This is a genomic window from Arthrobacter caoxuetaonis, assembly GCF_023921125.1.
GTDB classification, from domain to species: domain Bacteria; phylum Actinomycetota; class Actinomycetes; order Actinomycetales; family Micrococcaceae; genus Arthrobacter_B; species Arthrobacter_B caoxuetaonis.
The window spans coordinates 328,193-374,851 of record NZ_CP099467.1 but is presented as its reverse complement, the minus strand read 5'-3'; the positions used below and the strand labels follow the sequence as shown (position 1 = coordinate 374,851).

The 46,659-nt window shown below is 65.6% G+C and carries 67 protein-coding genes (1 of these 67 running past the window's edge); 8 read left to right on the top strand and 59 right to left on the bottom strand.

Annotated features, from left to right (window positions below):
- Nucleotides 1-1,252: 1,252 nt before the first annotated feature.
- Nucleotides 1,253-2,065 (top strand): metallophosphoesterase family protein, encoded by an 813-nt coding sequence (locus NF551_RS18935; RefSeq protein ID WP_227897310.1) that lies wholly within the window; start codon nt 1,253-1,255, stop codon nt 2,063-2,065.
- Between the two features lie 58 nt (nt 2,066-2,123).
- Here NF551_RS18935 and NF551_RS18930 read toward each other — a convergent pair whose 3' ends face one another.
- From NF551_RS18930 to NF551_RS18845, 18 genes are all read right to left on the bottom strand, one after another.
- Nucleotides 2,124-3,155, bottom strand: coding sequence for a hypothetical protein (locus NF551_RS18930; protein WP_227897311.1), 1,032 nt, complete (start codon nt 3,153-3,155; stop codon nt 2,124-2,126).
- 122 nt (nt 3,156-3,277) lie between these two features.
- Complete coding sequence (locus NF551_RS18925) at nt 3,278-3,541, bottom strand: hypothetical protein (protein WP_227897312.1); 264 nt, start codon at nt 3,539-3,541, stop codon at nt 3,278-3,280.
- Between the two features lie 85 nt (nt 3,542-3,626).
- Complete coding sequence (locus tag NF551_RS18920) at nt 3,627-4,043, bottom strand: hypothetical protein (protein ID WP_227897313.1); 417 nt, start codon at nt 4,041-4,043, stop codon at nt 3,627-3,629.
- Entirely contained in the window at nt 4,040-4,912 is an 873-nt protein-coding gene (locus NF551_RS18915; protein WP_227897314.1) for a hypothetical protein, read from the bottom strand. Before NF551_RS18915 ends, NF551_RS18920 begins: the two co-directional genes overlap by 4 nt.
- A 546-nt stretch (nt 4,913-5,458) precedes the next feature.
- A complete protein-coding gene (locus NF551_RS18910; RefSeq protein ID WP_227897315.1) occupies nt 5,459-6,043 on the bottom strand; it encodes a 5' nucleotidase, NT5C type in 585 nt (194 codons plus the stop codon).
- Between the two features lie 2 nt (nt 6,044-6,045).
- Nucleotides 6,046-6,534 carry a hypothetical protein gene (locus NF551_RS18905; RefSeq protein WP_227897316.1) on the bottom strand — a complete coding sequence of 163 codons (489 nt, stop codon included), beginning with the start codon at nt 6,532-6,534 and terminating at the stop codon, nt 6,046-6,048.
- A 38-nt stretch (nt 6,535-6,572) separates the two neighbouring features.
- Nucleotides 6,573-7,430 (bottom strand): metal-dependent hydrolase, encoded by an 858-nt coding sequence (locus NF551_RS18900; RefSeq protein WP_227897317.1) that lies wholly within the window; start codon nt 7,428-7,430, stop codon nt 6,573-6,575.
- A 68-nt stretch (nt 7,431-7,498) separates the two neighbouring features.
- Entirely contained in the window at nt 7,499-11,863 is a 4,365-nt protein-coding gene (locus NF551_RS18895) for an FtsK/SpoIIIE domain-containing protein (protein ID WP_227897318.1), read from the bottom strand.
- Between the two features lie 221 nt (nt 11,864-12,084).
- Nucleotides 12,085-12,669 carry a nuclease-related domain-containing protein gene (locus NF551_RS18890; RefSeq protein WP_227897319.1) on the bottom strand — a complete coding sequence of 195 codons (585 nt, stop codon included), beginning with the start codon at nt 12,667-12,669 and terminating at the stop codon, nt 12,085-12,087.
- Between the two features lie 5 nt (nt 12,670-12,674).
- Nucleotides 12,675-12,827, bottom strand: a complete 153-nt coding sequence (locus NF551_RS18885; protein WP_227897320.1) for a hypothetical protein — start codon at nt 12,825-12,827, stop codon at nt 12,675-12,677.
- Nucleotides 12,828-12,871: 44 nt separating this feature from the next.
- The gene (locus NF551_RS18880) at nt 12,872-14,464 is read right to left on the bottom strand and encodes a hypothetical protein (RefSeq protein WP_227897321.1); all 1,593 of its coding nucleotides are present in this window, start codon (nt 14,462-14,464) and stop codon (nt 12,872-12,874) included.
- Nucleotides 14,458-16,917 (bottom strand): type IV secretory system conjugative DNA transfer family protein, encoded by a 2,460-nt coding sequence (locus NF551_RS18875; protein ID WP_227897322.1) that lies wholly within the window; start codon nt 16,915-16,917, stop codon nt 14,458-14,460. Before NF551_RS18875 ends, NF551_RS18880 begins: the two co-directional genes overlap by 7 nt.
- Nucleotides 16,918-18,528: 1,611 nt before the next feature.
- On the bottom strand, nt 18,529-18,780 hold the full coding sequence (locus tag NF551_RS18870; protein WP_227897323.1) for a hypothetical protein: 252 nt from the start codon (nt 18,778-18,780) through the stop codon (nt 18,529-18,531).
- The gene (locus NF551_RS18865) at nt 18,777-19,256 is read right to left on the bottom strand and encodes a Panacea domain-containing protein (protein WP_227897324.1); all 480 of its coding nucleotides are present in this window, start codon (nt 19,254-19,256) and stop codon (nt 18,777-18,779) included. The genes NF551_RS18870 and NF551_RS18865 overlap by 4 nt, the downstream gene beginning before the upstream one ends.
- A 72-nt stretch (nt 19,257-19,328) precedes the next feature.
- Nucleotides 19,329-19,661: a hypothetical protein gene (locus tag NF551_RS18860; protein WP_227897325.1), complete on the bottom strand. Its 333-nt coding sequence runs from the start codon at nt 19,659-19,661 to the stop codon at nt 19,329-19,331.
- 241 nt (nt 19,662-19,902) lie between these two features.
- On the bottom strand, nt 19,903-20,691 hold the full coding sequence (locus NF551_RS18855; protein ID WP_227897326.1) for a hypothetical protein: 789 nt from the start codon (nt 20,689-20,691) through the stop codon (nt 19,903-19,905).
- A 175-nt stretch (nt 20,692-20,866) separates the two neighbouring features.
- Nucleotides 20,867-21,829 (bottom strand): DUF916 domain-containing protein, encoded by a 963-nt coding sequence (locus NF551_RS18850; protein ID WP_227897327.1) that lies wholly within the window; start codon nt 21,827-21,829, stop codon nt 20,867-20,869.
- A 105-nt stretch (nt 21,830-21,934) separates the two neighbouring features.
- Nucleotides 21,935-22,444, bottom strand: a complete 510-nt coding sequence (locus tag NF551_RS18845; RefSeq protein WP_227897328.1) for a hypothetical protein — start codon at nt 22,442-22,444, stop codon at nt 21,935-21,937.
- Nucleotides 22,445-22,612: 168 nt separating this feature from the next.
- Between NF551_RS18845 and NF551_RS18840 the strand changes: the two genes are divergently transcribed.
- Complete coding sequence (locus NF551_RS18840; RefSeq protein ID WP_227897329.1) at nt 22,613-22,756, top strand: hypothetical protein; 144 nt, start codon at nt 22,613-22,615, stop codon at nt 22,754-22,756.
- Between the two features lie 52 nt (nt 22,757-22,808).
- Here NF551_RS18840 and NF551_RS18835 read toward each other — a convergent pair whose 3' ends face one another.
- From NF551_RS18835 to NF551_RS18785, 11 genes are all read right to left on the bottom strand, one after another.
- Nucleotides 22,809-24,089 carry a CAP domain-containing protein gene (locus NF551_RS18835; protein WP_227897330.1) on the bottom strand — a complete coding sequence of 427 codons (1,281 nt, stop codon included), beginning with the start codon at nt 24,087-24,089 and terminating at the stop codon, nt 22,809-22,811.
- Nucleotides 24,079-24,309: a hypothetical protein gene (locus tag NF551_RS18830; RefSeq protein ID WP_227897331.1), complete on the bottom strand. Its 231-nt coding sequence runs from the start codon at nt 24,307-24,309 to the stop codon at nt 24,079-24,081. Before NF551_RS18830 ends, NF551_RS18835 begins: the two co-directional genes overlap by 11 nt.
- Nucleotides 24,309-24,488, bottom strand: coding sequence for a hypothetical protein (locus NF551_RS18825; protein ID WP_227897332.1), 180 nt, complete (start codon nt 24,486-24,488; stop codon nt 24,309-24,311). The genes NF551_RS18830 and NF551_RS18825 overlap by 1 nt, the downstream gene beginning before the upstream one ends.
- A gap of 43 nt (nt 24,489-24,531) precedes the next feature.
- Entirely contained in the window at nt 24,532-24,990 is a 459-nt protein-coding gene (locus NF551_RS18820; RefSeq protein ID WP_227897333.1) for a hypothetical protein, read from the bottom strand.
- A complete protein-coding gene (locus tag NF551_RS18815; protein WP_227897334.1) occupies nt 24,987-25,139 on the bottom strand; it encodes a hypothetical protein in 153 nt (50 codons plus the stop codon). The genes NF551_RS18820 and NF551_RS18815 overlap by 4 nt, the downstream gene beginning before the upstream one ends.
- 41 nt (nt 25,140-25,180) lie before the next feature.
- Nucleotides 25,181-25,663 carry a hypothetical protein gene (locus NF551_RS18810; protein WP_227897335.1) on the bottom strand — a complete coding sequence of 161 codons (483 nt, stop codon included), beginning with the start codon at nt 25,661-25,663 and terminating at the stop codon, nt 25,181-25,183.
- Between the two features lie 62 nt (nt 25,664-25,725).
- A complete protein-coding gene (locus tag NF551_RS18805) occupies nt 25,726-26,139 on the bottom strand; it encodes a hypothetical protein (RefSeq protein ID WP_227897336.1) in 414 nt (137 codons plus the stop codon).
- 2 nt (nt 26,140-26,141) lie between these two features.
- Entirely contained in the window at nt 26,142-26,477 is a 336-nt protein-coding gene (locus tag NF551_RS18800; RefSeq protein ID WP_227897337.1) for a hypothetical protein, read from the bottom strand.
- A gap of 51 nt (nt 26,478-26,528) precedes the next feature.
- Nucleotides 26,529-26,771: a hypothetical protein gene (locus NF551_RS18795; RefSeq protein WP_227897338.1), complete on the bottom strand. Its 243-nt coding sequence runs from the start codon at nt 26,769-26,771 to the stop codon at nt 26,529-26,531.
- Nucleotides 26,768-27,382: a hypothetical protein gene (locus NF551_RS18790; protein WP_227897339.1), complete on the bottom strand. Its 615-nt coding sequence runs from the start codon at nt 27,380-27,382 to the stop codon at nt 26,768-26,770. The genes NF551_RS18795 and NF551_RS18790 overlap by 4 nt, the downstream gene beginning before the upstream one ends.
- A gap of 74 nt (nt 27,383-27,456) precedes the next feature.
- Entirely contained in the window at nt 27,457-27,855 is a 399-nt protein-coding gene (locus tag NF551_RS18785) for a hypothetical protein (protein WP_227897340.1), read from the bottom strand.
- 94 nt (nt 27,856-27,949) lie between these two features.
- On the opposite strand from NF551_RS18785, the gene NF551_RS18780 reads away from it, so the two are divergent.
- From NF551_RS18780 to NF551_RS18760, 5 genes are all read left to right on the top strand, one after another.
- A complete protein-coding gene (locus tag NF551_RS18780; protein ID WP_227897341.1) occupies nt 27,950-28,264 on the top strand; it encodes a hypothetical protein in 315 nt (104 codons plus the stop codon).
- 13 nt (nt 28,265-28,277) lie between these two features.
- On the top strand, nt 28,278-28,814 hold the full coding sequence (locus NF551_RS18775) for a hypothetical protein (RefSeq protein WP_227897342.1): 537 nt from the start codon (nt 28,278-28,280) through the stop codon (nt 28,812-28,814).
- Entirely contained in the window at nt 28,811-29,293 is a 483-nt protein-coding gene (locus NF551_RS18770) for a hypothetical protein (RefSeq protein WP_227897343.1), read from the top strand. Before NF551_RS18775 ends, NF551_RS18770 begins: the two co-directional genes overlap by 4 nt.
- Nucleotides 29,293-29,703 carry a hypothetical protein gene (locus NF551_RS18765; RefSeq protein ID WP_227897344.1) on the top strand — a complete coding sequence of 137 codons (411 nt, stop codon included), beginning with the start codon at nt 29,293-29,295 and terminating at the stop codon, nt 29,701-29,703. Before NF551_RS18770 ends, NF551_RS18765 begins: the two co-directional genes overlap by 1 nt.
- Nucleotides 29,704-29,784: 81 nt before the next feature.
- The gene (locus NF551_RS18760; protein ID WP_227897345.1) at nt 29,785-30,237 is read left to right on the top strand and encodes a hypothetical protein; all 453 of its coding nucleotides are present in this window, start codon (nt 29,785-29,787) and stop codon (nt 30,235-30,237) included.
- Between the two features lie 64 nt (nt 30,238-30,301).
- On the opposite strand, the gene NF551_RS18755 is transcribed toward NF551_RS18760, so the two are convergent.
- The 15 genes from NF551_RS18755 to NF551_RS18690 all read right to left on the bottom strand — a co-directional run bounded on the left by NF551_RS18755 (nt 30,302) and on the right by NF551_RS18690 (nt 36,730).
- Entirely contained in the window at nt 30,302-30,589 is a 288-nt protein-coding gene (locus NF551_RS18755; RefSeq protein ID WP_227897346.1) for a hypothetical protein, read from the bottom strand.
- 95 nt (nt 30,590-30,684) lie between these two features.
- The gene (locus NF551_RS18750) at nt 30,685-31,236 is read right to left on the bottom strand and encodes a hypothetical protein (RefSeq protein ID WP_227897347.1); all 552 of its coding nucleotides are present in this window, start codon (nt 31,234-31,236) and stop codon (nt 30,685-30,687) included.
- Between the two features lie 42 nt (nt 31,237-31,278).
- Nucleotides 31,279-31,404: a hypothetical protein gene (locus tag NF551_RS18995; protein WP_269439050.1), complete on the bottom strand. Its 126-nt coding sequence runs from the start codon at nt 31,402-31,404 to the stop codon at nt 31,279-31,281.
- On the bottom strand, nt 31,401-32,261 hold the full coding sequence (locus tag NF551_RS18745) for an ATP-dependent DNA ligase (protein ID WP_227897348.1): 861 nt from the start codon (nt 32,259-32,261) through the stop codon (nt 31,401-31,403). The genes NF551_RS18995 and NF551_RS18745 overlap by 4 nt, the downstream gene beginning before the upstream one ends.
- 2 nt (nt 32,262-32,263) lie before the next feature.
- On the bottom strand, nt 32,264-32,491 hold the full coding sequence (locus tag NF551_RS18740) for a DUF2188 domain-containing protein (protein ID WP_227897349.1): 228 nt from the start codon (nt 32,489-32,491) through the stop codon (nt 32,264-32,266).
- A 66-nt stretch (nt 32,492-32,557) separates the two neighbouring features.
- Nucleotides 32,558-33,088: a hypothetical protein gene (locus tag NF551_RS18735; protein ID WP_227897350.1), complete on the bottom strand. Its 531-nt coding sequence runs from the start codon at nt 33,086-33,088 to the stop codon at nt 32,558-32,560.
- Nucleotides 33,085-33,417, bottom strand: a complete 333-nt coding sequence (locus NF551_RS18730; RefSeq protein WP_227897351.1) for a hypothetical protein — start codon at nt 33,415-33,417, stop codon at nt 33,085-33,087. The genes NF551_RS18735 and NF551_RS18730 overlap by 4 nt, the downstream gene beginning before the upstream one ends.
- The gene (locus NF551_RS18725) at nt 33,414-33,647 is read right to left on the bottom strand and encodes a hypothetical protein (RefSeq protein ID WP_227897352.1); all 234 of its coding nucleotides are present in this window, start codon (nt 33,645-33,647) and stop codon (nt 33,414-33,416) included. The genes NF551_RS18730 and NF551_RS18725 overlap by 4 nt, the downstream gene beginning before the upstream one ends.
- Nucleotides 33,648-33,778: 131 nt before the next feature.
- Nucleotides 33,779-34,042 carry a hypothetical protein gene (locus NF551_RS18720; protein ID WP_227897353.1) on the bottom strand — a complete coding sequence of 88 codons (264 nt, stop codon included), beginning with the start codon at nt 34,040-34,042 and terminating at the stop codon, nt 33,779-33,781.
- Nucleotides 34,043-34,059: 17 nt separating this feature from the next.
- Nucleotides 34,060-34,338, bottom strand: a complete 279-nt coding sequence (locus tag NF551_RS18715) for a hypothetical protein (RefSeq protein ID WP_227897354.1) — start codon at nt 34,336-34,338, stop codon at nt 34,060-34,062.
- Between the two features lie 114 nt (nt 34,339-34,452).
- Nucleotides 34,453-34,770 carry a hypothetical protein gene (locus NF551_RS18710; protein WP_227897355.1) on the bottom strand — a complete coding sequence of 106 codons (318 nt, stop codon included), beginning with the start codon at nt 34,768-34,770 and terminating at the stop codon, nt 34,453-34,455.
- 14 nt (nt 34,771-34,784) lie between these two features.
- Nucleotides 34,785-35,618 (bottom strand): hypothetical protein, encoded by an 834-nt coding sequence (locus tag NF551_RS18705; RefSeq protein WP_227897356.1) that lies wholly within the window; start codon nt 35,616-35,618, stop codon nt 34,785-34,787.
- On the bottom strand, nt 35,615-36,019 hold the full coding sequence (locus NF551_RS18700; RefSeq protein ID WP_227897357.1) for a hypothetical protein: 405 nt from the start codon (nt 36,017-36,019) through the stop codon (nt 35,615-35,617). The genes NF551_RS18705 and NF551_RS18700 overlap by 4 nt, the downstream gene beginning before the upstream one ends.
- A complete protein-coding gene (locus tag NF551_RS18695; protein ID WP_227897358.1) occupies nt 36,012-36,233 on the bottom strand; it encodes a hypothetical protein in 222 nt (73 codons plus the stop codon). The genes NF551_RS18700 and NF551_RS18695 overlap by 8 nt, the downstream gene beginning before the upstream one ends.
- 119 nt (nt 36,234-36,352) lie before the next feature.
- Entirely contained in the window at nt 36,353-36,730 is a 378-nt protein-coding gene (locus NF551_RS18690) for a hypothetical protein (RefSeq protein ID WP_227897359.1), read from the bottom strand.
- Between the two features lie 116 nt (nt 36,731-36,846).
- On the opposite strand from NF551_RS18690, the gene NF551_RS18685 reads away from it, so the two are divergent.
- The gene (locus tag NF551_RS18685; protein WP_227897360.1) at nt 36,847-37,533 is read left to right on the top strand and encodes a hypothetical protein; all 687 of its coding nucleotides are present in this window, start codon (nt 36,847-36,849) and stop codon (nt 37,531-37,533) included.
- 24 nt (nt 37,534-37,557) lie between these two features.
- Here NF551_RS18685 and NF551_RS18680 read toward each other — a convergent pair whose 3' ends face one another.
- The 15 genes from NF551_RS18680 to NF551_RS18610 all read right to left on the bottom strand — a co-directional run.
- A complete protein-coding gene (locus NF551_RS18680; RefSeq protein ID WP_227897361.1) occupies nt 37,558-38,670 on the bottom strand; it encodes a sigma-70 family RNA polymerase sigma factor in 1,113 nt (370 codons plus the stop codon).
- Between the two features lie 65 nt (nt 38,671-38,735).
- Nucleotides 38,736-39,386, bottom strand: coding sequence for a beta clamp domain-containing protein (locus NF551_RS18675; RefSeq protein ID WP_227897362.1), 651 nt, complete (start codon nt 39,384-39,386; stop codon nt 38,736-38,738).
- A 151-nt stretch (nt 39,387-39,537) separates the two neighbouring features.
- The gene (locus NF551_RS18670) at nt 39,538-40,440 is read right to left on the bottom strand and encodes a hypothetical protein (RefSeq protein WP_227897363.1); all 903 of its coding nucleotides are present in this window, start codon (nt 40,438-40,440) and stop codon (nt 39,538-39,540) included.
- Complete coding sequence (locus NF551_RS18665) at nt 40,437-41,345, bottom strand: hypothetical protein (RefSeq protein WP_227897364.1); 909 nt, start codon at nt 41,343-41,345, stop codon at nt 40,437-40,439. The genes NF551_RS18670 and NF551_RS18665 overlap by 4 nt, the downstream gene beginning before the upstream one ends.
- Nucleotides 41,326-41,622 (bottom strand): hypothetical protein, encoded by a 297-nt coding sequence (locus NF551_RS18660; RefSeq protein WP_227897365.1) that lies wholly within the window; start codon nt 41,620-41,622, stop codon nt 41,326-41,328. Before NF551_RS18660 ends, NF551_RS18665 begins: the two co-directional genes overlap by 20 nt.
- A 2-nt stretch (nt 41,623-41,624) precedes the next feature.
- Entirely contained in the window at nt 41,625-42,410 is a 786-nt protein-coding gene (locus tag NF551_RS18655) for a hypothetical protein (protein ID WP_227897366.1), read from the bottom strand.
- A complete protein-coding gene (locus tag NF551_RS18650) occupies nt 42,407-42,799 on the bottom strand; it encodes a hypothetical protein (RefSeq protein WP_227897367.1) in 393 nt (130 codons plus the stop codon). The genes NF551_RS18655 and NF551_RS18650 overlap by 4 nt, the downstream gene beginning before the upstream one ends.
- Nucleotides 42,800-42,801: 2 nt before the next feature.
- Complete coding sequence (locus NF551_RS18645; RefSeq protein WP_227897368.1) at nt 42,802-43,671, bottom strand: hypothetical protein; 870 nt, start codon at nt 43,669-43,671, stop codon at nt 42,802-42,804.
- Entirely contained in the window at nt 43,668-43,928 is a 261-nt protein-coding gene (locus NF551_RS18640) for a hypothetical protein (RefSeq protein ID WP_227897369.1), read from the bottom strand. The genes NF551_RS18645 and NF551_RS18640 overlap by 4 nt, the downstream gene beginning before the upstream one ends.
- Complete coding sequence (locus NF551_RS18635) at nt 43,928-44,383, bottom strand: hypothetical protein (protein ID WP_227897370.1); 456 nt, start codon at nt 44,381-44,383, stop codon at nt 43,928-43,930. Before NF551_RS18635 ends, NF551_RS18640 begins: the two co-directional genes overlap by 1 nt.
- Nucleotides 44,384-44,553: 170 nt before the next feature.
- Nucleotides 44,554-45,006: a hypothetical protein gene (locus tag NF551_RS18630; protein ID WP_227897371.1), complete on the bottom strand. Its 453-nt coding sequence runs from the start codon at nt 45,004-45,006 to the stop codon at nt 44,554-44,556.
- A gap of 73 nt (nt 45,007-45,079) precedes the next feature.
- Nucleotides 45,080-45,574 (bottom strand): hypothetical protein, encoded by a 495-nt coding sequence (locus NF551_RS18625; RefSeq protein WP_227897372.1) that lies wholly within the window; start codon nt 45,572-45,574, stop codon nt 45,080-45,082.
- On the bottom strand, nt 45,567-45,809 hold the full coding sequence (locus NF551_RS18620) for a hypothetical protein (RefSeq protein WP_227897373.1): 243 nt from the start codon (nt 45,807-45,809) through the stop codon (nt 45,567-45,569). The genes NF551_RS18625 and NF551_RS18620 overlap by 8 nt, the downstream gene beginning before the upstream one ends.
- Nucleotides 45,810-45,860: 51 nt before the next feature.
- Complete coding sequence (locus NF551_RS18615; protein ID WP_227897374.1) at nt 45,861-46,331, bottom strand: hypothetical protein; 471 nt, start codon at nt 46,329-46,331, stop codon at nt 45,861-45,863.
- Between the two features lie 84 nt (nt 46,332-46,415).
- Nucleotides 46,416-46,659, bottom strand: partial view of a hypothetical protein gene (locus NF551_RS18610; RefSeq protein WP_227897375.1) — the final stretch only. It continues 290 nt past the right edge of the window; 244 of the gene's 534 nt are visible here — the last part of the coding sequence; its start codon lies beyond the right edge, outside the window; it ends in the stop codon at nt 46,416-46,418.

The following is a 46,659-nucleotide window of genomic DNA, read 5'->3' as shown; positions in this document are numbered from 1 at the left end:
CGCGGCACCGCAACTCTGCAACTGACAGACTCTGTGACTTCTTTGCGGTATCGCTTCGCTGCAGCGCATTCGACCACGATCACTGAACACTCACAGAGTCTGTAAGTCTGGGGGATCCACCTCGCAGCCCTTCCTGGCAAGCCATGACCAAGGACGTCATTCCCTGTGGAGAGCTGCGGTCGCCAAGTAACAGACTCTGTGAGTTGCCCTTGTCATGGTTGCCTTGACTCCTGGGAGAACCGGTGCTCGCTGTCTGGCATTGTCAACTAAGCAAGTAACAGACTCTGTGATTTCAAGGGGGATGGGGCCCTGCCGATCTCCCTGGCCAACTAACAAAGTCAGTGACTGTATGAGACCGGACTCTGTTACTCACAGACTCTGTTATTTCCCGATTCCGTGAAGAGATGTGAATGCCTGTGAGTTTGGAACTCTGTTAGTAACAGACTGCGGCTCTCCCAGAGTCTGTTAGTTCTATGCCTGCCCGGTTACCTGGTCGGAAGTCTGCGAGTTACAGAGTCTGTAAGTCCCTGAGCAGGTGTTCCATTGCCCTCAACTAACAGAGTCTGTCAGTTCGCCTTGCCTGGTGTCGGCTCGATCGAAACGCCAGAGTCTGTTAGTTCGGAAGTCTGTTATTCAGGAAGTCCGGGAGTTGGCTCCTCCCAGCGTCACGGAACCCTGTGAGTCTGTGAGTCTGTGAGCCTGGTAGTTCGGCCTATGGCTCATATCTGTCACTCCGGCACTCTGTAAGTCTGTGATTTGCCGGACCGGACTCTGTGAGTTTGGAACTCCGGGACTCTGTGAGTCTGCGAGTCCGGCACTCTGTGAGCTTGGGACTTTGGAAGTCTGTTAGTCCGGGAGTCTGTTGGTCGGCATCGCAGCCCAGGTCCCAGGCATGGGGCGGGGGAGTGGTCAGGCGCGAAGTGACAGAGTCTGGAAGTCTGTGAGTCCGTAAGTCTGTGAGTAACAGACTCTGTTAGTTGCTGTGTGCTCGTTTGGGAGCCTCTCCGCCTTGTGCATGAGTCTCTGGGCCCTCACGGCTCTTCCAGGCCCTCAGGCGGCCATATGCGGCTTCTGGTGCCTACTAACCAGCGGTGGTGACCATCCCGATCCATGCCCACGGCCCCTGAGAGTGCCTTGAGTGGGCGCTTAGGGACGATTTGGGGTTCCCGTCCGCCGGCAGGTGTTTGAGGCCCTTAAAACGCCTCACAGGACGCCGGGGCGGTTCCTGGCCTGCGCCGCACACATAGCCATCATGAATGACGAAACGAATCACATCGTCCTCGCAGGGGACTGGCACGGAAACGTCCGGTGGATGCAGCGTGCCCTGCAGCGGATCCGCGGAGCCGGACACCGGAAGATCCTTCATGTCGGAGACCTGCGGGTCCTGTGGCCCGAATCCGTTGACGGGCCGCTTTCGCCGGCTGAAGCAGAACTCATCCCCGGCGCCAGGGACTACGACGCGTTCACGGTGACCCTCTGCAAGCTGCTGGAGCAGTACGGGATGGACATGCTGTTCGTCGACGGCAACCACGACAACCACCCTGCCCTGCGTGCCCTGCCCCGGGATGAAGACGGGTTCGGGATCATCAGCGACCGGCTCAAGTACATTCCCCGCGGGCACCGGTTCAGCATTGGGGGAGTGCGGTTCGCAGGCCTGGGCGGTGCCTTCTCGATCAACAAGCAGTACCTGACCCAGGGTCTGAACTGGTGGCCTGAAGAGGTCCTCACCCGGGACGACATCGACACGCTCGGATCCGGACCCGTTGATGTACTCCTCACCCACGACGTCCCAGCCGGCATTGACCTGCGGAAAATGTTCCGCCTCCCGGAGGCACTGGAACGCGAATCCCACGCCGGAAGGATCCTGCTCCGTGACGCGGTGCGCAGCACAGACCCTTCCCTGGTCTTCTCAGGTCACTGGCACCAGCGGACCACCCAGGTCATCCCCGGCAGCCGGACAACCGTGCACGTCCTGGACATGGACGGCAGGGGAGGGAACTTCGCAGTCCTGGATCTGGAATCCCTCCAGGTCAGCGAACTGGGAAACCTCCCGCGGATCGCATAGGCCAGAGAAACACCAGAGGGGATGCAGCATGGCGCTGCATCCCCTCTTTCATCTGGTCCTATTCCCGGTCAGGGACCCTTGAGGCGGCTTCCATGATGACGTCGTCGAAGCGGATGTTCACGATCTGCCCGCGGCCGGCGTCCGCCTCGTCCCCGCCGGGAACTTCCCGAACGGTCGCACCCTGCTCGACCAGCTGCTCCACACCCGCAGAAACGACCGGTCCGAGGACGGATCCGTGGAGCTTGCCGTTCTCCCGGGATGCGTTGACCGTTCCGTCTTCCTCCAGATGAAGGGAGGTGAAAGGTATGCCCCGGCTCAGGACCTCCACTCCGGTGATCTTCCCGGACGAATCGACATAGCAGTCGAGCTCATCCAGGTCAGCGTCGGGGAAGACGTGCCGGGCATTGACTGCAGCCCTGGAGGCCGCCCAGGCCCTCTCATCCCGTTCGTGGCGCTCAATCGCGTTGTTCCACGAGTCGACCTGGCGTGAAGAGAGCGCATCCCTGGCAGCGGCAGCTGAAGGGGCAGAGCCCGTGGTACCGCCGGTATGCCGTGCATACGCGTTGCCGAGGACGCCCTCAAAAGGGAGCCGGACAGTCTTTATCCCGCCAGTGAGGTAGGGGTTGTCTTCAACGGACGCACCCTGGTCCGTGAGGCTGTCGAGGCTTCGGCGGTTCAGGTGTCTGAGCACGCGGCCCTCTACCCAGTCGCTGGATCCCCGGTACCGGCCTGCCTCGTCAAGCCAGACAGAGCCGACCAGGTTTTTACCGTTCAGGATCTCCAGCTCCGTGATAGTGCCGTCGCTGTCGACGTTGTATTCGAGGGAGTCAGCGCCGGGGAAGAGGTCCTGGGCTGCCAGCGCAGCGTTCGATGCAGCCCAGGCTTCTTCTTCCTCATGAAGCTTTTCCTGCATAGCGGGCCAGGACTGCTGCCGGCGCTCCTTGAGCGCGATCGTGGCATCGCCGACCAGTATCCGTGAATGGCGGCCGGCAAGGGAGACGCCGCTGGCTTCGCTTTTCGTGTCGGGGGCGAACTGCCCGCCGGAGGGAACACCCTGGGGCTGGCGTTTTGGGTTGCGAGGAAGTGTCATGCCCATCTGTGTGCGGCTGAGACAGCAACCGGCAGGGGAGCGCACTAGCCGGCCGGTGAATCCGGCAAAAGAAAAGCGCCGCAGGTCCCCATGGGTCTGCGGCGCCGTCATGGCCAACCGGATCAGGCTGCTGCTGCTGCTGCTGCTGCTGCTGCTGCTGCTGTGCTCCGCTGCCCGAAGACCGTGCTGATCTGTTCGATGTCTCCGGCGCCGAGCCCGTACGCTGCCGCGAGGACTTCTGCCTGGGCGGCAAACTCATCCTCGGATGCCAGGTCCAGGGTCCGGGCGATGTAGGTGGCGGAGCACGTTTCGATCCCCAGCTTCCGGGCCAGGTCAGCCTGCTCGTTCGTGCGGGTGTCTTCCGTGGTCATTATCTGGACGCTCATGGGATCTATGTGTGCGGACAGGCTGCCGGCTCTCACCGCCCCGGGCACGGAAAAGGCCCGCCGCGGGAGTGCGGCGGGCCTTTCATCATGACGCCATGCGCTGCTGGCCTCTTTCAGCCAGCAGAAGTTGCTTGCACAGATGCAGTCCGATCGCGTTGGCCGGAACCCGTCCCTGGCCAGACCGCACCGTCTCGGTGAGCCGGTCCACGGCCTGGTCGATCTTCCAGTCGCTTCCGGCCGCTTCACGGAGGGCAGCAACCTCGTCGATCCGGTTGACTCCCACCAGCCTTGCTGCAGTCCCGTCCTCGATGGCTTCCCGGACGGCGTTCCGCGCCAGGTGCCTGCGCCGTTCCGGGTCCATCGTTCCGCCGGTCATGTTCTTCAGCAGGGCGTTGTCGTGACGCCTCACCTCTGAGAGCGAAACAGGGGCCTCCTGCTGCTCCTTGGCAGTGAAGCGTCCGCCTTCCGGCACTCCGGGCTTTACCCGCGGCCGGAACATCACTTGTTGTCCCCGCCGTGCTCTAGGTACGTGAACATCATGTCCACGCGCCGGGAGGCCTTGGGGCTGTACTGGTCACGTTCGTAGATCTTGCGCAGGTCGCCCCGGATCTCGTCCTTGCTGCCCAGTCCCGTGCGGGCGAACTTGGCCAGGACAGGGTAGGGGCCGCTCATGCCCATGTCGTAGGCGATGCGCAGTGCTGCAGCGTCGGGCAGTTCGCGCTGACCCAGGCGTGCCTCGATGATGCGGTCGACCTCTTCGGTGCCCATGCGCTCGGACTCGGGCTTGCTGGCGTGGAAGCTCTCGACGCAGGCGGTCGCTTCGACGTGCTCGTAAAGGAGCCGGGACAGGTTCTCGGAGCCGAACGTTCCGGGATCCTCCTCGTTGGCCAGATTGACGATCCGGGTTTGGTTCCATGCCGCGTCGGAGATCTTGTCTTCGGTGGGGTTCGGGTCGTTGATGGCGAGGGTGCATTCAGCGTCGATGGAGTCCCACCGGTCTCCGGATAGGTCCACGCCGTAGCGGGTTGCCATGAAGTCGGTGATGGCCGGCTGATAGCGGGTCAGCCACTCTTCGCGCTGGTCTTCGGTCAGGTCTGGCTGGTAGTGCTCGACGAGGGCGTGGAAGTTCACGGCCCGGGACGGGCACACGAGGTACTTGTCCGGGTCATCCTCGTCCCGGCTGACGGTTAGCCGTTCGATGACTTCGCCGTCGGCCAGCTCCGGGTAGATCTCGTCTTCGCCGGGCGCGATGGTGATGGGGCGGTCGGCCGGATTCGCCAGGGCGACGCCGGTAGCTTCAGGGTGGTTGGACGGGGCGAACTGCCCGCCTTCTGGGGTGCCCTCGGGGCGCCGGTTGTGGAGTGTATTCATACCCCTTCTGTGTGCGGCTCCGCAGGTTCACCGTCAGGGGCGGCGGTTTTGGCAGCCCGAAGGTCCGCCAACTGCCTGCCAACCCGCTGCCAACCGGATCCAACCGTCTGCCAACTAAAACCGGGAACTCGGTTGGCAGAGAAAATCCGCGGAATCTAGGGGCAAAATAGGGGGTCCCCTATATACAACCAACTTAACCAACCTGTTAAGAGAGTTATATATATAAGGGGGCCATATATATAAGCCCCTCCTTCTCCTCGCGGTATATATATACCCCTCTTCCTTCTAAGTGCGTACTTAACCGGTTGGCAGAGTTGGTTTAGTTGGCAGAGATCGAAAAATCCGCGGGATTCCGGGGCAAAACGGGGGTACCTCCCCCTAGTGCCGGTTGGCAGGAGGGGTGTTTTCGGTTGCCAGAAGGTTGGCTGATACGCGTCCGGAACCCGTTTTTGGGCTGTTTCGGTGCCTGAGGCGACGAAAACGGGCCCGAACGCACGAAGGGCCGCACCCGGTTGGACGGGTACAGCCCTGGCGGAGGGAGTGCTTTCAGGCGTAGGAGGGCTCAATGAGCGGCAGCACGGTCTGCTTCCAGTCCTCCCATTTCTCGATCCTGGGCACGGATTCGACGTACCTGTTGTACGGACGGGTGAAGAGCAGGTGCTTCCAGGAGGGCTCCATGGACCCGGTGATGCTGGGTTTGTCGTCGATGAGGACGGCACCGGAGACGACTGTTTTGTCGTAGGCGATGATCGTGCGGTTCACCCATTCGGGGCCCACGTGCCGGTCCATCCATTCGTACTTGTCCTGCACGCAGGTCGGGTTGCCGTAGGTGGGGGTGGTGACGACGAGGACGTTCAGTCCTTCGCCGGCCATCTCGCGGAGCACTTCGACGGCACCTTCGACCGGGCGGAGGTTCCTGAAAAGTCCGGGAGTGTTCATACCGGCCGCGAGGGACTCCGGGTTGAAGCCGGGGCCGCCGAGGTGCGCGTATCCGGTGCGTTCCTCATGGGGCACCAAGGGGTAGTCCGGGTCGGCGGCGACCAGTGCCCTGTCGAGGCCTTCAAGGTAGTAGGCGATCACTTCGTCCATGTCGACGAGCACGGTCGTGTCCCGCGCGTGCTGTGCACCCATCCTTAGGCAGCCCGGCGGAAGGCAGCGTTTTCAATCGCGGCATGGAAGGCAGCCGTGTTGGCCAGGTCAGCCCAAAGGGTCTGGTTCTTCTCGTGGCCCTCTTCCAGGAAGGATTCTTCGGTGGAGGAGTCGGAAGGTTCGACCAGCAGCTCATAGCTGTGCTCGGGGTTCAGGACGTACCCGGTGTTATCCCAGTGCTTCATTTCCGTGTGGACGGCGAACCGGATGAGGGTTCCCAGGTGCTCCCGGCGTCCGGCCGGAAGGTCGGCGAGGGCTGCTTCCATGTCGGCAACGGCGACCGCGCGGGGCAGGGGTGCCGATCCTCCCTCCCAGTATTCGGGGTAGGACTCGCGGATGGCGTCGGCCGGTCCTGCCAGGGCAATGAGGTCTGCCGCGGCAGGCTTGGGCAGTGCGAGCAGCTCCCGGGTCAGGGAGGGGCCGTGGGTCGTCTCAAAGGCTTCGTCAAAGTCGGGCATGCTGGTGTTCTCCATACCCCCTATGTGTGCGGCAAGGGGCGGGTCTTTCTCCGCTAGCCGAGACCGGACAGGGCCACGATGCTGCTCAGCCCGTCCTGTCCCATACCGACCATGGTCGCCCCGACGCCGATGACTGCATAGAGGCCGATGGGAATCAGCAGCAGCCATTCCCGTGCCGAGCCGGCATTGCCCAGGACGGGGAAGGCAAGGTAGCCGTTCTTCTTCCAGCAGTCCTTCAGCACGGGCACGTTCTGCAGGGCCTTCGGGGGTTTGATCGTGAACGGCCACGCCAGGTTGCAGCCGCCGGTGGTCATCATGTCGCCCAGGATGTGGACGATGACGCCGACGCCCATCGCCAGCGGGAACCAGAACTGCTCCTCCGGCGCGAACAGTGCGATGAACAGGCCGACGGTCAGCCCGACCGCCCACGGGGATTTGCGCATCCGGTCCGGGATGATCTTCAGCGCCTTGGCTGCGAAACTCACGAGCAGGACCGAGAGCAGGCCTGCACCGGGGTAGATGGTGCCGAACCATTCGGTGTCGATGGTCCAGAGCCCGGCAACCCAGGCGACGGCGACGAACGCGATGATCCCGATGATCGAGTGGGTTCCGTGGCGGTGGCCGCCGGAGACCTTTCCGATGGCAGCGCACATGGCGTTGGAGAGCGGCGGCAGCGAATGGGCGATGGTGGCGTTGTGGTGGTCGGCGTCCGGCATGAGGGCGGCGCCGGCGGTGACCAGGGCTCCGGTGATGACTCCGACGGGGCTTACCTCAAGCAGGCCCATACCGATGTCGAACCCGTGCTGGCCCAGGCCAAGCTTCTCGGTCAGCAGGGAGATGTCGACGTGGATCTGCGTGGTGAGTGCGACCCAGGCAGCTGCACCGCACGCTGCGTGGTGGGATCCCATCATGGGAGTGGTCCTTTCAAAGGTGGGGGGGGTTCTCCGGCCGGCGGCCGCCGGGCCGCCGGCTGAGGGGATCAGGCGAAGGAGTCTTCGTCCGGGTCAGGTGTCCTGCGCCGCGGCCGCGGATCAGCGAACGGGTCATCGTCGTCGGCGCGGTAGGTCCGGACGACAGGCCTGGAGGGGAGGGCGAACGGGTCGTCTTCTTCCTCGTCGGCCGGTGCCGGCGCGGGTTCCGGTTCCCGGGGGTCCCAGTCCGCCACGGCGTTGATCTCTGCCGGTTCCGGAGCGGCATCGCCGGTTTCGGGCTTGCCTGCCTTGTCGGCGTCGAAGTCCCAGTCGTCATCGCCGGCGGGATCTTCATCGACTGGCCCGGGGGCCGGTGCCGGTGCTTCAAGCTCCAGGAGGGGGCTCTCTTCTGCGGCGAGGAACGCGGCGGCTTCCTCGAGCATGTCCACGGTGAGGCCGGTGTCCGGGTCCGGGACGGTGAACATGGCCTTCACTCCGGCGGCCCGGAAGGCATCGGCAGCAATGTCCCGGTAGGAGACGCCGAGCACGAAGTCCTCTTCGGAGAGTTCGTCGTCCAGCCATACGACCCGGCGGACGAGCGGATTCGCGGCCAGCCAGGCCAGGGCGGCGTCGATCTTCCACCAGCCGGTGTCATCCGAACCCGACTCCATGGCTTCCACGGCGCGCGGGAGCAGGTGGCCGAGATGCTTCGGGGCGTCGGAGACCCAGGAGCTCAGCCACACCTGGCGTGCAGGGATGAGGGCTGCGCGGGCCAGGACTTCCGGGTGGTAGGCGATGGCGCCGCGGTAGGGGACGTCGATACGGGCCATGCCGGGTTCGTGGACCATGGGTGCCAGTGCCCCGTCGATGTCCAGGAACATGGCCGCGGCCTCGTCCTCGACGACGTCCGGGATGGGGGGTGCCTCCGGTGCCGGCACGGTGTCCGGTTCGGCCGTCGTTTCTGTCCCGTCAGCGTCCCCGTCCTCGTCAACGAGGTCCATGTCGTCCCAGTCCAGGTCATCGAGTTCGATCTCGATTTCGCCCAGGTCCACGATCCCGCCGGTCTCCGGTGCCGCGGGAAGGATTTCCCCGAAGGGTTCGGGCATCTTGGGCATGAACGGTTCCAGGTTGAGCATCTCGGCTTCGGTGAGCGGCTCGATGAGCTCGGCGACCTTCTGGGCGAGGATCTTCTGCTCGGCCGGGTTGTACCAGGCCTGGATGGCCATGGCAGGCCCTGCAGTCGTCTCGAACAGTCCGCGGCCCGGCGGGATGGCATCCCCGAGATCCGGTGCGTCCTGCGGGGCGCGCAGCGCGGACTGCTTGTCGCCGTACGTGGCCTTGCCGAGCAGGAGCCGGGACAGGTTGACCTTCAGGTCGCCGGCACCGGGAATGGTGTCGAGCATCTTCGCTGAAAGCTTCTGCGTCGCCAGGAACAGGGTGACGCCGGCAGAGCGGGCTTCACGTGCGATCTTGCCCGCGTAGACACCGACTTCGGTCTTGGCGCGGTTGGTGGCCAGAACCATCTCGCGCTCGGCATCCATCTCCGGGTCATCGCTGGGGACCGGGACGGGGTCCTGGCCCATCAGGGAGGTGAACTCGTCCAGGAGGATGCAGATGTGCTTCGGGCGGATGTCTTCGGGCAGGTCGCGGTAGTTGCCGACGGCGTGTGTCTTGTTCAGGTTCTTCCGGCGCAGGACCTCGGCGTAGATGCCCTTCATCATGGCCGCGGCCGTGAAAGGGCTGTCCGTGAACGCCTTGGCGTACGGCTCGGCGAACTTGAAGTCGGCACCGCCCTTGGTCGGGTCGGCCACGTACAGTTCGTAGCCGCGCACCAGGGCCCCGTAAGCCAGTGACTGCAGGAGCACGGACTTGCCGCCGCCGGAGGCACCGGCGATCAGCAGGTGCGGGTCGACCTTGAAGTTGTACTCCACGGGTTCGCCTTCGATGCCGGTGGCGAAGGGGATGAACTTGGAGGCCTCGATGTGTGCCCAGTCGTAGTCGGCCTTCTCCGGCATCGGGTTCACTTCGCAGACCATCAGGCGCACCGCGTTGGGCTTGTCCTTGATGCGGCGGGGCTCCACGTACGCGTTCCCGGAGGTGGACTCCAGCTTGGGGCGCGCTGCGGTGAAGTTGGTGAAGTCCAGGCCGGTGCCGGTGAGGTCGAACTCGATGGAGGAGACGGCAGGGTTCTTCGGCAGGAGCTCCTTCTTCTGGTAGACGGGCAGCAGGCCGCCGATGCCGGAGACACCGGAGTCGAGGAAGTTCTGGTCCCAGTCGAGCTTGGCGGCCATGTCTTCCCAGTGATTGGTGGCGAAGATGATCCCGTCGCCGCCCGGACGTGCGCCGGCAACGATCGAGACGGACCCGTCCTTGCTGACGGCGATGCGCAGCCACTGCGAACCCCAGTGCTGGCGGATCTTGTTCGCCTGGGCGCGCAGCTCGGCGAGGGTGACACCGCCGTGGAGGGAGAGGTCGATCTTCCAGATGTGCTTGTACGATTCCGGCTTCGTCAGGCAGGTGACGCTGTCGACTTCGGGCCGGTCGGCCAGGCGGGCAACCTTGAACGCTTCGTTGACGCGTCCGGCGAGAACCCACTTCGGGGCGTCGCTGCTGCGGCCGCGGCGGACACCGGAGGCCGGCTTGAGGTCATCGGGGCGGCTCGGCAGGGTTTCGTGCGACCAGTAGATGGAGAAGGCCTGGGCGTGGCGTTCACCCTTCCGGGCGCCCGGGAAGCCGGTCATGGCGACGAACGGGGCGGCCTGCAGGACGGTGGCCAGCTTCGGTTCGAAGGCACGGAACTCCGAAGGCGGCATGCCCTGGCGGGTCACGAACGCCATGTGGTGGATCGTCTGGCCGGTGGAGAGCTGGGCTTTGGACTTGGTCTCGTACTGCATGACGGGTGGGTTGGAACCCTGCTTCATGACTTCGATCCACCGGTTGTCCCATTCGTCTTCCTCGCGGAGCTTCTCCATGGAGGACTTGTCGAGGCCGGACTGCGGATCCCAGCGGGTGCTCTCGTCGTAGAGGGCGCCCGCGTACAGGACACCGAGGCTGTTCATGGCACGGTGGTCGACCAGGACCGGGGCATTGAACGCTGCAGCGAAGTCGGGGAGGCCCTGCGCGCGGATGTAGTTCGCCGGCGGGCCGCTGGGCAGCAGCCAGGTCACCGCCCACGCGTTGCGTCCTGCAGGTGCCGGGGGCGCTGCGGCTTCAGGCTGGGAGTCCGGATCTTCCTCGGTGTCCGGCTCGGCGGCGGGTGCTGCCGGTGCCGGCGGAACGGTCAGGAGGTGGACGTCATCCAGGAGCGGACGCGCGAAGCCCTGCTTGTCGGCCATCCAGACGATGGCGCTGCGGGCGAGCTCGTAGACGACCTCCTTCGGGGTCTCCGGGTCGGTGATGTCCGGCAGCTGGTCCGAGGGCCAGCGGACGATGTCGAAGCGCAGCGGGTGGGTGGTGCCCGGCATGGGCTGGCCGTTGGAGTCCAGATTCGGGACGGAGATGATCGCCATCCGGGATCCGGTTCCCACGGTCGGGGAGATCTTCGGTTCCATGGCCAGGTACGCCATGGCTCCCACCGATGCCGGGGCATCGAAGGTGTCGATGATGGCGGGGCCGACTTCGCGGCGGTCGATGAGGCGCGGTTCCGGATCCTGCTTCAGCATCATCCAGCGCGGGCGCCATTCATCGCGTGCTTCCACGACGACGCGCCAGTGTTCCAGGGCGAGCGTGATCCACGGCTTGGAGAGCAGTGACAGGGGCCCGCCTGTCAGGGACAGCAGCCAGATGGCCGGCTCCGGAACACTGGGCAGGCCGGCGGCCGCGGTGAGCACAGGAACGAAAACGCTGAGGATGGTTCCGACGGTGGCGCCAAGGGCGAGGCCCCCGATGCCCAGGCCTGCGGTCAGTGCCGTCTTCGTCGTGGCCAGTGCGATGAGCGAGTCGATGCGCGCACCGGGGTTCTCATCGTCGGCGACCATGGTCCGGCGCCGGGATGCGCTCAGCTGGGCGACCGTGATGAAAGCGGCTGCAGCGTTCACCCACTGGCCCCAGTCCCCGGTGTACGGGTTGGCGACGGGAAGGAAGTAGGCGGCAGCGCCGGCCCACACGGCAGCGATGAAGGAGAGCAGCGGCTTCTTGCCCGGCAGCCAGTCCAGGCTTGGCATGACGAGCTTGAACTTCAGGTCTTCCCAGAACCGGTACTTGTTCATGGAGGCGGTCTCGCCGGGGGAGCCCGGGGTCGGGTAGCCGCGGACATCCTTCTTGCCGGTGAACATGGCCGGCGGGTACATCCACGCGTTCACGATGAGCGCCGCCCAGAATGCTGCGAGCCCCGGGTAGCCGGAATAGATGCCGAAGCCTGCGACGGCGGCTCCGGCGAGCAGGACGACGCCGGTGACGGGCTTGCCGGGTGCCTGGTTTCTGCGTGCCGCCATGAGCGGACTCCTCCTGGGTGTGTGTGGCCTGACGGCCCCGGCCTGCGCCGGAAAGGGTTACCCGGCCCGGGTGACGGTGCCTTGATCCGGGTTTTGGCCCGGGGCTGTCCGGCGGTGCGGGAGCGGGTGCTTCATGCCCTGGGACATGCGTAGGCAAGACAGGTAAGGCCGCCGGGGATGCCCCTGAGGAGCAGCCCCGGCGGCCTGGTGGTCCGGCTGGTTCAGCGGTAGCCGGCGGCGGACCTGGATGGTTTGACGATCAGTTCCGCGAGGCGGGAAACGATCCGGTCATCGGCTGGGGTCCGTCCAATGAAGGTGCGTGCTGCAGCCTCCAGTGAGCGGCCGGGAATGATGACGGCACCGGGTACGCGCAGGAACGCGGTCCGGAGCGGTTCGTTCGGCCGGGAGGGCCAGATGACCAGGCGGGTTGCCAGGACACTCGCGCCGGTTCCCTTCAGGTGGCGGGAGACGGCTTCGCTCACCCAGGTCTGGTCCTTGGCCGTGTGCGGAACCTTCTCGAAACCGCGGCGGTTCACTCCGCCCAGCGACCAGTAGAAGCCCGGCTTCCACATCTTCGAGTCCAGGATCATGACGCGTTTGCCCGAGACAATGATGTGGTCCATGTTGGCTTTGAACCCGGGGATCGGCACGCGCAGGTCATGCATGACGGCCGCCTGCTGACCGAAACCGTTCAGGATGGTCTCGGATAGCTGTTCGCCTTTGGCGCCGACCCTGGCGACGGCTTCGTTCACCGCCCAGCTGGTGTCGGCGAGCCCGGTGGCGGCGCGGCCGTAGATTCCGTTCACGGCGGTTACCAGAAGAGGTTGATGACGAACCAGACGCCGAGCAGGAGCAGGCCGGCACCGAGAACCTTGCTGCCGGATCCTGCCAGCCAGTCCTCGATCTCCTGCTTTTCCTTGTCGCGTTCGCTCTTGACCCGGTCTTTGATGTTTCGTTCGCTCATGTCCGGGGACATGCGTAGACATTCGTCTCCGGGCTGCCGCGGCCCTACTCCCAGGCGGGCCTGGCGGCTGCGTTCCGGCGTGCAGCAGCGCGCGCTTTCTTCCGCTCCTGGTACGCCTTCTGTGCGGCGATGTCCCGGCCTTCGATGCGCAGGCGTTCCGGGAGCCTCGTCGGGTGCGTGACGGCACCGACACTTTCACCGAGCATGCGTCCGGAGGTCCGGTTCGGGCGCGCCGGGTACGGGTGCGGAATGTCTGCCGGCTGCTTCTTTGAACGATCCAGCGGCGTGCCAACCAGGTGCGTATGGTCGCCGGTCCTCAACCAGTGCGGGGTGGCGGTGAGCAGGCGCGAGTTCTCGATGAGCGCCATCGGGTCCAGGCGTTCCAGGAACGGGGTGAACCGGTACTCGGCGGTGCTCATCAGGCGGCGGGGAACCCAGCGGTCGGCGCCGGTCCCGAGTGCGAAGTCGGCCTGCAGGTCCAGGAACGCGTCACTGATCTGCCCGCGGGCCGGGAACCATTCCTGCCAGTGGGCGACACCGATCCGCGCGGCGGGGGAGTCGGTACCGGTGCCGGGGAATTCCCTGAGCACCTTGGCGATCGTCTTGTAGATCTTGTGGATCGGGTCCGCGCTCGTGTGCCGGTCACGGTCAGGGTGCGGGGCGGCGATGAAGACGACCGTCATGCCGGAGGTTTCCAGCGGCCGCTCGGCGATCGTTTCAGCCCAGCGCCGGACCTTGGACTCGAAGGAGACCGACGATGTGGCTGTCAGCTCGTACACGATGCGCAGCCCGTCCCCGCGCACGATCGTCCCGTCGCCGCGGCGGTTGTCGACCCGGCTGGGACGCTGGGCTTCCATCTCGGCGGCCAGGGCTTCAGGCCCGCGCTTCCTGGCACGTTCCAGCCGCGCCTTCATGTTCTCCTTCTCGTCTGCGCTGAGGCCGGCGAGCAGGCCGATGGAGGAGAACTTTTCGCCCATGACGGTGCCGATGCCCGGCAGGTATTCGGCGGCACGGATCGCCAGCTCGGTAGCCAGCAGGTTGTGCCGGTCGAACTGCCCGCCGGAGGACCATTCGTAACCGCCGGTCACGGAAACCCATTCGGGCCAGGTGAGCGTCTTCTTCAGTTCCTTCTCGAACGCGTCACCGACGCGGGGCCGGTACAGGGCGGTCTGGCCGCGGCCGGGAAGGGTGCCGTTGCGCAGCGCGAAGGAGCCGATGTCCAGGACCTCGGCGGCGAAGGAAGCGGTGATCTGCGAGTAGTTCGGATCCAGGAAGAACGTGGAACCGGTGAGCACCGCCAGCTGTTCGGACGAGACGGTCCGCCACGAATCAAGGACGCCCCACGCGGCGAGGCGCTCGGCACGGCCGCGGTTGGAGGTGAGGATGTCCATCGCTTCGTCCCGGCTCATGAGCAGGCGTTTGTTCTCCCGGGCGCCGAAGGAAACGACCGGCTCATCGTTCGGTCCGGTGTGGCGGGAAGTCCACACGGCCTGGGAGCCCGGTGCCCAGAGACGGTCCCAGTACGGGTCGGTCCGGTTGAACATCGAGAGCTCGTCGTCCTCGTCCGTCCGGGCGGAGGGGATGAGCCAGGATTCGGGTGCGAAGCCGGTTGTCTCGGCCTGCAGTGCCGCTACCAAAGGTCAGCTCCGTTCGGCTGGCCGTAACCCTGGACTGCCGGGTAGGCGGCCATGTCGGCTTCGAAGTTGGGCAGCTTCACGATGAACGCGGACTGCCGGCGCTGGTCGACTTCGGAGCGGACAACGACGTGGTACGGCTCCAGGTGCTGGATGTCTTCGGTGGACCATTCGCCGTGGCTGCCGACGTTCGCTGCCACCTCGGTCGCGGTCGTGACGTCCGTCTGGGCGAAGGAGATGAGCGTTGAGTAGGTGAGGAAGTTGTTGCGCAGGGCGGCGCCGAGCTGCTCGGGGCGCTGCGTCGCCAGGATGGCGCGGATGCCGTAGGAACGGCCCTGGTCACGGATCCACCCGATGATCTCCGGGCTCGTGCCGGCCAGGAGGGAAAGCTCGTCCGCGAAGATGGACACGGAGCGGCCCTGTTCCAGCCAACCGGAGCAGTGTCGCTTGAGCGCGTTCTGAAGCGAGAACATCAGCATCGAGGACAGCTGCTGCGTCTGGGAATCCTCCAGCAGGATGCCCGTCGTGGAGGAGCCGGTGTTGATGACGACGGAGCGGTGGCCTTCCAGGATCTGCTCCCATGTGACCTTCCGGCGGTTCGGTGACCACCACGACTCCAGTGCCAGCAGCTGGCTGATCTTGTTCCGCGGCGCCTCCAGGAAGGACCGGCGGGCCGACTCCGTTCTGCCGTCGTAGAGTTTCGCCAGCTCCGCCACCGCAAGGTCCAGGTCGGTGTTCGGGGTGCCGCGTTCACGCAGCCGCTTGGCCAGACCGTTGATGCCGTTCCACAGCTCCGTGGCGACCGTGTCGGAGATGCCGCCGAGCAGAAGGTGCGCGTAGAAGATGGGCGACTGGCCGGCCGGGATAAGCCGTTCGTCGCGGCCCTCCATGAATTCCAGGACCTCTTCGGTGACGGCCATGCCGCCGGTCAGGACGGACACCAGAGTCTCGTAGGATCGTTCACCAATGGACTGGTCCCCGAACGCGTAGCGCATCGCGTTCGTGAAGAAGTGCGCCTTGGAGGTGATGTCCCCGGGCACGGAGAAGATGTCGATCGCCGGGGTCGCCGGGTCCGCGGCATCAATGACAAGGGTCTTGTCACCCATGGCGTGCGCCCACTGGACGTACTTGGCCACACCGTCGCCCTTGGACTCGAACGCGATGAGCGTGTTGTTCCGGCCCGGGTAGCCGGGGCGGCCGGACGGGCGGACCCTCTCCAAGCAGTGCCAGCCGAAGAGTGCGCGCACCGAAAGGGACTTGCCGGAGCCGGGTTTGCCGACAATGGCGACACCGAAGAGCATCGCGGCTGCGGACAGGTGCGCTGCGCCGTCGTCGTTGGTTCCGAGCATGGGGCCGATGTTGGCGAGCATGGCAGGGGGAGTGGGGCGTGCCTTCGTGGCAGCTGCACCGGAGATCGCACCGGCGTGCGGGGAGACCATGCCGACGACCACGTTGGGTCCGACCATGAAGGTGCGCGGGGCCAGCGGATAGTCACCGTCGGAGGCGGAGATGTGCTTCTCGAACGGGACCTTCTCGCCGGCGACCTTCGTGTGGCCCTTGACGGTCTGCTCCTTGCGCGGCGGCTTCGGCCGGCTGTGCAGCACGGGCGGTGCAGGGAAGAGTGAAGCAGCCAGCGATTCACGCAGCCGGCGCTCCGGAGACTTGATGGCACCGGCCAGCGCGGCAACACCCGTGGCAGCGAGGATCCCGCCGGTCACCAGCATCCCGGGCAGTGACGCATCGGCCACAGCGGCAAGGCTTTCGGGCAGCATGGGGCCGCCCACTGCAGCACCTCCAGCCACGGCAGCACCGGCGGGAAGGCCGAACGCCGCGGTGTGGAACCGGCGCGGCGGGCGCACCACAGTGTCGAGATCGAAGCCAGGAAGTCCGGCGGTCACCTGGGAGAGCAGCGAGCTGACAGCCTCCTTGGATTCTGCCCCGGCGGTGATCGTGACGATGACGGCGTTCGGTGTCAGCGAGTGGTGGGTCGGCACGGCCGTACCCATCCGGTGTGCGAGCCAGATCGAGTGGCGGCGGCGCTCTTTGTTCGACGGCTTGCGCATCGTGACGGCGATCCAGGTGCCCTCGGGCATGGCGGTGGCAAGCAGGCGCGGCAGCTCGGTCGGGTCAATGCCGTTCTGGGTCTCGCGCAGTGCCGGGGACTGATGGTAGACGAGCTCGCCAATAACGGGAGTGTCGGCCAGATCGTGCGGAAGTTCCGCCTCTTCGGCGCGCGCCCCGACCGTCTGCGCCAGGTGAAGGGCCGCGTTGGAACCGACAGCTTTCGCGGGCAGGATCAGGTAGCCGTGAAGCCCCGTCCTCTCACGGCGGGTGAGCAGGGTGGCGGTCCCGGCGTTCGTTGCTGCCGACGCGAAAGTTCCTGCCCGCTGCGAGAAGGTACTGGGGTTCGTGTCGATGCCGCCGGCTCGCGCCAGCTTGAAGATTCTCTGTTCCATGCCCTGGGACATGCGTAGTTTTGCCCCACAGCGGGATTTCGTTCATTCTTCCGGGATTTGCGGCCGGCCACACCGGCAAGAAACGTCGTGCCGGGCGGAAATCCCCGATGTTCGCTATCCGAACCGGGCCGGCGCTTCTCTCTCGGTTGGATAGAGCAGAACTTTCGGTTTGTGTGCGTCTCCCGACAGGCCCACAACCCTCAAGATTCTCCGCCCGGGACGGACATGACTTCCATCTGGCTTGTGTGCGGCTCCATGTGAGCTCCTGCCTCCCCAATCCCGATGAAAATCCTGCTCCTCAATCCCCCGGACGGGCTCCACCCCACCTCATCGAACGCCTGCGGCGGGCCGTCAACGTCCTTCAGGCCTGTGCTCTTAGTTCCTGCCACGGCGTGCCATTACCTGCGGACGCTGACCTGTCACGACCCGTGGAGGTTCTTTGGCGATGAGGCCTGCGGCCGGCGGTTGGGTGCCACCTGGGTCGTGATGGTTGGTTGCTGTTGTGAGGGTGGGGGTAGGGGCTGCGCCCCGGTATGTGCGGGGAGGGTTGTTAGGGTTGGTGGCCTTCAGGGTGTGGCCGGGTGGAAGGCCTTCGGCCGGTGAAGGGGCAACGGGTTTGGTGGCCATGGGGCCGTGAGCGTTCCTGCTCTCTCCCTGGTTGGCTCCAGGGGGTCTGAATGTTTCCCGTGGCGTTGCACGGACTGTTCATCTTGGCGGGTTCCGGAACCCTGAACGTTTCAGCGTGCCGCCCACAGGACGGGAAGCATCATGTTCACGCAAACATGACGAAAAACAATCCGCCAACCAGACCGCCCAACAATAAGGCCCCCACCCGAAACGACCACCGGGACGACCCGCATGACGAACACCGGAAAGAACACCACAACCCGTCCAACCGGGGCGAAGCCCCTCACACCACCCACCCGCCGCAACCAGCACGCACACCCTGACCGCCCACACACCGCCCCGCGCAGCGGCCCCCACAACGCACACCAACAAGCACACGCACCACCCACCCGCCGGGGCGAAGCCCCTCCATCTTTACCGACACGAACAACACCCAAACCACCCCGCCCAAGACGAGAAAACGCCCACCGCCCCGCGCAGCGGCCGAAGGCTTGAACGACCGGAGCGAAGCGACGAAGGGCAAGACGGCGTCGCGGACGAGCCGCGGACCGGCGCTCCGCGCCAGGTCCACGACCTGCAGCACGCGACGTCCCCCGTAACGGGCAACGTGCAGGCTGCAGAGCGCAGCGCCGCAGCCGCCCGTACCGGGCAGCTGGACGCCTGCGAGACGCGCGGCAAGCCGCACGCTCGCGCGCAGCGCGGGCGACCGAGCGTCAGCGAAGGAGATCATCGGAAAGGCATTCATGACGTCCGCACCCGAAACGAAACCTGACTGCCTGCCGTGAAGGTCAGCGGAAGGGGAGGGCCGCCAGGCCCGACCTTCTTTATATGGCCCTCCAACCCGTCCGGCTCCCCGTTTCGCGGCTACCGCCGGCCCCGGCAGAGACCACGACGTCCCTTCGGGCCGCCGCGGAACGCAGGTGGTCCAGGCGGTCCGGGTGCGGGGCCTATCGGCCGCGGCCGGTTCCCGTCCGGGAGTGCCGGTCAGGCGGCGCGGGACAGGTCAGCTGTTTCGGTTTCGGCGGCGGCCGGCAGGGCGGCGGCGTCCTGTTTCGGTGCGCGGCGGAGGGTGCGGATGCTGTCGATGATGGACGCAGTCCCGAGGCTCATCGGGAGGATGGCCATGATGGTGGCGACCGGGTCGCTGACGACGTCGATGATGAAGAGGCCTGCCAGGATGGCGGCGATGCCGGCTCCGGCTTCACGGGCCGCGGTCAGCACGGCGGAACGGTTCACTGCAGCGGCTTCAGGTTCAAGGCCTGCACGTACGTGGTGTCGGCGGCCAGGGCGGTGGCAGGGATGTGGCGGCCGGCGCCGGGCACTGTCCGTGACCAGGCGGATCCGGGCTGGACGGCGATGTCCGTGAGGGTCTCTGCGCTCAGTGGTCCGGCATGCTTCCAGACGGCGTCGAGGACCGCGGCCAGGATGGGGGTGTCTGTTTCGTCGATGGCGTAGGCGCTGCCGGCGGCGTTCTTGGCGTGCATGGTGATCGGCAGGCCGGAGAGGCACTGGAACTTTGCGTGGAGGCTGCGCAGGACGGGACCTGTCGGCCAGGCCTCGAACTCTTCGGCGAGGAAGCGGCGGCCGTGCTTGGCGTATTCGGCGGCAGCGAAGTAGAGGATGCGCTGGAGCTGGACGAGGTTCACCGGGAGGCAGCCGGCGAAGGACCGGCCCAGGATGGTGTTCGCAGTGTGCATCGTTTCGAAGGGCATCGGGGGTGCTTTCCGTGGAGGGTCGGGGGATGAAAAAGCTCCCCGGCCGGGGCCGGGGAGCGGTTCACATGGTCAGGCGGCGCAGAGGTCGTCGGGGTCTTCGGGGGTCCAGCTGCGTGCGAAGCCGGCGAGCTTGCGGATGTCGAACTCACCGGCATCCAGGAGGAGGTTCAGCTCATCGTCAACGCCGGGCTTGTCCAGGAGGACGGCGACCGATTTGGTGTAGGCGGCTGCGGCGCGTGCGTGGAGCTGTCCGGCCGGTGAAGCCTGGAGCCGGGTGCGGGCTGCGCGGGATTCAACGACGGCGAGGGCCAGCAGTTCGTTCACTGCGTTGCCGGTCATTTCGAGGGCGGCGCGGACTTCGTGGTTGCGCTCCTCAGTGACGGGAAGGGCGATTACTTTCATGGTGGTTCACTTTCGACGAAGGCATATGCGCTGGCACTGACCCTGTGTGCGGCGTCCGTACTGAAGCGCAGGCTTCCGGGCGTGTCGTTGGACACTCCGGCAGGGGAGGGGCTGGAGACGGGAAGGGTGCAGCACGACCCGGGAGTCTGTGACTCTGGCAGTCTGTGAGTCTGTGAGTCTGTGAGTCTGTAAGTCTGTGAGTTCAGGTGCCGGTGCCGTGCTGCGGGGCTTCCCGCCTCGGTTATGCGGCCAGGTCGATCAGCACCGGCAGGGTCGTCTTTGCCGAGGTCAGGTGCTCGATGATGGACTCCAGCCCTTCGGCGCTGACGAGGGTCATGATTTCGCCGTAGCTTGCGGCCAGTTCCGCTTCGAAGATGTGGATCAGCGGAAGGTACTTGGCGGCCAGGCGTGCAGCCATCTTGTCGTTGACTCCGGCGCCGATCCCGGCCACGTTGTGGTGCAGGCCTGCTGCGTTGTCCGCGAAGTCCACGAACTTGACGATGAAGACCCGAGCGTCGCCGTGGATGGCGTCATGGACGAACGTTGCGTACCGCTGGTGGCGGGTCTCGATGGGGACAGCCTTGCCGGAGGGGAGCGGGTTGGTGACGGCCTTGACCAGGCTGGTGATCTCGGTGCCGAAGGCGGCTTCCATCCAGTCGAGGGCGCATTCGCGCTGTTCCCGGGCCGACATGGAAGAGGCGTCCATACCGAGGTAGTCAGTGGCGATCACGGAGGAGCAGTCCTCGATGGTGTCGTGCAGGATGATGGCCGCAATGACGTCCAGGTCGGTGACCCCCATCCGCAGGGCGCGCAGTGCGTTCCGCAGCGGGTGCTCGCTGTACGGGGTGCGGGGCATCCCGGCACGGTTGGCGCGGGTCTGTCCGCGGTGCAGGTAGGCTGCAGCACCGATCGCTTCGATGAGGATGGCCGGGTAGGTGTCGCTGATGCGTGATGCGGCGTCGAGGATGGCCACCGAAAGTGCGCCGGAGTCCAGGGTCTTAAGCGGGGCCGCGGGAAGTACGGAGAGCATGTGGTTCCTTTGAAGCTGGGGGTTGGGGGTGCCGGCCGAAACCGGTGTCGGGGATGCTCCATCCATGGCTGCAGCCTCTGCCCCTTATGTGTGCGGCGGGCCAGGAATCTCTCACCACCCCGGTATGCAGAAGCCCCGGACAGCGGCGGCCGTCCGGGGATGCGGGAGGTTGGGGTTAGCGGCGGCTGTCCTTCTTCCGGCGGAGCGCTCCGATCAGCAGTCCGGCAGCGATGATTACCAGGACGATGATGATCGGCAGGAACGCCAGGAGGGCATTGCCGCCTTCAACGGGTACCGGCTCCGCCTCGGGGAACGTGAGCGTCGAAGAGATCTCGTGGGCGGCCGAACCGGAGTGCAGGCTCAGCGTCGCATCCCACGGACCAACCGGGAGGGACTCCACGAGTTCGATGCGCACTTCGGCTTCATCGCCCGGTGCGATTGTGACGGCCTTGGCCAGCGGGACGGGGTCGGCGCTGACGCCTCCGGGACCGCCGGCGAGCTTGATGCTGCCGGTGATGTCCAGGGCGAGGGGACCGGTGTTGGTGACCTGTGCCGTGACGACCGGCAGACCGGCAGCGGTGCGCGAAGCGGCGAGGGACGCGATGGAGAAGTCAGGGACCGGGATGCCGCCGGAGCCAACGGAAATGTAGAGGCGGACGCCGACACGGCTGACCTGGACGGACTTGGATTCCGTGTCCTGCACCTGGGCCCACACGGCGCCGTAGCGTTCGCCTTCGGTGGCGTCGGCGGGAACCGTGACGTTCACCGGGACAAGCTTCTTTGCGCCGGGCTCCAGGGTGAGCTGTGTGTCCTGGACGGAGGTCCAGCCGGCGAGGTCGTTATCGTTGCCTTCGTCTGCGACAGTGAATTCTCCGCCGGTGATGTCGGCTGCGCCCGGGTAGACCTTCACGGTCCGGGTTGCCCGGGAGTTGTTGCTGACTTCGACGGTGCGTTCAACGCTTTCACCGGGAGAGACCTGCTCCACGACGTAGGAGCGTTCACGGGCACTTGCGACGTCGGCGGGAACATCTGCCAGGCGGATGCCGATCCCTGCTCCGGGTGACTCGGCGGCGTGGGCGTTTCCGGCGGGGATGCCCGCAAGGAGTGCGGCGGCGAGCAGAGCGGCTATGTAACGCATGGTGGTTCCTGTTCAGGTGAGGGGGAGTTGCCTGGGTTCAGGCGAAAAAGATCCCGCGGGCGGAAGGGGTGTCCTGCCGCCCGCGGGAGAGTGCCCGCAAGGGGACTAGATGACCGAGTGGACGATCGTTGCGGTGTAGTTGTCCGCGATGGCGTCAGCCGGGACGGTGATGGAAACATCCGCATCCCAGGTGGCCGAGTTGACGCCCTTGACGCCGGTGGCCGTCTGGACTGCGCCGCCTTCACCGCTAACGGTGGCCGGGGCGACAACTGCTGTGCCTGCGACGGTGGCCGCATTGGCGGCGTAGCCGACGTTGGAAGCGGCGATCGTGTTGGACGTTGCCGAACCTGCGAAGTCGCTGACGGACACGGATGCCACCCAGCCGAGTTCACCGGCACGCTCATCGGTGACAGTGATGCCGGAGAGGACGCCGCTGGTGGTTGAGCCCGGGACGATGGCGCCCAGGTCGAACGCAGCGGGCGCGGTCAGGGACAGGGTGCCGGGAGTCACGGCCACGGTAGCGGTCGTGTCTGCAGCCTGTGCCGGCACTGCCATGCCTGCTGCGAGTACTGCAGCTGCTGCCAGGCCGAGGGTAATACGGGACGGTGTCCGCATTCGGTAGTTCCTTTGTGTTGAAGGGGTGAAGCACTGTGCAGGGGTGCCTGCTTCTCCCATGTGTGCGGACGGTCCCGGGACTCTCACCACCTGTGAAAGGTGCCCCGCCGTCCGGCGCGTTCCGGACCGAAGCCGCACACAGGGGTGGTGACAACGAAAGGGGTCCCCATGACCGCCATCCTCACCGCCGTCCTCGTGTGGTTCTCTGCCTCCGGCCTGGCACTGGCCGTGAACGCTTTCCTGGCTGCCGGACGTTCAGCCGGCGACAGTGAAGCCGAAAGGGCCCTGGCAGCCGCGGCAAACGCAGGCTAGACCCGGCAATGCCCCCGCCCAGTTCAGGGCGGGGGCATTTTCATGTCCGGTATCAGTACCGGGCGAAGACCTGGACGCCGACGTGGTTGTTGGCCAGCCACGATTCGGGATCCAGTTCCGCGGATCCAAACCCGAAGGAATCCAGTGCCGGGGAGAGCATGGCTGCGTTGTGGGCCGGGGAATTCTTCCACCACTGCATCATCGCTTCGGGCGTGTAGTTCACCGCGATGTTCTCCGCATAGTTGGACCACCCTGCAGGCAGTTCGGAGGCGAGGTTCGGGTTGTGGGCGATGCCTTCCCACCCGTACGCGTCGATCGCTTCCTTCTGGGAGGCAGCCCAGGTCACGGCGAGGGCTTCCAGTGCCGGATCGTAGGTGAGGGCGTGGACACCGTTCTCGGCCCGGTACTCGTTGATCAGTTCCAGGGAACGCTGCGCGAAGGCGGTCGACCCCGGTGCCGGTGTCTTGTCGGCGGGCGCTTCCGGCGGTGCGGCGATGGGCCCCTGGACGGCGGGAACTTCCACGGCAGGCTCTTCCGGTGCAGGAGTCTGGACGGCAGGCTCTTCAGCGACAGGCTCCGACACGACAGGTGTTTCCACAGCGGGTGTTTCCACGACGGCGGGAACCTCCGGCTCCGCGGCGTACTGCTCCTGGTCCTGCTCAGTGCCGGCGGCCGGGGAAGGCTCAACCTGTGCCGGGCTGTCCTTGGCGGGAGGCTCAACCGGGGCGGGCTGTTCATCCTGCTGTTCCGGCTCCGGTGCCTCGGCGGGATCAGGGGCCGCTTCCGCTTCCTCGACCCCGGCAGGCGTCAGGGTCAGCCCTGCGGGCAGGATGGACGCGGCAGCGGCGACGGGCTGGGAGATGCGCTGGCCTTCGAAGAGGACATAGGGTGCCCTGATGTTGTTGTAGGCGGCGACCTCGGGCCAGGCGCCCCAGCCGTTGTCCAGTGCGATCGACTCAAGCGTGTCACCGGGCTGGACGATATGGACCGCCCGGTGGGAGGAGAAGGAGACGGTCTCTGCGACGGCCGGCGCCGGTTCGGTCGCTTCGCCCTTCGGGACGGTTGTCGGATCGGTGTGAGCCGGCTTCTTTGCCCCGGTGTCCTCGAGTGTGCCCTTGGACTTCGGGTAGGCCTGGTCCACGGTGCCCTTCGATTTCGGGTAGGTCTTCTCCACGGTGCCGACGTTCTTTGAGAACGGGGCGGTCGGGGCGAGGGTCTCCCGGTCGGGGGCTGCGGCCGGACCTGAGCAGGCGGCCAGCACTATCGGGGCAAGGGCTGTCATGGAAATGATGCGCGCACGGCGTACTGCCGGACGGCCAGGGTTAGAGCTCACTTAAAGCACTTTCGGTAGGGGCTGCGGCCGGGTAAGTGTCACAGTCGGGGCAGTAGTCCCGGACACCGGTTACCCAGCCATGGTTTTCTGCGAGGACGCGGCGCGCGACGGCGATGCTGTCCATTCCGGCAGGGACCAGATAGTCGTGGGTCTCTTCGTTGCCGCAGGAGTCGCAGTACACGGTGACGAGGACCGGACCGGTCTCTTCCTGGATAGCCATCAGGATTTTCCTTCCGTCGTGTTCAGCACGGGGGAGGACAGCAGGTCCGCAAGGAGGCGGCCGGCAGCGGCCATACCGGCGTCGTAGCCAAGCTCCCAGTCCTCCTTGTACTTCCGGTCCTTCTCGGCCGTCAGGTTCTGCGCCAGGGAGTTCAGCTGGGCAAGCAGGGCAGGTTCCATGGGTCCTCCGGGTTCCGCCGCGGACTGGTGCCCGCGTCGCCTCCTATGTGTGCGGACGGTCCCGTGTTTCTTCCCGGAGGAGGCCGGCGGCGTATTTCTCCCGCTCAGCCCAGTACGCTGCACGGTCCCTGGCATGGCGGAGCCGGGCCCGCAGGTCTGTGATCTCAGCGGCTCGCGCGACGGCGGCCGCAGTTGCATTCTCCCGGCGACTGAACGGGATGTTGATCTCCCCGTGGCCCGTGCCGCTTCCTTCCCCTGGCTCCGGGAGCCGGGCAAGGCGGGAGGCGAGGCTCAGGACCCGGGCTTCGGCGGCACGACGGCGCACGGCAGCGTACCCGGGGTTCGGGGTGGGGCGCCGGGGCTGTGATGCTTCGGGTCCCGGGCAGCAGAGGCCGGGATGGTGTTCGGGTGTCCAGCCGGCGCCGACTGCAGCGCGGGCCTGCTCCATGCGTTCGGCTTCGATGCGGAGGATCGCTTGCCCGAAGGGGTTCAGGCCGCTCACGCCTGGACCCCGGTGGTGGTGCCGCCCATCAGCGTTACGCGGCGGGCGGTGCGGATCATCTCCTGGAGCGCACCTTCACGGCCTGCGTGGGGATCGCCAGCCCCAGGGTCTTCGCGGGGTTCACTGGAAGCTGGAGGCTGCGTGCTCATGCTCCTATGTGTGCGGAGCGGTGCGGTGCGCTCCCCGCCTGTTACAGACCGCTCTGGTCGTAGACGGCGCAGGTGTTGAGTAGTTCCGCTCCGGCAACCTTGAACGCGTCGATGTCGGCGCTCTCACCTGTGTGGGTGCCGTCAAGCAGGGAGGTGATTTCATCCAGCGGTCCGCGGAAGTCCTCCAGCAGCGGCACAATGTCATCCGGTGCCTGGCGCTGGATTTCGGCCAGCTCATCGTGCAGCCGGACCGCGTCGTCGGGGAAGTTCGGGTCTGCAGGTTCCCCTGCACCGGCCGCCTGGGCGGAGGAGGAGAGCAGTTCGATCGTCTCGAAGAGGGGTCCGTCCTGTGCCAGGCCGAAGAGCTCAACGCAGGCCTCCTTCTTCGTCAGCATCGTCACGGCAGCCGCGGTGGGCGACGCTGTTGCCGGTTCAGCTTCCGCCGGCGGCGGTGCCTGTTCGAAGGCAGAGCAGCCGGTGACAAGAAGCAGGGCAAGGGCCGGTACGGCCGCAAATTTCCTCATGGTCCCCCCAAGGGATTGCTGTAGTGGTCACCCCAACCGTACCGGCCCCCGGGGACACCGGATTACGCTTCGGTCCGCACCCCGCCGTGTGCCGTCCCGGTAGGACTTCCCTCCGCCACCCAAAGCAGCTCCTCCAAGGGCGTCCGCTGCATGATGATCAGGCGCAGGGCCCTTGCGTACGCATCCTGCTGGCGTTCGGGGATCTCCTGCAGGATGAGCGCGTCAATGGTGTCGCAGCTGTCCGGAATGCCGGAGGGCACAGGCCGGATCGTTGTCCGCGGCCCCATCTCATTGAGCCAGATGCTGTACCAGTCTTCCTGGGCGGACTGCGCGGCCCGGGCGCCTGACACCTGCTGGAGCACCTCGCCGCTGTGGACGTTGATGATCTCGTATTTTGGTTCGGCGGCCGCGGCAGCACGGGCCGCCTCATCCTTCATTGCCCGGCGTTCGGCGCGGACACGGCGTGAAGCGAACACGGCTAGAATCCTGTCTTCCGGCTGACCCGCTGCATGGCCTCGAAACGGGCACGCGAAGCTTCAGTCATAGCCCGGTGGAGCCTGTCCAGCTGCTCGGAAGCCAGCGGGCGGGTCACCCGGGACCGGCTGGCACCGCCAAGCTTGTCGATCGAGTCCAGGATGTCGTGCATGCGGCGGCAGTCCGTCCTGAGCCGGTCAACGCCCCTTTCGATGAGTTCTTCCTCAGTGGCGTTCAGGACGGAGGCGAACCATGAGGCTTCATGGGCAGCGGCCGCCTTCAGGAGGAAAGCGACGGCAAGGATGAGTGCGGCAGTGAGCGCGACGGCGGTGAATGTCATGGGTGTCCTTCAGGGTGGTGCGGGTCTGTGGTCGGTGGTGTGCGCCGGATGTCACTCCTCATAGTCGGGATTCAGCATGGAGGTGAGGTTCAGGACGGCCGCGTCCAGATGGATCCGGCGCGCAATGTCGTCCGCGGTCCACTCTTCCTCTCCGGGCCCGCACTCCAGGACGAAGATCTGGGGCCGGTTGATGGAGCAGTGCACAACGACGCGTCCCTGTCCCGGATGAGCTTTGATGGCCGTTACGGCGCGGGTCGAGACGAGGAACGTGCCGAACTTGATGAACCCGCTCATGCCCGGGCTCCTTCGATGGAGGTGAGCAGCTGCGGGACGCCCCAGTTCTCAGCCTCCGGGCACTCCGGTGCGGCGTTGGCGTCAACGAGGACCCCGCCGTTTCCGATGCGGCGGAAGTCGGGGCTGAAGATCATGTCGGCGGCAGTGACGGCCCTGACGGGCAGCCTCCACGCCTCCTGCACGGAGTACTTTCCGCTGTCCTTGAAGAGGGTCACTGTGGCCGTCCGGGTCTGCGCTTCCTGGGCTGCGGCACCAAGGTCAGCTGCCGGTTCCACGACACTGTGCCGTCCGTTGAAGACGATCCGGGGGTGGCGTTCGACGGCGCCGATGGCCATGAGGCTGTTCAGGGCGCCGGCCGCTTCAGGGATGACTCCGCGCATGCGGGTGGGGTAGGGGACGTCCTTGAGGAGGATGCCGCTGCCGCCGACGTCGCCGGGTTCTTTACTGAGCCGGATAATGAGTTCGCCGGTTCCGGGGTCGACAAGGTCCAGGGTGCGGGCTGCGGTGTCCCACACCAGGGTGCCGCTGTACGTGCAGAAGACCGGTTCGGGGTTGTTCGTGTACACGTCCTGCAGCTGGAGGCGGACATTCTCCCGGGTCACAGTTGTCATGGGTGGTCCTTCATTCGGCGTTGGCGCGGACCGGTCGGCCGCATTCCCTATGTGTGCGGACAGGGCTGTTCCGCTCACCGGGAGCCGTCCTGGCCGGTGACCTGGCGCAGCGCTTCCTTCAGGCCGTCGACCTGTTCCATAGCTTCATCGAGCAGGTTCTGGTGGTCCCCGGTATCAAGGCGCCAGAAGATGTTGGAGTCGGCCCCCTCCATGGCCCGGTACTCATCCAGGGTCGGGGAGCACTCCCGCTCATCCAGGGCAGCGATGAGGGCTGATCCGTCGGCAGTGCTCCGCTCATGGGCTGCCTTGATCCAGCGTTCAATCTCCTGTTCGCGGGTGCGCATCCGGGCTTCGCCGACGGCGAGGCGGATCCGGTCATCGGCCGGGAGCCCGTGCCCTGCCAGTGCCTCCATGAGGAAGCGGGTGAATTCGTCAGGTGCCGGCAGGTTCTCGGGGAACTGGTTTGTCGTCATGGCACCTATGTGTGCGGACAGGGGGTGCCGTCTCCCCGCCGCCCTTCCGGAGCCGGTGGTGAGAGCCATGGCCGGGTCCGCACACATAGGGACTATGACGACCCCTGAAGATTCCCTGACCGCCGCAGCTGAGGCAGCATCCGTACAGTCCCGTGCCGATGAGCATGCTGCCAGCCTCCTCGACTCCGGATATACCGAAGTAACCGAAGCCGGCGGTTTCTCTGTCGGCCAGCGCGTCTATCACGCAGGCCAGCGGTACCCCGGAGCTGAGCGGGGAACCGCAGCCATCGAACGGATTTTCGTTAAGGCCGAGGGCCGGGGCAAGGGCATCGAAATGATTGCCCTGCGGGACGACGGCACCCACGGCTTCTGGGCCGACTACCACGCCAACCCGGCTGTAACCTTCTAGCGCAGGGCCGACTATGAACCACAAAGAGCGGGCGACCTGCAACGCCGCAACCGACGCTGACGCCGTACGTGAGCTGGCCACGGCAGCTGACGCCGAGGCACTTGCTTCCGGGTCCCTCGTAGCGGTCTTCTCCTCGGACACCGATGAGTGCCCCGATGTCCTCCTGCGCTACGGGACCGGGTGGACGGAAATGCTGCCCGGCTGGAGCGGGACTGAAGGCATACCCTCGGATTCCGTTCCCGGCATGGGGCACCGGGTCGTGGTCCTGTGGGACGGCGGCGCCGACCACCGCGGACGCCTCGACGCCATGGAGCAGGCCACACTGGCCGGCAGCGACCTCGACAGCCTCCCGTACGGGACCCTCGTGCGGGCTGTGCGCCCCTGGGCGAACCCGCACTGGCCGAACGTCCTGAGGCGTGTCCGCGGCGGCTTCGAAGGCCTGAACCCCGACCAGGACGCGGCTGGCATGATCCCCACCGGTGCCGCAGCCCTCTACTACGGAGACCTGACCGTCGTGTGGGTGCCTGCCGCCACGAAGGAGACGTCATGACCCCAGACCTTCTCGTCATCGACTTGTCCGCAAGGGATGGATTGTTCATTGCCTTGTTGGCATTTGCCGTGGCCCTCCTTCCGGTGATTGCCGCCGTGGCCGTCTTCCCCTTCGGTGAGAAGGGCTGGTACAAATCCAAGCGGCTGCTGGTCAGCATCGGGTGCCTGGGACTGGCCGGGGCGTTCATCGCCGGGGGAATCTCCTTCCTTCAGGAATGGCAGGAGAATCCGGAACCGGACGCAGGGCATAGTGGCATCGTCCAGGATTGGGCAGAAAACACATACGGGGTCACCGTCAGTGACGACGAAGCCGATGCCATGGCCCGAGCCATCCGGAATGCGTCCAGCAGTGCAAGCGAAACCTTCGTCGTTGAGGGTGCCTCCGGCGTCATCGAGGTGAAGCTGGTCCAGGCCGGGGACGCCAGCTTCCGCATGGTCCAGGCAGCGGCGGAACTCCCCCTTGCAGAGGGGCAGAACTGATGGGCGCCGAACCGGCCGGACCGGACCTGCAGCAGCTGAAGACCGCTGCAGAGGCTGTGCCGGCCCGGAACTGGGAAGTGTGGCCCAACGTCCACGGCGACCCGATCGTAGTGGAAGCCGGCGGCCGCGGCCAGTTCGCCGACATCTGCAAGGTCAGCACCCGCTTCGATGACTACGGCCGGAACGTTGCCGCATTCATTGCTGCAGCAGACCCGGCGGCGGTCCTGGCATTGATCGCCCACCTCGAAGCCTTCGAGTCAGCCGACAGGAATTGCCTGTGCGGGGCCATGCTCCGGGACAAGACCATCGCCTGCCTCATGCACCCCGATGTCAGGCCCAGGACCGTCCGTGAGCGCATCGACTTCGAGAAGGCCTTCGACGAGGCCCTGGAACGCAGCCGGAACAAATAACCTGACTCGGTACCGAAGAGGGCTAATAGTCCTGTCCGGACCCGTTTCGGCGACAAAGGCAGCTGCCGCACACAGGAGGGCATGACGAGCACACCCAGCACCCAGCGCAAGAAGGACGTCGGCCAGGCCGGCAACGGCGGGCAGTTCGCTGCCAAGACCCAGAGCGAACCGACCGGAGTTGAACCACTCACCACCTCGGCAACGGCAGGCCACGACCTGACCTGGTGGGACGAGGAAGACCGTGCCTACCCGGCATCCCTGTACGAGGCCGGAGTCGACGGAATCCTGGAACCCTACAACGGCGACTACCCGGTCAACGACGGTGCCCTGCGGTACTGGCGGGAGGACATGACCCGGGAACTGGTAATCGGCGAACTCGAGGACGGCACCACCGTCGTAGCCGTGGAAGCCGAACCGGACGAGGGCATCTTCATCTCCGTGAACGCCGGCACGAACCCTTCACCGGACCGGATCCGGGACGCCGTCGACACGGTCCGCGGCAAGGCAACCAACCTGGCTGCTCCGGAGTCGTAGCAACCGTCCGACTGCACTGAAGGCCCCGCCGGAAACCCGGCGGGGCCTTCTTCGTCAACGTTCGCTATTCCGAGGGCTGGTTCTGGTCTGCACTGGGGTCGGTCACGAAGGCGATGCGGGGGTCCTTCCTGAGGATCTCCAGGCTCTCTTCGTACGGCACGCTTTCGTGCTGGTACGAGAAGACCATGACGTCCATGAAGCCAAGCTCGGACATGACCTGGAGGACCTCCTCCTCGTACTCTTCGTAACTGCCGCTCTTGAAGCTTTCCTCGCTGACGGCCAGCACGACACGGTCGCCGGGCTCTTCAGCTTCTGCGTTCTCGATCGGTTCGTAGGCATAAATCCTGGGCATTGCTTCCCTTCGTGGGTCTCGACGCTGCGTGTCTCGTCTCAGCCCTTATGTGTGCGGACTGCCCGGCATCCCTCTCCAGGGCCGGCCCGGGAGCCTCAGGCAACGGGCCGCGGAGGAAACGCCTCCGGGACCAGGACTTCGAGGAACGGTGCGTCCACCTCATCGGTTCCCTGCTTCTGCCGGGCGTAGGCCAGGGCGCCGTCCATCTCGGTGAGCTTGAAGCAGTCCGGGGTGGTGAAGGGCGCCCAGCCCCGGATGTGCGGGTTGCTCGAGTGGGTGATGGTGATCTGGAATCGGCGCGGCGTGACGAACAGGGCCGGTTCCACGGTTGGCTCCCACAGCTGGCCGTCGATCAGCAGGAGCCCGGCCAGTCCGTTCCGGAGGATCCTCTCCACCGCTTCCGGGTTCGCCCAGTGGTGGCCGAAGTCCATGGTCATGCCGTCGAAGACAGCCTGGGGGACCCGGGAGTAGAAGCGGCCGTCGTGGGCGCGCAGGTCGATGACTTCCTCGGCGCCGGAGCCCGGGTATTCGCCGATGGCGTCAAAGCGTGCGGCCACGGGAGCGTCGGAGGCGTCTGCCTCGCGGACCTCTGCCTGCATGAACATTCTGTCTTCGTACACGGGGATGGCTTTGCCGGTGATCATCATGCATCCCATGTGTGCGGACAGCCCCGGCGCTCTCCCCACTGCTCACACCGGTGCGGCGACGTCCCCGGCGTCCATGTCGGGCCGAAGGCGCAGGAGCCTAACGGGGTGGCGGAAGGATCCGTTCTCGAAGGCCGTGTCCACGGAGACTTCGACGGCGATCGGCTTCACCCGGGCGAGGCGTACCGGATCGGTCCTGCCCGTGAACCGGTCCAGGATTCGAGGGCTGACCTCCTGGGGCCATGGATGGTCTGTGTCGGCGGGTTCCAGGATCCGGCCGGCGAGCCGGGAGGCGCCCTGCTCGAGCGGTACGGTCCTGCCACGATCCTGAGCCGGCTGCCGGATGGGAGCCCCAGGACAAGGACTGACGGGCGGTGCACGGATCCGAGCACGGCAGCGCAGACGACGTCGACGGGGTGCCGGTGGCGGACCTTGAGCCACTGGCGGTCGCCGGTATAGGTCTGTCCGGCGCCTTTGACGACGAGGCCTTCGATGCCGGCCGAGGCAAGGTTGCTGAACCAGGCGGCAGCTTCGTCCCGGTCCATGGTGGCCGGGGAAAGGTTCAGGGGTGGTTCCCAGTCGGCTGCCAGCTCGACCATGAGTTCGCGCCTGACGTGCAGGGGCAGTTCCCGGATGTCGGTGCCGGCCAGGGCCAGCATGTCGAAAACGGCAAGGGATGCAGGTGCCTGACGGGCCAGGGCGGGCAGTGTCCGGCGTCCGGCGCTCATCCTTGACTGCAGGGCTGCGAAGTCCAGGCGTTCCCCGGCCCAGACGACTGCTTCCCCGTCCAGGATGTACCCGGGCGGAATCTGTTCTGCCGCGGCCTCTGCGAGGTCCGGGAACCGTGCCGTGAGGTCTTTCCCGGCACGGGACCAGATGCCTGCGCCCTGCTCGTCAACGTGGACAGCGACCCGGAAGCCGTCCCATTTGGGCTCGTACACGCAGCCGCCGGGCAGGGCAGCTGATGCGGGGATTCCCTCGACTGGTTTGGCCAGGGAAAGCGGTACCGGCGGACGCGGTGCTGCCATGGTCAGCCGGGGATGTTCCTCGGATCGTTTCCGTAGCTGTTCTTCTCCGCGATCGTCCCGTTCATGTTCTTGATGAGGTGCTCGACCTTCAGCTCGCGGGCCCGGTCGCGTCCGATCCGGACTGCTTCATCCTTCGTAGTGCTGCGTCCGAACGGCGCCTCACCTGTGCCTTCGCGGCGGGACTGCCAGGTTCCGTTCTCGTGGTAAGTCTCGATGTCGCCTTTGGGCATACTGTCCTCCTGACGCGGGAATGTCCGGTCAGGCTACAACCGCCCGGGCCGTCATGCCAGAGCTGGTCAGGGCATACCGCACATCGTGAGCATGCTCGTGAGATCTACGGGCGTCAGCAGCACTGCGTTGTCTTTGACGAGTTCAATGGCTTCGCCGGCACCGTCGACGATGACCTTCCCGGCAGGGTTCGAGGTGTGCGCGAAGGTCAGCACTGCACTGGCCTGATCCCAGGTTTCATCGTTGACCCCGAGCCCGCGCGAATACCAGGCCAGTGCTTCACGGACGCACTCGTAGTCGTATGTCCGGGTGATGAGGTCGCGGGTTTCCTCGCGGTCAGCATCGGAGATCAGGCTGGTGTCTGCTGCCTGATAGGTATCGGCGAGCAGCTCCCGGCTCTCCTTCGTGTCGGCGGTCGTCACCAAAAGGGTGGACAGGAGGGCGTCACCTCTTCCGGGATCAGCTGATGCCTGCCTGGTGGTAAACGACCACACGGCCGCAGCGACGATGAGCGCCGTGACGATGACGGCAGCAGAGTTACGGGCGGCGGTTAGGGCCTTGCGGCGGTGGGCATGTTTTGTGCTGAACAGGGTGTTCATGCGACCTCCATGACTTGTCGCATAGGAGAGTAGCCCGAACGTGCTTCGAAGGTGCCCGGGACGGCTTCAGTGCTACCGAAACCGAGCAGGGCGGCCAGTTCAGCACTTGCCCGTTCCTCGTTGGCAGGGTTGATTCTGAGGGCCTGGAGGACCTTGAGGGTCTGGTGGTTCTGCGCTTCCCGGGTGGTGATGAAGACCGGCTCCCGGCACAGGGCATTGGGGCAGGTGCTCCCCACCATCCCGTTGCCCCGTCGTACGGGAGCATGCGCATCGAGGGTTGCCGCCATGGCTTCCAGTACGGGAACCTGCGGACTGCTGACAGCTTTCACCGAGCCAGATCCTGCAGTTCTTCATCGCTGCCGAAGCGGAGCGCATTCACGGCCACGGCAACCTCGGGAAAGGCGATGGTCAGGCGTGCCGGGTTCAGGTGGTCAGCCTTCATCCAGATGTCGAACAGACCTGCGCGGAAACCGCCGGGCTGGGTGCCGCCGGGGCGGTTGTAATGGCCGAGGAGGTCGCGTGCTGCTGCCTTGATTTCCGGGCTGACGTTCTTATCCATAATCCCTATGTGTGCGGACGGCGAGGCATCGCTCACCGCCCAGACAGGCGGGGCCCCGGACAGCACATTACGACGGCGTCCCCATGGACAGTGCGAGTCGATAAGTACTGCCGGAGCCCTGCCCGGTGGGGTTACTTCTGCAGCTGTTTCTGCCTGGCTGCTGTACGCCGGCGGAGGAAGTAGGCGTAACCGCCCAGGGCTGCACCGAAAATGATGATCGCCGCGATGCCAAGGACGGTCTTCACCGTGTCCATGTCCGGCATGTACCCGTACGGATTGGCAGAGAGCATGGAGATGAGGGCGAGGGACAGGCAGCCGATGATGGCCATGGCCAGGATGACTTCCGTGACGCTGAACTGCCCGCGGGCATTCCGGAGTGCCTCACGTGCTGTCATGCGTTTCCTGTCGCCCACTAACGGCTCCTGTAGGTGACCGGCTTAGCCTCGGCCGTTGTACGTGAGGCACCTTTCTTCCACAGGGTGTAGGAGTAAGCGCCGATGCCTCCGATGCCGACGAGACCGGCCATAACCGCCAGGAAGATTCCCAGGGTCCCCGACATGCTCGCATAGGCGGCGCCAATGGCCACGAAGCCGAGCATGCCCATGGCAATGAGGCCTACAAGCAGGTCAACGAGGGAGTAGCCGCGGTTGTTCTTCAGGACATTGCGGATGGATCTTTTCTGCAGCTGCATAGTGTCTTTCGATCGGGGCAGCCGAAGGAATGCAGCGGCCGCACGAAGGTCAGCGAACGGCGGTATGCCGGTCGCGTCCACTATGTGTGCGGACGGTGAAGGGTCTCTCTTCGGTTAGAGGGAGATGATCCGGATGGTCCGGTCGATGAGCTCCTGGCCGTAACGGGCAAGCGTCCCGGGGAACTCCTCGCCGGGCCGGGCAGCCGGGACGGCAGCCAGGTCGTCGGTGAAGCTAAGGATGGTCGTCCACGTGAATTCTTCGCTCAGGACACGGGTGTCGGCACTCGTGTACCCGTCCGGGGTTCGTGCTGCACGGGCCTGGATGAGGGTTGGTCTCGGATCCAGGTTGCCCCGGCTGATGTCCGCGTGGGCGGAGACTTCCAGCGTGAACTCCCGCAGGTCCCCGGAAGTGCTCAGGTCAATGATGGTCACGGACACCTCTCTGACTACGCGGCGTCAAGGCGGGTGTCCGCCGCATGGACGTCATCAGGGCCGGCCCGGTTATCGGGCACTTTCCTGCCCTGACTACAAAGCATGTTTAGTATTTCCATTATGCCTCTGCGGCTGCGCTCTTCACGAACTCGCTCTTCACGCGGAGACATGGGCGGCGCGTCCTCCGGCTCCCGGCTTCGGAGGTCACGGACCGTGGACTCCAGGGAACGGACCTTCACCCTGTGCTCGTCGGCGGGAACGTAGCCGCGGCCCACCCAGAGGGCAATTTCACGTGAAGCCCAGGGTTCACCAGCCATCGCATTGAAGGCGGCATCGGCTGCCCTGATCTGTTCAACGCCGGCCCCGGGATCCACTGCCCGGTACGTGTCGATGACCGATTCGAGGACGGGAAGCATCCCGTTGTGCTCGGCGATGGTGTGCTCCCACCGGATCACGTTGAGGAAGTAGGCATGAACCTCTTCGTCCACTTCCCGGGGCAGGCCGTTGTCTCCTCCCGGGAACCAGTCGGTTTTCACGCCAGCGCCGTCGATGACCAGCGCCGTCGGCAATGCCCGCGGGTGGGGCCCGTCTGCGCAGGTCCGCTGCGCCATGGGTATCGGGAAGGACATGGTGGCGGAGTATCTCGTGCCGTCCATGGCGACGATGGTGATGCCCGTGTCAGTCCCGTACACGCCGATCTTCTCGGGTTCCGCCAGAACAGGTTCAGCGTCCAGCTCAGGGCCCGGTTCAATGCCTGCCTCAGTCTCCGGCAGCTCGTCCAGGTCGCCCTGGTCCGCCACCTCGGAGGGTTCAGCCGGAAGGGCAGGCCGTCGCCTGAGGACCCTCATGCGGCTTCCCGGGGAAACTGAAGGGCGGAGCCGCGCACAGGATCGCTGCGGCGGTACGGGTTGCGGTCACCGGCAAGGTCGATGCGTGTGGGCCGTGCTGTCTGCTCGGCGCCGACGGTCCGGCCTGCATCCCACGCGGCTTCAAGCGCCGGGACCAGCACGCTGGCCAGATGCGCTGAATGCTCATCCCAGTAGGAGCCGACGCGTTCCAGGAATTCTTTCCGTCCAGTCAGCCCCGGATCCTCCTGCACCCAGATCGCGTAATGGCTTCTGCCGCAGGAACAGTCATAGCTTTCAAGCAGCCGTTCAGACCAGCCATCCCCATCGGTGCTGTGGGTGAACTGGTGGGCGGCTGTGATGGATTCCAGCAGGGTGCCGGCGGCCGGGGACGTATCAGGCACGGCGCTCCAGGACACGTCCCGTGGAGAGGACCGTCAGGTTATCGGCGATACCCCAGAGCTCTTCGGAACACAGGGGAGTGCTCATGCCTGTGGCAGACCAGGTGCCGTCCTCGTTGCGCAGCGCCAGTCCCGGACCGAAGCGCCCGTTGAAACGCACTGTCGCTCCGTGGCCAAGGGCAGCCAGATGGATCGGGCCGGTGACGGGTGCTCCCACTTCAGCGGTCCTTTCAGGATCGTGCGGACGGTCAGCTTCAGGCCGTGAATCATGGGCCTCACCTGCATTTTTACCCCAGAAGGGTTCCTCTGCGCCGGGAGTCGATGAACTTCCGGAGCTCATGCTGCGTGGCCTTCGGCTACCCGGGTGAACTGTCCAGGGGTGGCACGGACATCCGGCACGGAGGCTGCAGCGTCCAGGATGGCGGCGGCCATTTCGCGCAGCGCATCGGGTGCGTCGTCGGGGATCGACTCGGCCAGCGCCGACAGTGAGATGAGGGAAGCGGCCATCGCCGGAGCACTGTTCACCGCGGCGGCAACGTAGTAGGCGGTCCGGGCGTCACCATCGAAGTTGAGGGCGTTGCGGCCATAGGGCGAGTCAACGGCGTCGGCGATGATGTGGAAGTAAACGAGGGCGTCGTGTCCGTCGGAGACGTGCCATTCCGGGTTGCCGGCAGCAGCAGCCATATCGGTGATTCGCTCGAGGTTTGTGCTCATGACCCCTATGTGTGCGGAAGGCCAGGGGTCTGTCACCGGCCCGTCATGTGGCACGACACAGTTGGACAACAGGGCACGGCCCAACAAGGCTCAGATGGAGACCACAAGGAGCCGCAATGACCGTCCCGCAAGCAGCGCATCAAGCCCCTGCAGTGTATGTCCCCCTGTTCGACAGACTGGACAGCACCTACCTGCACCCGACTCCTTTCCGCACGGCGGAGAAGTGCATCGAATTCTGGTCAACAGTGGAGATTCCTGACGCCATCGTTGACCAGGCTGTAATTGCTTACCCTAAATCCTTCGAACAGGAGGTCGACCGCCGAATCAACGAGGAAATGGAGGCCTTTCACCAGAGGTGGTTTGCGGCTAACCCACAACCGGCCAAAGACAAGCACATCCCTGAGTGGGAAGCGAAGTTCAGCGCTGAGCGCGAGCAGCACCGGCTATCGGTTGTCGGCCCGATCGAAGATGCCGTCCGGAGTAAACGACCCGACGGGCTTGGCGAGTACGACGTGACACAGCTGATTCGTGCAGCTCAGATGTGGTATCACTCTCCGAACTTTGAACGGTTCCCGGAAGAGGACGAGAAAGTCCGCAGCCATCCAATCGAGCTCTACGACGGGTTTTTGACTGTCGAAGAAATCGAGAACCTCTACAAGCTCGAGTCCATCCACGATTCCATCGCCCGCATCTACCCGGATGATTCGACGGACCGGATCGTCAGCGCACTGGAAAACATTGGGGAAGACACCCTGGCAGTCCAGCAGGAGATCATCCGCGGCACCGACCAGCTGCGCTCCTAGCGGGGCGGACTGGTTTCTGGGCAGTCAGGCGGCTGCCGCGTGTACAGCGGTGCCCGGGAACTCGACGACCTTCGCGGTCCGCCGGCGGACGGTGCGGACAGGGACGCTGTAGCCCTGGTCGGGTTCGTAGAAGTCCAGGAGGTGGGCGGCGTTCGCCGGCTCCCGCAGGGTGTCGATGGCTTTGACCTCGAGCTGGCGGATCCGTTCGCGGGTCAGGCCGAGGATGTTCCCGACTTCTTCGAGCGTGCGGGGGCATCCGTCTACGAGGCCGCACCGGAGGGCGAGGATGTGTGCCTCCCGTTCGGGCAGTTCCCGGAGCCGTCCCATGATGACGCGGTTCATGTCGGCGTGGACGGCATGGTCGAACGGTTCCGGCGCTTCGGGCTCGTAGAGGTTCTCGATCCGGGCGTCGAAAACGGCACGGCCGATCTCATCCGTTTCGCCGTCGCTCATCATGGCGTCCAGGGAGAGCATCGGCTGGGAGCGCTTCTGGGCCAGCAGGACAGCTTCCTCGGTCATCCCGGAGGCCTCTGCGATCTCGGCGGCCGTGGGGTTGCGCCCGTATTCGACCTCGAGCTTCGTCGTGATGGCGTGCACCTTTACGACAACGTCGTGGTAGTGGACGGGGAACCGGATCGCCCGGCTCTGGTCTGCGACCGCGCGGCTGATGGCCTGCCGGATCCACCAGGTGGCGTACGTGGAGAACCGGCAGTCCTTCGTGTAGTCGAAGCGTTCGACGGCGATCATCAGGCCTGCGTTGCCTTCCTGAATGAGGTCCAGAAGGTCCATGCCGCGGCCGCCGAACCGCTTGGCGATGGAGACGACGAGGCGAAGGTTGGAGTGGAAGAACCGGTCCGAGGCCTCCCTGCCCAGGCGGACGATCTGTTCAAGTTCCAGTGCCCGGCGCCGGGACAGCCCGTCCTTCTCCTCAAGGAGCTGGCCGGCGTAGAGGCCTGCTTCCATGGCTGCAGCCAGGTCCTGCTCATCCTCACGGGTGAGGAGGGGGTACTTGCCGATCGCTTTGAGGTACGTTCTGACGTCATCTGCGCGCTGCTGCCGGTGGGTCTCCGGAGACGCAGGTCCTTCGTATGCGGCTTCGGGGTTCTGGTCCAGGTTCTCGGGGTGGGTCTCGCTCATACCCATAATGTGTGCGGACGGGCAGGTGTTTGTCCCCACCGCCGTCCGCGGGCCGCCCTCCGGGGTCAGGGCATCCAGGAATTCCAGCCGCTGTAGGACAGCTCATCCGGGACGTATGGTGCCCGGCGCGTGGCGATGAGGATCCGCATGTCGGAGCCGAAAGCGGCGACGGCGGGTTTGGAAGGTGCCGGGTTCAGGCCCAGGACCAGGGCGTGGGGACGGTGGGCGTCCACCACGGTGTTGGCGGAGTCGTAGTCCTTCAGCTTGCCGAGCTTCGCGGCGATGGCCGGGTCGATAACGGCGTACCCGGGGCTGGCCGAGTAGTCCATGAGGTCAGGGAACAGGGAATCCATGGGGTCGAACCGTTCCACGCCTTCCATGGTCTCGATCCGGTACTTCTCCCCGCTAACCAGGAACGTCACCGCGGTGCCGTCAAAGTCGACGGAGGCGTCCGTCTTGGATCGCTTCAGGGACGCGGCAACCCCTTTGAGGCTGCCGGCCGGCAGCAGGGCGCTCCAGGTGTCGCCCGGGCTGGTTCCCTCGGCCCGTCCCTGTGCCAGCAGGTAGGAGTCGGTGGCCGTGGTGTCGAAGACGTTCGTGCGGACCCGCAGGCGGACCCCGGTCAGGTAGGCGCGGCCGTCGACGGCTTTGGGGTCGACGAAGATCATGGCGTTGACCAGGGCGTTGGCCATCTTGCGGGCAGGAGCGGTAAACATGGAAGGCCTTTCGTCGGGAGAGCCGGAATCGTGTGCCGGCAAACCCTATGTGTGCGGAGCCGTTCGAGTCTCTGCACGCCCCGCCCCGGGACATGGAGAAGGCCCGCACCTTCTTCCTCCTCCGGTGCGGGCCTTCATCGCATGTGGTGGGCTACCAGCGGCGAGGGTCCGCGTCGCGGATACGTTCAGCTGCCTTGTTCAAGGCGGTGTTGACGTCGATGGAGATGACTCTCTCACCACTGGCGTCCAGTCCGCTCGTCGTCGCACCCTGCTCGTGAAGCCAGCTGTCCGGCACATCCTCCAGCGTGCTCATGGCTGTGTGGAGGAATTTCTTACCGTCTTCGCTGCCGTTGCCTACGACCTGACCGTCCAGTTTCGCGGACATCATGCCGAGCATAGTGTCACCGCTGTGGACCTGGATGCTTCCCACCTGATCGTCCCCATACTTCAGGAAACTCACTTTGGTGGCGCCCGGGAAGTGTTCGAGGGTGCCGGCTGCGAGTGTGGAGGCGGCCCATTTCTTCTCCGCAGTTTCCAGGGTTTTCAGCTCCTCCCGCAGGCGATCGGCCTTCATTCGGGCGAGCGACGTGCGGCCCTGCACTTCACCGAGATCCTCCTGGATGTCCTGGGGTGCATCCCTGACGGCAATGAGGTCCCGGGCGCGCTCCACTTCGTCCTCATGGAAGGCATCAGGGTGGGTGACCATCACGACGTCCAGTTCAGTGGCCTTGGCCCTGCCGTAGATGCCATGGTCGGCGTAAAAGCCGTTCTCATTCCGGTACTCTTCCGGAATCATTGCGTTGCGTTCCTCGGAGAGGCAGACGTAATCGCCGTCGTCGTAGCCGGTCGAGAAACGCTGCACCCCCTCAGCTTCGATCTTGTACGGCATGGCTGAACCGTACGGAGTGGGGTCGCCGTCTTGCAGCATGTAGGGATGCGGTTCGGCATCAGGTGAAGTGAGAGTCACTGCGGGCTCTGCCTTCTGGTCGATCGTGAATTGGCCTCCATCGGAGACGCCGGCGGGTTTGCGTTTGAAAATCCTGTTCAGCTTCATGCCCACCTGTGTGCGGCAGGGCAGGGAAACTGCGGGTGCCGCGCTGTCATTGCCGGCTTCCACCGCTGCTCGTGCCTGCGGCGCCGGCTTCCTCCTAGATGTTTGCGAATACTGCCGAAGCCGCCCACAGCAGCGGGTGCAGAGAAGAAATCGACAGCCCGGCCATGAAGAATCCAAGACCGGGCTTCGGCCGATTGCTTCGGGGGTCGGTGTCGGGTGCGAAGACACGAGCGGCGATTCCGATGAGAATGAGCACGCCCCCAATGATCGAGATGGTGGGCTGAAGTGATGACAGTGCGTCGTTCATGGTGGCCTTCTGGTGGTTTCAGGCTGCCGTGCTGGCCTGGGCTTCGAGTATTCGGGGCCGGCGCACCGCAGAGGCCGCAGCTGTACCCCCTGTGCAGGTGGACTGTCGGTGCATCGCGGTGCAGGACCTCGCGCTGGCCGGTCCGTGCGGCTGCCGTCATCAAGGCGATCGTAAAGTCCAGGGGAACCGGTGCCGGATCCAGCCGCGGTGCCGTCTTCTTGGCCCGGAGCTTCCCGTCCTTCAGGACCATCAGCCCCCAGTCCGCTGGCAGCTCGCCGTCCTTGACGATGCCCGGATCGGGCACGACCAGCCACCAGAAGTCCATGTACCGTTTCACGGCGTCGGCCTTGGTGGGGTCCTTGAGCTCGTTGAGCCAGTCCGCGCGGCTGACTTTCACCTCGTGTCCGTGCAGGGCCATGGTCGAGGAATGCCGGTCGGCGGCCACGAAGTCTGCCGCGCGCGCCCCGTCCCGGTAGCCGAGGCCGGACTGGACGTGCTCGGCACGGATCCACCGGTCGGTGAGGGTGCCTCGGCGGATGTCGGTGTAGCGTTCCAGCAGCGCGTTGAGCATGGAGCGTTCAGTCTGTTTCGCGGCCATGGGCCTCAAGTTCCTCTGCAGTCGGACGGGCAGGCACTTCGATGCCGGCCGCGCGCAGGACCCCGGCCAGGCGGTCCACTGCAAACGGGGTTGCATCGTCGGGGTACGCCCGGTCGCTGATCAGTGCGTCGGCGTAGGCTTCGCGGAGCCGGGCGTCGCGGATGAAGGCAAGTTCCTCCTCGCTGAGCAGCGCGGGATCCATGAAGGAGGAGCTGCCGGACATGATGCTGTAGGCGGGGAACTTCTCGTATGTCGAATCAATCCGGACTACAGGCATGGCTACCTCCCCGGCAGCTTCTCGATGGTTCTGGCGAAGGTGTGTAACGCGGCCGCCGTCATGGAGCTGCGGCCGGTCACCTCAGGCGCCAAGGTGACCGGGCCCGTGGGCAGGACGCTGTCAGCCATCGCCGGCATCCAGACGAGTGCGAGCTTCCTGGTGCGTCCGTCGAGCAGCGTCCGGCGGTACAGCTGGAAGGTGGTGGCCTCATCGCGTGCCCCAAGCGGTGCCAGCGGATCCAGCGCGTACCAGAGCTTCCCCACCCGCGACCACATGACGGGGCTGGCGGAGGTGCCCGGGTCCATCATGACGACGGCGCCGATCGGAAGGGCCTGCAGGTCATCGAGCGTGAGGATCTCCGGGTACTCAATGACAGCGTTGAGCGGGCGTTCCGGGATAGGGTTGCCCGCCGCGGCCGGACCGGAGCTGCTGTTGCCGGTTCCGACGGTCCTCGGGATATTCCGAAGATGGCGGAAGGAGATGTCCAGCGACCGGTTTCCCGAACGCCTGGCCTGGAACCTCACCGATTCTCCCAGCTGGCCGTCCACCGACGCCTGGTAACGGACCGGCAGCTCCAGCCCCACCTCACGGAGGAACGCGTCGGCGTCATCCGATGTGACCGGCGGGGCGTCCTCCATGCAGAGGACCTGTCTGTTGGCTGTGGCATAGGTGCCCTGGAGGAGATACGTCTGCCCGGTGGGTTCAGGGGCGAACATGGTGACCCGCTCAGCACCCTGTTCCGCCGCGGCATCAAGGATGGGCCGGATCAGGTCCTCGTAGACGCTCATGGCTGCCCTCCGGCTGTCTTGTTCCGTTTCGCTGCCCGGCGCCGCCGGCGGTCTTCCCGGGTTACCCGGCGGGTCATCGGGGCCAGGAGCGATGACGCCGCCTCTGCCTCGCTGATTACTGCCCGGTTCGCTTTGATGACGGCGTTGTAGTGGATGATGAGTGCGCCCGCGTGGGACTGGTCGAGCGGCGGCAGGTAGTGCAGTCCGTTCTGGCGGTCCCGGATGCGGTCGATGGCGCGCCCGGCCGAGACGATGGCGTTCCGTGCTGCCCTTTTGCGGCGTGCCAGGTCGGAGGCGCCGTCGTCCTCCAGTCCGTACCGGCGTGCCCTGTAATCTGCGCGCGGGGTGTTCCTGGACAGGTCGGGCCCGTCGATGCGTTTGCGTCCCATGGTTAGATCCCCGTTCCGAAGTGTTCAGGTGCGGCCGAGCCGGGAGTGACGGCCTTGTCGTGGGTGCCGGCCGGCGCGATGACGGTGACGTCGACCAGATGCTTTGAGGGCTTCCCGTCCGAGAAGAGGAGCCAGGATCCGACGACGAGCTGGTCCTTGCCGATACCGGCTATGACGGTGGCTTCCATATCGAAGACGCCCTGCTTCAGCGTCCTGAAGACGGCATGGACCCGGTCGCCGACCTTCACCCCGGTGTCGGGGACGGGGCTGGGCTCGGGTACATCCTCTGTGCCCTCTGCATCCTCTGAGGGCGAGGCCTCCTGCGGCTCGGTGGCTTCCGGGGCCGGGAGAGGCTCAGGTTCCGCCTCTTCAGGTTCAGGCGCGGGCACGGTTTCCTCAGGCAGGGGGTCAGCTTCCGCTTCATCCTGCGCCGGCTCGTCCCCCGTCCGGGCGGGGCCCTCAATGATCAGGGCGCGGGCGCCGCCGATGATGGCGTCCGTTTCGGAGACCAGCTGGAAGAGGTCAGCTTCGATGCGCAGGGCCGGGACACCGTGGGCCAGGGCGGAGAGCAGTGACGGCAGTGTTTCGCGGAGGCGGCGCAGGGCTGCAAGCTCAACGGGGATGGACCCGAGGACCTCCTGCTGATGGGCGGCGAACACCGCTTCGGCTGCCTGCACGTCTCCCGCCTCGGGAACCGTGAAGACCTCCCGGCACTGGTCATGGCCGCAGCGGATACGCGTGCCCGAGCTGTTCCACTCGTAGTCGGTGTGAAAGACCAGGACGGGTTCCACGGCGGGAGCTGGCGAAGCCTGACCCGGAGCCTGGTCCCGGGCGGGGCCGGCGTTCAGGGAACTGACCCTGCAGGTGCTCATGATTCCTCTTCCGTGGAAGCATCGGCGGCATCGGTGACGACCGCCAGGGACTGGAGGTGCTTGGACGGCTTCCCGGAGGTGCCAAGGAGCCAGGAGCCTGCCGTCAGCTGCCCGCGTTCCAGGCCTTTGACCGCTTCGGCAGTGATCGTGAAGTCCCCGTAGCGCGGTGTGCGGAACCCGGCGGTGACCTTCTGGCCTGCCGTCAGGTTCTCGAGGACGGCCGTGATGGCCTTGATGTCGCGGCGCGGTGTAGCCATTACTGCCACCCTGCCCGGGTGAGGCCGTGGTGGGCCGAAGCTGATACGGGACCGGGCAGTCCTGCGCCTGGACGGTGATCCCCCGGTGCTGCGGCCGTCACAGGAACGTCATCGGAGATCACGCCGCGGCGGTTTGCACCCATGCCCCGGGTGACGACGACGGCGAGGGTTGCGACGGTGAACAGCAGGCACAGGCCGAGCGTGACGACGGGGCTGTCGAGCCTGAAGGTCAGGATGATGGCGGCGATGCCGGCCAGGCCTGTCGCACCGGTTGCCCGGCGTTCTTCGGTGGTGCGGTCCGGTTCGGATCCGGCGATGTCGGCGCTCACGGCGTCAAGCATCATCGGGATGAACGCGATGAAGGAGTAGGCGGCAACCGCTATGGCTGCGGGCACCCAGCTCTCCGCCCCGTACAGGAGGGCCATTGCCGTCACGGCAAGCGGTCCCAGATGCATCAAGGGTGATGTCCGGGTTATTCCGGCGGTGGTCAAAATGCGTGTCCTGACGTTGGGGGCGGGGGGCTGGGTCTGCCGTGGCAGCCAGAGTCACCCTCTATGTGTGCGGACAGTCCCGGACCTCTCACCGGCGCCTGTCGACCGGCCGGTGAGGAAGGGAGCCGTCGGTGTCAGCGGTCGGTGCCTGCCTGGCTGAGGACGGCAGCTTCGAAGCCACGCGAGTACAGGTGCAGCTGGCCGGCATCCCATTCAGCACCCAGGATCATGACGTCTTCTGCAGTCGCACCCTTGAACTCGTAGCCCTCAAGGTTGTCCTGGACGATGGCCATGGCGGCGTCCTCGTCGATGGCCAGACCGTACACGGCATGGAGGTTCAGTGCCGCGGTTTTTGCGGCTTCGGAGGAGTCGCTGTTGTAGCCGGCGACCAGGGCACCCCATGCGCCGGCCCAGATGACTGCGGCGGCAATGACGGCGGTGTTCACGGTCTGCTGCCACGGTGCCCGGGGGCCGCGCTTGTATGCCGAAACGAGCAGCAGTACGGCGCCGGCCAGGGCAAGGGGGATGATGAGTCCCATCGGGGACTGGGCAGCAGTGTGCCCGCCGATGTAGGGGATGGTGTCCAAAAGGCAGTCCTTTTCTAGCGGTTGGCCGCGCCGGTAACGACGGGCCGGGTTCTTCCGCTATGTGTGCGGACGCCTACGCTTCTCTCCCCGCCGGAGGGATGACGAGTGTGACCGGGGTGTCCGCGTGCAGGTGGAAGGACCAGTTGATGTGGACCATGCCGTTGACCATGTGCTGAACGGAGGAGATTGTGTATTCCTCCTCCGGATCCGCCGGGGTGAAGGAACGGGAGTCGCGGTACGTGATGCTGCGTGCGCTCATCCCGCGGTGGTGTCCGGACAGGTCCAGTGCCGTGATGGTCTCGGTGCTGCCGTGCAGGAGCGGGTGGGTGTCCGTCTCCCCGGTGATGTAGAGGATGTCAGCGAGCTGGTTCCGGCTCTTGCCAAGCGTGGCGGCCTGTTCCTCGATCCAGGCGTGGGATTCGCGGCGGGTCTTCACCTCGTGCACCGCGGTCCGGTGGATGTAAGCCCACATTTTGGGGCCCAGCTCGGGAAGCTGATCGCCTTTTCCGCGGACCTTCTGGACGGCAAGGTTGCGTTCGAGGAACTGCTCAATGGGCTGCTCAGGCATCGGAGTCCTCCGTCTCGGACGGGATGTAGAGGGCGTAGGCGACGTCGGAGTCGTTGAACGCGTCCCGCCACGCGGCCCCGCCCAGGGACAGGTGCTCACCCTCAGCCGGACCGGTTTCGCGGTCCACACGGGTCACGTAGGTGTCCGTGTATCCCTCAGACCCGCAGGTAGTCAGCCGGGTGTAGGAGTGGACGGGAAGCTGGTTCCACCGGGTCTGGGAGAGGATCTTTTCCATACCTCCTATGTGTGCGGAGGCACCCGGAACTCTGCCCGACGCCGAATTAGCTCAGCCCTGAGGGATTGTTGCCTTCTCCAGATGAACCTGGGCGTGGGAAGACGCCATCCTCGCGCAAAGCATGCCAAAGAGAGAAGTTGCTGCAGCCAATCCGATCGACACTACGACGCCCTCTGATGGCGTAGGAATTATCAGGACCAGACCAACACCCAGCCCTGGGACTGCACCGATAGCAATGACTTTCCATTCGTCGAAGGATGTGTCCTTGACCGTTCGGCGGTTCTTCCACTGCCATATGCCGAAAGCGCCGATAGCCACCCCGTAGAGGATGAGGGCAAGCCCTTCACCAAGGTAGTTCACCTCGGGATCGAAGCAGTTGGTCGACTGGAGCCACAGAACCACGGCACCCCCGGCTGCGATGAGCAGCCCAAAAAGAACCGCAATGGCAGAATCCATCACGTTGATGCACGCTTGGATAAAGGCTTCGATGCGCTTGGCAATAGCGTCAATTCTGTTCTTCAAGGTCCCCCCAGGGTTGTTTGCTCGACCGCCTATCCTGCCAGCTGTATGGCAGCTTGCCGGGCCGCGACGCGCTTCCGGGGAGGACTAGCGTTCGCGCGGTGCCCGGAGTTTCTTCAGGGATTTCTGGGCAAGGTACAGGTCGCGGACGAGGTCCCGGGCGCCGGCGGGCAGGCCCGTGAGGTCCGGCCCAAAGTAGGTGCGTGCCAGGGTAGCCTGCTCCTCTTCGATGACGTCGAGGCGCCACTGTGCCAGGGCAGCAGTATTGCGGTAGCTGGCCAGGTAGTGCTCCGCCTGTTCGCGCAGTTCCTCCGCACGGTTCTGCAGCCAC

Coding starts and splice junctions, on each gene's coding strand:
- NF551_RS18760 (WP_227897345.1), top strand. CDS start 29,785: ATGACGAGCACACCCAGCACCCAGCGCAAGAAGGACGTCGGCCAGGCC.
- NF551_RS18825 (WP_227897332.1), bottom strand. CDS start 24,488: ATGGAACCTGCCCTGCTTGCCCAGCTGAACTCCCTGGCGCAGAACCTG.
- NF551_RS18790 (WP_227897339.1), bottom strand. CDS start 27,382: ATGACAACTGTGACCCGGGAGAATGTCCGCCTCCAGCTGCAGGACGTG.
- NF551_RS18855 (WP_227897326.1), bottom strand. CDS start 20,691: ATGCTCTCCGTACTTCCCGCGGCCCCGCTTAAGACCCTGGACTCCGGC.
- NF551_RS18725 (WP_227897352.1), bottom strand. CDS start 33,647: ATGGATAAGAACGTCAGCCCGGAAATCAAGGCAGCAGCACGCGACCTC.
- NF551_RS18780 (WP_227897341.1), top strand. CDS start 27,950: ATGACGACCCCTGAAGATTCCCTGACCGCCGCAGCTGAGGCAGCATCC.
- NF551_RS18815 (WP_227897334.1), bottom strand. CDS start 25,139: ATGAGCACGCAGCCTCCAGCTTCCAGTGAACCCCGCGAAGACCCTGGG.
- NF551_RS18765 (WP_227897344.1), top strand. CDS start 29,293: ATGGGCGCCGAACCGGCCGGACCGGACCTGCAGCAGCTGAAGACCGCT.
- NF551_RS18785 (WP_227897340.1), bottom strand. CDS start 27,855: ATGACGACAAACCAGTTCCCCGAGAACCTGCCGGCACCTGACGAATTC.
- NF551_RS18635 (WP_227897370.1), bottom strand. CDS start 44,383: ATGCATCTGGGACCGCTTGCCGTGACGGCAATGGCCCTCCTGTACGGG.
- NF551_RS18640 (WP_227897369.1), bottom strand. CDS start 43,928: ATGGCTACACCGCGCCGCGACATCAAGGCCATCACGGCCGTCCTCGAG.
- NF551_RS18930 (WP_227897311.1), bottom strand. CDS start 3,155: ATGACACTTCCTCGCAACCCAAAACGCCAGCCCCAGGGTGTTCCCTCC.
- NF551_RS18740 (WP_227897349.1), bottom strand. CDS start 32,491: ATGCCCAAAGGCGACATCGAGACTTACCACGAGAACGGAACCTGGCAG.
- NF551_RS18810 (WP_227897335.1), bottom strand. CDS start 25,663: ATGAGGAAATTTGCGGCCGTACCGGCCCTTGCCCTGCTTCTTGTCACC.
- NF551_RS18840 (WP_227897329.1), top strand. CDS start 22,613: ATGACCGCCATCCTCACCGCCGTCCTCGTGTGGTTCTCTGCCTCCGGC.
- NF551_RS18690 (WP_227897359.1), bottom strand. CDS start 36,730: ATGAGCACAAACCTCGAGCGAATCACCGATATGGCTGCTGCTGCCGGC.
- NF551_RS18755 (WP_227897346.1), bottom strand. CDS start 30,589: ATGCCCAGGATTTATGCCTACGAACCGATCGAGAACGCAGAAGCTGAA.
- NF551_RS18925 (WP_227897312.1), bottom strand. CDS start 3,541: ATGAGCGTCCAGATAATGACCACGGAAGACACCCGCACGAACGAGCAG.
- NF551_RS18750 (WP_227897347.1), bottom strand. CDS start 31,236: ATGATGATCACCGGCAAAGCCATCCCCGTGTACGAAGACAGAATGTTC.
- NF551_RS18650 (WP_227897367.1), bottom strand. CDS start 42,799: ATGGGACGCAAACGCATCGACGGGCCCGACCTGTCCAGGAACACCCCG.
- NF551_RS18850 (WP_227897327.1), bottom strand. CDS start 21,829: ATGCGTTACATAGCCGCTCTGCTCGCCGCCGCACTCCTTGCGGGCATC.
- NF551_RS18715 (WP_227897354.1), bottom strand. CDS start 34,338: ATGCAGCTGCAGAAAAGATCCATCCGCAATGTCCTGAAGAACAACCGC.
- NF551_RS18625 (WP_227897372.1), bottom strand. CDS start 45,574: ATGCCTGAGCAGCCCATTGAGCAGTTCCTCGAACGCAACCTTGCCGTC.
- NF551_RS18670 (WP_227897363.1), bottom strand. CDS start 40,440: ATGAAGCTGAACAGGATTTTCAAACGCAAACCCGCCGGCGTCTCCGAT.
- NF551_RS18900 (WP_227897317.1), bottom strand. CDS start 7,430: ATGATGGGATCCCACCACGCAGCGTGCGGTGCAGCTGCCTGGGTCGCA.
- NF551_RS18770 (WP_227897343.1), top strand. CDS start 28,811: ATGACCCCAGACCTTCTCGTCATCGACTTGTCCGCAAGGGATGGATTG.
- NF551_RS18685 (WP_227897360.1), top strand. CDS start 36,847: ATGACCGTCCCGCAAGCAGCGCATCAAGCCCCTGCAGTGTATGTCCCC.
- NF551_RS18905 (WP_227897316.1), bottom strand. CDS start 6,534: ATGGAGAACACCAGCATGCCCGACTTTGACGAAGCCTTTGAGACGACC.
- NF551_RS18735 (WP_227897350.1), bottom strand. CDS start 33,088: ATGAACACCCTGTTCAGCACAAAACATGCCCACCGCCGCAAGGCCCTA.
- NF551_RS18865 (WP_227897324.1), bottom strand. CDS start 19,256: ATGCCCTTCGAAACGATGCACACTGCGAACACCATCCTGGGCCGGTCC.
- NF551_RS18915 (WP_227897314.1), bottom strand. CDS start 4,912: ATGAATACACTCCACAACCGGCGCCCCGAGGGCACCCCAGAAGGCGGG.
- NF551_RS18720 (WP_227897353.1), bottom strand. CDS start 34,042: ATGACAGCACGTGAGGCACTCCGGAATGCCCGCGGGCAGTTCAGCGTC.
- NF551_RS18665 (WP_227897364.1), bottom strand. CDS start 41,345: ATGGCCGCGAAACAGACTGAACGCTCCATGCTCAACGCGCTGCTGGAA.
- NF551_RS18745 (WP_227897348.1), bottom strand. CDS start 32,261: ATGGCAGCACCGCGTCCGCCGGTACCGCTTTCCCTGGCCAAACCAGTC.
- NF551_RS18775 (WP_227897342.1), top strand. CDS start 28,278: ATGAACCACAAAGAGCGGGCGACCTGCAACGCCGCAACCGACGCTGAC.
- NF551_RS18830 (WP_227897331.1), bottom strand. CDS start 24,309: ATGGCTATCCAGGAAGAGACCGGTCCGGTCCTCGTCACCGTGTACTGC.
- NF551_RS18680 (WP_227897361.1), bottom strand. CDS start 38,670: ATGAGCGAGACCCACCCCGAGAACCTGGACCAGAACCCCGAAGCCGCA.
- NF551_RS18675 (WP_227897362.1), bottom strand. CDS start 39,386: ATGTTTACCGCTCCTGCCCGCAAGATGGCCAACGCCCTGGTCAACGCC.
- NF551_RS18800 (WP_227897337.1), bottom strand. CDS start 26,477: ATGACATTCACCGCCGTCGCGCTCACTGCCGCACTCATCCTTGCCGTC.
- NF551_RS18895 (WP_227897318.1), bottom strand. CDS start 11,863: ATGGCGGCACGCAGAAACCAGGCACCCGGCAAGCCCGTCACCGGCGTC.
- NF551_RS18645 (WP_227897368.1), bottom strand. CDS start 43,671: ATGAGCACCTGCAGGGTCAGTTCCCTGAACGCCGGCCCCGCCCGGGAC.
- NF551_RS18655 (WP_227897366.1), bottom strand. CDS start 42,410: ATGAGCGTCTACGAGGACCTGATCCGGCCCATCCTTGATGCCGCGGCG.
- NF551_RS18885 (WP_227897320.1), bottom strand. CDS start 12,827: ATGAGCGAACGAAACATCAAAGACCGGGTCAAGAGCGAACGCGACAAG.
- NF551_RS18935 (WP_227897310.1), top strand. CDS start 1,253: ATGAATGACGAAACGAATCACATCGTCCTCGCAGGGGACTGGCACGGA.
- NF551_RS18620 (WP_227897373.1), bottom strand. CDS start 45,809: ATGGAAAAGATCCTCTCCCAGACCCGGTGGAACCAGCTTCCCGTCCAC.
- NF551_RS18860 (WP_227897325.1), bottom strand. CDS start 19,661: ATGAAAGTAATCGCCCTTCCCGTCACTGAGGAGCGCAACCACGAAGTC.
- NF551_RS18795 (WP_227897338.1), bottom strand. CDS start 26,771: ATGAGCGGGTTCATCAAGTTCGGCACGTTCCTCGTCTCGACCCGCGCC.
- NF551_RS18660 (WP_227897365.1), bottom strand. CDS start 41,622: ATGCCTGTAGTCCGGATTGATTCGACATACGAGAAGTTCCCCGCCTAC.
- NF551_RS18705 (WP_227897356.1), bottom strand. CDS start 35,618: ATGAGGGTCCTCAGGCGACGGCCTGCCCTTCCGGCTGAACCCTCCGAG.
- NF551_RS18875 (WP_227897322.1), bottom strand. CDS start 16,917: ATGGAACAGAGAATCTTCAAGCTGGCGCGAGCCGGCGGCATCGACACG.
- NF551_RS18910 (WP_227897315.1), bottom strand. CDS start 6,043: ATGGGTGCACAGCACGCGCGGGACACGACCGTGCTCGTCGACATGGAC.
- NF551_RS18845 (WP_227897328.1), bottom strand. CDS start 22,444: ATGCGGACACCGTCCCGTATTACCCTCGGCCTGGCAGCAGCTGCAGTA.